Source organism: Effusibacillus sp. SKA8 (assembly GCF_058273125.1).
In genome coordinates this window covers 287,204-344,874 of the sequence record NZ_JBZCSF010000001.1, presented here as the reverse complement: position 1 = coordinate 344,874, position 57,671 = coordinate 287,204, and the positions used below count along the sequence as shown (strand labels likewise).

Below are 57,671 nucleotides of genomic sequence, written 5' to 3'. Positions count from 1 at the left end.
TGATCCCCATTTCGACCCGTGTATTATCAAAAATTGTAAGATGAGCTCCTAAAATTACAATGAGCCCAATTCGGCAAGCGCATGCGGGCACCTGCAGGTCCGTTCGCCGGTTTCCACCCGGATCACTTGAAAGAACAGGTGCCGCACTTTTTCGATATTCGCTTTCATGGCGTCGACGACTTCCTGGTGGTTGAGAACCGTGTCGGATACCCCCGTGCAATAGTTTGTCACGATCGCGACGGTCGCGTAACACAGTTCCGCTTCTTTCGCGAGCACCACTTCCGGAACGGAGGTCATTCCCACCACGTCTCCGCCCAATTGTGCATACGTTCGAATCTCGGCAGCCGTTTCGAAACGGGGCCCTTCCGTGCATACATACGTACCGCCCTGTTGGAGACGGAGTCCGAGGGAATCCGCCACTTGGGCAACGCGCTTCCGTAGGCGTCCGCAATACGGGTCTGTCATATCGATATGGACGACGCCGTGCTCCCCTTCGTGGAAAGTGGAGGGGCGCGATTTTGTCATGTCGATGAAATCGTCGATCAAAACCAAGCTGCCGGGTTGGTATTCCCGCCTGACCGAACCGACAGCCGCGGTCGCAAGCACCTGCGTTACGCCCAGTTGCTTCAATGCGTGAATGTTTGCCCGGTAATTGACTTTATGGGGAGGCACCGCATGACCCTTGCCGTGCCGGGGCATAAAAGCCACTTTTTTGCCGGCGTATTCGCCGAGAGTGACTTGCGCCTGCCCGTAAGGCGTATCGATCGAATGGCTCGCGGGAGAGTCCAGCAAACCCGGTTCGTAGACTCCCGTTCCGCCGATAATGGCAAATTCAGCCTGCAACTCCATCCACCTGCCAATCAAGTTCACGGTACCATTTAATCAATGGGCTTGTCTATTGTCAATACTAACAAATCGAAAAACCTTCCCTGCTGCGGGAAGGTCCGGTTAATCCACATAATAGGCGAGCGATTCCAGTTCTGTCGTCACATCCGCATTCCTCACAGGAATTTCGGCCGGCACTTTCAGAATGACGGGAGCAAAATTGAGAATCCCCTTGATTCCGGCTCTTACCATCTGGTCGGCGACTTTTTGCGCCTCGGAAGCGGGAACGGTGATAATCCCCATTTTGATATCCAGCTCTTTGACGATTTGCGGCAGGGTTACAATCGGCTGCACTTCCAGCGTTCCGATTTTGGTGCCGATTTTTTCCGGTTCGGAATCGAATATGGCGACGATTTTCAGTTTTTCGTTCGTATACCGGTTGTAGTTCGACAAAGCGGTCCCCAAGTTGCCCGCTCCTACCAGGGCCACATTCAGCCGCCTGTCCAATTTCAAAATCTGCTTGATCTTTTCGATCAAATACTGCACGTCGTAGCCGATCCCTTTCCGGCCAAATTCGCCGAAATATGCCAAATCCTTGCGGATTTGGGCAGGATTCATATCGAGATTCTGGCCGAGCTCGTGGGACGATACGGTCGGAATGTTCATGTCCCGCAAATGCTGCAGATAACGCAAGTAGACAGGGAGACGTCGAATAACGGCTTCTGAGATCTTTGGAGTCTTCATCGCTTCCTCCAAATCATGACGAGATTCTTTGCAAATACTTGATTGAACAAGCGGAATCCAGCTTTCGTTTGATCCGGCAGAGCGCGTTGTCAACCGCTTTGATACCGGAATTCATAATCTTGGCGATTTCCTTGTAACTGTGCCCTTCCGAGTAGAAGTTGAGAACTTGATATTCAAACGGGCTCAACAAGCCGCTCAAATGATGTTTCAGCTCACGCAATTGTTCCCTTTTGATCACCACTTCATGCGGCTCAAAGCCGTGCGGGGAAGGCAGCGTGTCGATCAGCGAGCGGTAGGATTCGTCGTCCGATGCGGTACCGTGCAACGACATGTAATGGTTTAACGGCTGGTGCTTCAAGCGCCTCGACTTCTTGATCGCCGTAATCAACTGCCGGTTGATGCAGATTTCGGCAAACGCTCGAAACGGAATGTCTTTGTCAAGGCGGTAATCCCTGATCGCTTTGAACAGGCCGATCATTCCTTCCTGAACAAGATCCTCTTGTTCAGCACCCGCAAGAAAGAACGAACGGGCTCGATAACGGACAAACGATTGAAAAAGGGACAAAACCTCCTCGATTGCGTTCGGGTCTCCTTGTTGGGCTAGCAGCACTTGATTCTCAACGCTGCCGGGTTCCGTGCGCGGATGGTTCACAGACAACCACCTCCCAATAAAATGAGATCCTCTTACAGTTAATGATAGTTGAAATAGGAAAGTTTCGTCAAACACGAAAAATGACATTATTTTCGAAAGATGAAATGCGGGGCGTTCACGCCATATGTTATCGCTTGAGCCAGTTGTAGACCACCTTCAGTACTTCTTTTTCCGGACCTTGGTAAATCCAGGGGTCCGGCAACGATTTGAGAAAGTGTCTGCCGTAACGCGCGTCCGCCAGCCGCCGGTCATAAACCACAATCGCGCCGACGTCTTTTTTGGAGCGAATCAGACGCCCGAATCCCTGCTTGAACCGCATGATCGCTTGCGGAACCGAATACTCCATGAAAGCGTTGCGACCTTCCCTTTCCAGCGCCTCTGTCCGCGCCTCCGCCACGGGATGGTTGGGCGGCCAGAACGGCAAACGCACAATCACTAGGCAAGACAGATCTTCCCCCGGAATGTCGACCCCTTCCCAAAAAGAGTTCGCCCCGAACAGCACCGCCCGTTCTTCCCTTGTAAACTCATGGACGAGCCGGATTCGCGACGAAGAATCAACGCCATGGGCAAATACCCGGATGTTTTGTTCCTTCAACTTCGGCTTTACTTTGAGATACGCGTCCCGCAGCATTTTATGGGAAGTGAACAACACCAGCATCCGGCCGTTCGAAATCCGTGCGAGCGTCGTAATCGATTGGCAGAGCGATTCGACAAACGTTTCCTCCGATACCCCTTTCACCGGCGTCACATCCGTCGGGATGCACAGCAGCGCCTGGTTTTTGTAATCGAACGGCGACTCCACCTTTAGCGTTTGCAACCGTCCTTCCGCATCCGCCTGCTTGAGCCCCAGACGGTCGATGATATAGGAAAATCCCCGATCGACGGCAATCGTTGCGGATGTCAGCACAACCGCGTCTTTTTTCCCAAACAAACTGTCGTGCAAAAGCGGCCCGACGTCAATCGGAGCCATATACAGACTGACCGCGGGTCGGGCCGTTTTGTGGTCCGCCTCCAGCCACAGCACCGTCGTTTGCGGGTCCGTCTCCCGGAAAAACCGGGCCATGGTAGCCAATCGCCGGTCCAATTCCTGAATTTGTCCGCCGATGTCGGTGATAAGCCCCGCAGCATGATCGTCGTCAGCCAGCCCGGCTGCTTCCGCTTCCAGCTTTGCCATGAGACCGCGAAGCAGCGCCACCTCCGTTTGCAGATTCTCAAACGCCGACAGGACCGCGTGCCAGCCCGGCAGTTGAAAATGGCCGGCATGGAGGCGAAGGACGGATTTGCCGCCTTCGTTTCGTTCGGAGCAATCGAGGGCAAACCGCTGCAGCAAACGGAATGTTTCGTCGGTATGGGAACGAACCGCCAACACCTTTTCCGTCATTAAATCCAGGATGTTCGCGACCGGAGCAAATTCGGTCTGCAGACCGGGCAGCGTCCGCAACTGAACCAGCAAGCCTTGACGGCTGTCCCTCGCAAGCCGGTTGAGAGTTCCGCCGATCTGAAAATAGTTGGCGTCTTCCCCCAAATGCTTGGTCGCTTCTTCTTCGATATGGTGGGCTTCGTCAAAAATCAAATGGCTGTAAGCCGGCAACACCCGGAAATCGGCCTTGATGTCCGTAAACACAAGCGAATGGTTGGTAATCACCACGTCCGCTTGTTCGGCCCTCGCCCGGTTCCTGAAATAGTAGCAATTGCGGAACCACGGGCATTTTTTGTTGATGCAGGAATCGGTGTCGCTGGCCACCCGGCTCCAATGCTCGGCGTGAGACCCCTGCAGGCTTAACTCTTCCCGGTCTCCCGCGTCCGTTTCGATCAACCAAGTGAGCATGCGCAGATAAAAAGACCGTTCGCCCGGATCGGAGATCAACCCTTGCGAGTTGACGCCGTTCGCCACTTTTCGCATGCACACGTAGTTGTTGCGGCCCTTGAGGACGGACACTTCAAACGGAAAATCCAAAATCTCTTTTAACAGCGGGAAATCGCGGTGTTTGATCTGCTCCTGCAGGTTGATCGTATGGGTGGCAACCACCACCCGCTCGCCTGTCGCAACCGCGTGAAAAATCGCGGGAATCAGATAAGCAAGGGATTTGCCGGTGCCGGTCCCCGCTTCCACGATCAGGTGCCGGCCTTCCGTCAACGCTTCCGAAACCGCCCGAACCATTTGCAGTTGCGACGTTCTTTCTTCATATCCTTCGAATCTGGCGGCCAAGGGGCCGTTCTTCGACAGGATTGAAACCGCCGTTTCCGGAGTAAACGGGACAGGCTCCCGCTCTTCCAGATTCCGTTCCTTCACTTCCACCGTCCTGTGCATTACTTGTTGGATCACGGAACAACCGTCGGGCGTTTCCGTCTGACTCAACTTGACGGGGTCTTGCGCCAACGCAGCGAAAAAGTGGCGCAGCGGCCAATCCGACATGGCGGTCAATTGCTCGATTTGTTGCAAAATCAAAAGCGGCAGCCGTTTCGCCTTGTCGAGCAATCGCAAAAACAGTTCAGCCGCCGCCAAGGCATCCGATAACGCGCGATGCGGACGCCCGTGGGCAATTCCGAAGCTTGCCGCCAGCGATTCCAGCGAATAGCCGGGCTCTCGCGGAAACAAAATCTGGCTCAATTCCAACGTATCAAAGCACACGCCCGCATACGGCAGATACCCGCATTCCTCCAGCGTCCGATTTAAAAAGGACAAGTCGAAAGGCGCGTTGTGGGCGACCCAATCCGCCCCGTCGGCAAAACGCAAAAATTCCTTTACTGCTTCGTCCAGAGGTGGCGCACCGGCCACATCCGCATCGGAAATTCCGGTCAGTTCTTTGCAGACATCCGGCAAGGGCCTGTCCTGGGCGACAAACGTTTCGAACGTTTCCGTAATTTGACCGTTTTCGATACGAACGGCGCCGATTTCGACAATCGAGTCGGTATCCGCCGAAAAACCGGTTGTTTCCAAATCGAACACGACAAAAGCCGCTGTCATGCAGGTCACTCCAAAAAAAGAATCCATTAGTCTTTCTCTACGGCGGTTGGATTTTCCTGCAAGAACAAGGCGGCGGCAACATTCAGTCTGTTGCCCCCGCCGGCAAGGTCGTCTCGCGGCAACGGATCCAACACCATTCAGCCAAGTCATGTTCACCGAGCGCCGAATGCGCCAATCCTTTGTAAAACCAGGTTTCGGTGCAGGAATCGTCGATTTTCAAGGCTTCCGCAAACTGGTTCAGGGCTGAATGATAGCTGCCTTGTTCCAACTGCAGCCGTCCGGCCTGCAAGTGCCCGAGTTTGCGGACACTGCGGTCGCTGGACTGGATAACCAGGTCCAACAGTCTGCATGCCTCTTCCGGCCGGTTTTGCAACTGCATCACGCGTGCCATCCCAATCCTGGCATGAACCCAGTCGGGCCGCTTTGCCATCAGCGACCGAAAAACCGCCTCCGCCTTTTCTGCATTCCCCTCCATCAAAAACGCCCAGCCGAGATTAAATTGCGCCTGCAAGTCTTGCGGCGCCAGACTCAACTGCTTCTTAAAACGCGTGATCGCCGTCCGGTAGTCCCCTTGTTGCATCGCCAGCCAGCCGATTCCGCCGATCGGCCGCACCGCCTCCGGATAAAATCTTTCCGCCCTGGCGTACAAGGACCGGGCGAGGTCGAACTCTCCCCGTCGCAGACTGAGATCGGCATACGTCATCAGAACCCCGTAGTCGGAAGAATTGAGTTGGTAAGCCTTTCGGATGTGCTGGTACGCTTTATCCTGCGAACCGGTCCTAAGCCAGAGGCTGGCACAGTTTTTTTCGGTTTCCCAGTCCTCCGGTTCCTTGTCCAGCGCGACCAAAAAAGAAGCCAACGCATCGTGATACCGCTGCAGGTTATGCTGACAAACCCCCAGATTGTAAAACACGTCACGAAAATGCGGCATATACTCCGCGGTTTGCTTAAATTCTTCCGCCGCTCTTTCATAATCGCCCTTCGCCGCGTAAATATGGCCAAAAGTGTTGTGGACGGCGGCCAAAACGAACGGGTCGTTCGCTCCCACCGCCACCAGGTTCAATTGCCTTTCCGCTTTTTCGTACTCCTCCCTGCCGAGGTACCCGAACGCCAGATAAAGTCTCGCAATGGTAAATTCCCCGTCCAACTCGACAACGCGCTCCAATTCGCAAATCGCGTGGGAAAACATCAAAAGATCGAAATATCCGAGCCCCTTCCGAAACAGACGGACGGCCAGTTCCTCTTCCGCTTCCGGGAACAAAGGAATTTGCGGAACGGCAAACGCCTGAATTTGTTTGACGGGTTGGGGGATCGGAACATGCTCGCCTTGCATGGGAGGCGCGGTGAATTCGATATTTAAGCCGAATCCGTCCGAAAGGTCGGCCAATTTTTCTTCAAAAGCGATCCATTTTTCAACAAACCGGTCACAGACGGAGCGGAGAGCGATCAATTCCTCGCGCAGAATGTCCTTTTCCTTGTCTCCTGCGTTCCGCAATTGCTTCTCAATTCGCTGCAAGGCCGCAAACAATTGTTCAAACGGCTTGTCGAACACAAGCGATCCCTCCGGGGCCCATGCACTTTAACTTGCCTGTGCCATGGGTAAATTTGCGGTTAGTTTACGGCAACCGGTTGTTTCTATGCAAAAAGACGCACACCGCATTCATGCGAATGCGGTGCTGTGGGTTTCGCGAATCAGATCGTGAATCGTGTTGTCCGGATTCATCAAAGCCACGACCGGTCGATGCGTTCTCGCCTGCTGATCTTCCATCATCGCGTAAGAAATGATGATCACCGTATCCCCGGGTTGGACCAGACGGGCCGCCGCTCCGTTCAGGCAGATCACACCGGACCCGCGCGGCCCCGGGATGACGTATGTTTCAAATCGCGCCCCGTTATTGTTGTTGACGATTTGCACCTTTTCGTTCTCCAAAATGTCGACCGCGTCCATGATGTCTTCGTCGATCGTGATCGAACCGACATAATTCAAGTTGGCTTCCGTCACGGTTGCGCGGTGGATTTTCGATTTCATCATCATACGAAACATCGCCTTTCCCCCCTATGGACCCAAAATCGTATTATCGATCAGGCGGGTTCCGCCAAACCGGACCGCCACTGCCAACAGCGCCTCGCCTTCGATGCGGCTTTTGTCCGACAAGCTTTCCAGGTCGACAATTTTCACATACTCGATTTCCGCCAGCGATTCGGCCGTAATGATCGATTTGACCCTGTCGGCGATGACTCCCGCCGAACGTTCACCATTGGCAAACATTTTTTCCGCCTCCCGCAGGGAACGGTTGATCGAAAGCGCCTGCCGTCTCTCTTCGGCAGACAAATACACGTTGCGGGAACTCATGGCGAGACCGTCTTCCTCCCGTACAATCGGACACGGGACAATCTCGACCGGCATGTTGAGATCGTTCACCATCCGCTGCACAACCCGAACTTGTTGCGCGTCTTTTTGACCGAAAAACGCCTTGTCCGGCTGCACGATATTGAACAGCTTGGCAACAACGGTCGCGACTCCACGGAAATGGCCCGGACGCGACGCTCCGCACAAATTCTCCGTCACGTTCTCCACCTCAACAAAAGCCAATTGCTTTTGCGGATACATCTCGCTGATCGCGGGCGCAAAAATCGCATCGACTCCGGCGGTTTCCGCCAACCGGGCGTCTCTTTCCAAATTGCGCGGATATTTGTCGTAATCTTCAGCAGGCCCAAACTGTAAAGGATTTACAAAAATACTCATCACGACAATGTCGCACTCCGCTTTCGCCTGCCGTACCAGCGACAGGTGCCCTTCGTGCAAAAAACCCATCGTCGGCACAAAACCGATGGTCTTGCCCTGCGCCTTGCGTTCCCGAACGAAATTTCGGATATCTACAATCGTATGGAAAATTTTCATGGTATCGCAAGCTCCTTTTTCAAAACGGCCATCACTTCTTCCTTCATGCCGAATTCATGTTCCGGCCCGGGAAACGATCCGTCCCGCACCTCCCGGTTGTAAGTCCGCACCGCCTCGACCATGGTCTCGTACAGGGAACCGTATTTTTTTACAAAACGGGGCATGTAATCGTTTGTGATGCCAAGCAGATCGTGCATCACCAGAACCTGACCGTCACAGCCCGCGCCCGCGCCGATTCCGATCGTCGGGATTGACAGACGTTCCGAGATAAGGGTTGCAAGCGGTGTCGGCACCAGCTCCAGGACGATGGCAAAGCAGCCCGCTTCCTGCAACAGCACCGCATCTTCGAAAATCCGTTTGGCGCTTTCCGCATCTTTTCCCTGAAGTTTGTATCCCCCCAGTTGGTTGACCGCTTGCGGGGTCAACCCCAGATGTCCCATCACCGGAATGTTGGCGCGGATCAAAGCCCGGATCTCGTCGAGCATCTCTCGGCCGCCTTCCAGCTTCACCGCATCCGCACCCGCTTCCTGAACCATGCGCCCCGCGTTGCGGACCGTCTCCGCAATCGAAATATTGGCGGACAGAAACGGCATGTCCGTAACGACAAAGGTGTTTTGGGCGCCGCGTTTGACGGCTTTCGTATGATGAATCATGTCCTCCACCGTCACCGGCAGCGTGGTTTCGTATCCCAGAACGACCATTCCCAGCGAATCCCCGACCAAAATCACATCCGTTCCGGCTTCTTCCGCCGCCTTCGCGGTCGGATAGTCATACGCGGTGACCATTGCGATTCGTTGCTTGTCGGCTTTCATTTGCCGAAGCTTTACAGTCGAAAGCTTCCCCTGCTGTCCATGCCCCGCCATTCCAGATCCCCCCAAATTCATATCCCTCAACTGCATCCCGCTTCTGAGGACTCCGGGGGAGCCCCCCTCCCCCTCGCAGATTGTCTGCGGGCAGCCGAAGCGAATCAAAAAAACCTTTCCGGCCGAAGCGCGAAAAGGTTTACGAACATTCACGTAAGATCCTCTGTCTCGGTCCGCTGACGGCTCAGAGCAGATTAACGTAACGGTTTACGTACAAGTGTTAATTTGATGTTGGAACAAATTGCCCACAATCCGGAGTACAGTTCCGACGGATACCGCCTCCACTTGCAGTATAACTTGAAAACGTAAACTTGTATAGTGTCAAGCGTTACATTTTGAAGAAATTATGAAATCTGTATATCCGCCGAATACACTTTCTGCCGTCCCTGCTCGGTTTCAAGGATTAAAGTTCCCATATCGTCGATGTCCACCGCCAGTCCGGTGACGATTCCCCGCGGCGTGTGGGCGGATACTTGTCTGCCAAGCGTTACGCTTTGTTCTTTCCATTGTTCGCGAATCGGCGCAAAGCTGCCGCTCTCCACATATTGGTCGTACAACGCCTCAAACCGCTCCAGAATCCGCTGCACCACCGGCGCACGGTTCACGCGATGACCGGTGATCAACCGCAAGGATGTCGCCACATCTCTCAGTTCTTCGGGAAAATCCCGCTCCGTTTGATTGACGTTAATGCCGATTCCGAGGATCACATGGGACACTTCTTCCGATTCCATGTTCATTTCGGTCAGGATTCCGCAGCATTTTTGCCGGCCGAACAGGATATCGTTCGGCCATTTGATGCCGGCTTTGCGGCCCGTCAGTTCCGTTAACACTTGGCTGACGGCGACGGCAGCCACCAAAGTCAACTGGGGAGCCTGCGCCATCGGCAGCCGGGGCCGCAAAACCAGACTCATCCAAATTCCGCTTCCGGCTGGAGAGAACCAGGATTTTCCCCTGCGCCCTTTTCCGCCCGTCTGTTGATCGGCAATCACAAGCGTCCCTTCCGGTTCACCCTCCTCTGCCAATTTGGCCGCCAGATGGTTTGTGGAGTCAACCGTTTTCAGAAATACGACCCGCTGCCCGATGCGTTTTGTCCGCAACCCTTCCCGGATCTCCGCAGCCGTCACCAGATCGGGCACCGCCACCAGACGGTATCCTTTGTTGCGGACTGCATCGATTTGATAGCCTTCTTCCTGCAGATCCTTGATGTGCTTCCAGATCGCCGTGCGCGATACGTCAAAACGCTGGCAGATTTCTTCGCCGGATATGTAGTTGTCCCGATTGTCCCTCAGCAGTTTCAAAATTTGCTCTTTCATCGCTTTCCTACCTTTTCGGACTCTCCTTCGGACTTTCTTTCGAACTCTCGGTAAATTTCCGGTACAAACCCGCAGCGGCGGAAATCAGACGTTCCCTCGAATTGGCAGACGGATCCTCGAGAACCAGGCGAACCAACCGTTCCCGGATTTGACCGATGACAGGTCCGGGCGGAATCCTGAGTTCGTCCACCAGATCCTGTCCGGTAACCGCCAAATCGTGAATCGACCAAATCGGCTGCCGTTTCGTCGATTGCTCGAATCGGCCGGCGATTTGGCTGTCCGCCTCGGGTCTCGCCCGCCGCAGAACGAGCAGCGCGGAAGCCGCCGCTTCTTTCCCGTGGCGATAAAGATAAAAGCGCCATGTCTCGGCCGGCCAACGCAAAGGATCGCTGTCCGGCACCGCCGACAGGATCGAAACAACGGATCGAATCAACGAATTTGGCTGCCGCAACAGACGAAGGCTTTGGCCCGCTTCCGACGCCCCGACCGCCAGTTTCCAAAAAAAGGCCGCGTGCCGCAAGTCCAATTTTTTCGGCAAACGATTGGCAAACTCCGCCGCCTGCCATAGTGTATCCCGCTCAAAGCCGGACAGTCCGGGAAATACGTGCCCGAACAACGCGGCGTCAGTCAGGTGTTTCACCCCGACAAGCAGATCGGAACAGACGATTTTGTTCCATTCGTCGCGAATTCTTTCGCGTGAGATCAACGACAGGCGGTCGGCATTCCGCACAATCGCCTGCCAGGTCTGTTCTTCGATTGCGGCGCCAAGCCTTGCCGCGAAACGGACAGCCCGCATCATTCGCAGCGCGTCTTCCGCAAACCGCCGGTCGGCGGAACCTACCGCCCGGATGATTTTGTTCCGCAAATCCCGTTGTCCGCCGAAAGGATCGACGAGAGTGCCGTGACGGTCCATCGCCATCGCGTTGATCGTAAAATCGCGCCGCGTCAGATCGACTTCCAGGGATTTGACATACGTCACGCTGCTCGGCCTGCGGGAGTCGAGATACTCGCCTTCCGACCGAAACGTTGTGACTTCGATTCTTTGCCCGCCGGTCAGCACACTGACAGTCCCATGCCGCAATCCGGTGGGAACAGTCCGGGGGAACAGTTTTTGCACCTGTTCGGGGGTGGCGTCCGTCGCGACGTCATAATCTCCAGGCGGGTCGCCCGACAGCAGATCCCGCACGCACCCCCCTACCAAAAACGCTTGGAAACCCGCTCGTTCCAGTTGCTTCAGAACCGACCGCGCGGCCTCAAGAGCCTCGTCCGTCATTCGGGGCGCACCGCCTCGCGTCATTGGAAATCGCCTCGTTCCGGCACGTCTTTTTTGCGATCATGGGCGATCAGGACAATGTTCATCCGGAAAGCCTCCCTGCAATCGTCAGTCGATCAGATTTTCCAATCCGTATACAAGCCCCGTCAATTCCATGACCTTTTTGGTCGCCATCGCCACCCCGGGCATAAACGATTCCCGGCTGATGGAGTCATGGCGGATGGTCAAGGTTTGCCCTACGCCGCCGAATATCACTTCCTGATGTGCGACATAACCGGGCAGACGGATCGAATGAATTCTCATCCCTTCGAAATCCGCGCCGCGGGCGCCGGCGATTTTCTCTTCTTCCGCCGGATGACCCTGCCGTATGCGTTGTCTCTCGTTTGCGATCATCTCTGCCGTTTTCAAAGCCGTCCCGGACGGCGCATCCAGTTTCTGGTCGTGGTGCAGTTCCACAATTTCCACATGCGGCAGATAACGGGCGGCAAGAGCCGCAAACTTCATCATCAGGATCGCACCGATCGCAAAGTTGGGCGCGACAACTCCGCCAATCCCTTTTTCACGCAAAATGCGGTCCCATTCCCGCAGATCCTCCTGCGCAATGCCGGTTGTCCCGACAACGGGCCGCACCCCGTATTCCAACGCCAAATACACGTTGTCGCGAACGACCGCCGGGGTCGTAAAATCGATCATCACATCCGCGTTGGTCCGAATCAGCGTTTCACCCAAATCTGTTGAAAACGGCACACCAGTCTCCCCAAGTCCTGCAACCGTCCCGACATCCAGCCCCTCCATCGTCCGGTCGACCGCTCCCGCCAATTGGAGCAAGGGATCGTTTAAGACCGTTTTCACCACTTCCCGTCCCATTCTCCCGTTGGCGCCGGTCACCACAACTCGGATTCTTTTGTTTTCCTCCATCATATGTACACACTCCTGTTCCATTTAAGGAATTTGCGTCAACTTTCTTTCCTGGTCCACCGGTTCGCGTCACGCGTCTTGAATTTGTGCATCACCAAACGGTGCGCCTCTTCCAAATCAATATTCAGAGAATTGGCAAGACAAGTCAGGCAGTACAGAACATCGCCGATTTCTTCCGCGATGCTCCTGTTTGCTTCCGTTTCCTTTTTCTTTTTCTCGCCGAATCGGTGATTGACCTCCCGTGCCAATTCCCCCAGTTCTTCCGTCAGCCGCACGATCAAACTCATAGGCGGAAAATACCCTTCTTCAAACTGGGAAATATGCTCGTCCACTTCCCGCTGCATGGTACACAAAGTCAGTTTCTCCATCTGCGATTGTCCTCCTGTCGCTTTATCAACATTCCACCATAAGAAGGAAGAATAAACAAGCCCGACACGAATATGAATTTACGGATAGGCCGTCCTGTGCACGTGCACCCAAAAGGCACGAATCGCCCATTGCCGCCGGGATCCCCGTGAAGCGCTTGCGCTTTCCGGGGGTGGCTGTTGCGGCAGGTCGGGTTAGGAAACTGAAAAGGAGTTGTCATTTATGCCCGGATCACCCAAGCGTACTGCGACAACTTTGCTGGCGATTGTCGTTGTATTTATGACTCTTTCGCTCGTGTTTTTCCCAAAGGAAGGATTTGAAGCGGGATTGGCAGGATTGAATTTGTTCTGGGAAGTCGTGTTTCCCTCCCTGTTGCCGTTTTTTATTCTGTCTGAGCTGATGCTTGGCGCGGGTGTCGTACACGCACTGGGCGTCCTGCTGGAACCGTTGATGCGCCCGTTGTTCAGTGTGCCCGGAGTCGGCGCCTTCGCCTTGTCGATGGGGCTGGCGGCGGGTTACCCGATGGATGCGGTCATTACGGCCAAGTTTCGAAAAAATAAAATGTGCAGCCGCGTCGAAGGGGAACGCCTGCTCGCTTTTACCAACACGGCCGATCCGTTGTTCATGTTCGGCGCGGTTGCTGTCGGAATGTTCCGGAATGCGGGAATCGGCATGCTCCTTGCCATCGCCCATTACATCGGAGCGTTTTTGGTAGGGATTCTCTTTAAGCTCTACGGACGCGGCAAAGACAACCGGGAAGAAGTAGCCGCGCAGCCGATGCGGGGGAATTTGTTCGTCCGGGCGTACCAAGAAATGATACGGGCCCGCGAGGAAGACGGCCGCTCCTTCGGAAAGCTGCTGGGCGATTCGGTGAACGACTCGATCAAAACGCTGTTGATGATTTGCGGCTTTATTATCTTTTTCGCGGTCGTTATCAAAGTGTTGACACTGGCCGGCATTATCCCGTTGCTCTCCCTTCCCGTGGTGGGATTGTTCAAATTGACGGGGTTTGATCTCTCCCTTGTAAATCCCTTTATGGCGGGTCTGTTCGAGATCGATATCGGCTCCGCGCAAGCGGCGGCCACGAAAGCGCCGCTGATCGAACAGCTGTCGGTGGTGTCTTTTATCATTGCCTGGAGCGGCTTGTCTGTCCACGCCCAGATCGCGTCCGTTTTAACGGGTACGGATATCCGTTTCATTCCCTATGTGGTCGCAAGGCTGTTGCACGGGATCCTGGCCGGCGTGTTTACGGTGCTTTTGTTTCATTGGGGAGTGGGGCAAACCACAGCCAGCGTGATGGCTCCGCTGACGCCTTCCGCATTCGCGGTGGCAGCGGCGGAACCGGCGGCAGCCGCAAGATGGCTGGCCTCATTTGCTGCCTTAAAAAATTGGATCCTGCTGATTGGCGGGCTCACGTTACTCTCGGTGGCTTTACATTTGGCAAGACGGATGCGAATCGTCTTCTTCCGGGCCCGGATGGGCGACAAGTGAACGGCTTGCCGGCAGATTCGCAATTTACCATTTGCCGAGAAACTGCGCAATGAGAATCCCAGCCCCCAAAATCCAGACGTAAATCGAAAACCCTTTCAAAGACCCGCGCTGCAAAACGACAAGCATCCATTTGACCGCCACATACCCGGCGACAGCCGCCGCAGCGGTACCCGCTAGTAAGGGCAGTAGATGGAGGGATTCGCTGACGGCTCCTGCCGCCAGTTTTTTGCTCTGCAGCACAACGGCCCCGAGAATCGCGGGAAGAGAAAGCAGGAACGAAAAACGGGCGGCCGCTTTTTTGTCGATTCCTCTGAACAGCGCACCAGCAATCGTCAACCCGGACCGGGAGACAGCCGGCAGGATCGCAGCTCCTTGCAGCACGCCGACAAGCAACGCATCTTTATAAGAAATCCGGTCGATTTCCTTGGTGCCGTTCTTCATGTTGTCAGCCCACCAGAGAATGGCACCTGTCAATAAAAATTCCCAGCCAACGGTCACGCCGGTCTTAGAAATTTCTTCAAAAAAATCCTCGAACGCCAATCCGATCGCCGCCGTCGGGATAGTTCCCACCACCACGAGCAGCGTCAACTTGCTGAACGGTCGGCGAATCATAAACAGCACGTCGCGCCAGAATACCGCCACAACCGCCAACAAGGTCCCGAGATGAAGCATGGTGTCAAGAAACAAACCCGCTTCGGACAGACCGAGCAACTTCCTTCCCAAGAGCAGGTGTCCCGTGCTGCTGATCGGCAGGAACTCGGTCAATCCCTGAATGATTCCCAATGCGATTGCTTTTGCGAACTCTTCCATCGTTCCCTCCGTCAGGCAGGTATCAACACTTCCCTATTATACTGCATTTCCAGCTGCTAGACATGCTTTTTCTGTCGACAACATAAACATATGTTGTGCAAAGGGGGAACAACCTGATGAACCAAAAACAGATCCGGCAAGCGTTTCAAATCGGGTTCACATATATCGGGACGGTGGTCGGGGCCGGTTTTGCATCGGGACAGGAAATCTTGAAATTTTTCAGCGTGTTCGGGGATTGGGCGTATGTTGGGATTCCTGTCAGTACCTTGCTGTTCGCTTGGGTGGGAAGCAAAATGCTGCTCTTGGGTGCCCGGCTGAACGCCCATTCTTACCGGCAGTTGACCGCTTACCTGTTTGGTGACAAATTGGCCGGTCTGATCGACCTTTTTATGATGGTCATGCTGTTTGGGGTGACGGTTGCCATGCTGGCAGGAGTTGGTGCGCTGTTTCACGAAAACTTGCAAATCCCGTTCCAACTCGGAGTTCTTTTGACGATGGGATTGACATACTGGACGATACGGCGGGGAATGCGGGGGATTCTCGCGGCAAACTCCATTATTGTTCCGATCATGATCTCTTTAATCTGTTTTATCTTTTTAAAAACCGCCTTGTCGTCCCCCGCAACCCGCTTTGCCGCGCCGGAACATCACGCCTCCTGGGCGTGGATGGCGTCTGCCGTTTCCTACGCCGCCTTCAATCTCGGTCTTGCCGTGTCGGTACTGGTCCCCATTGGAAACGAAATCAAAGACCACTGTTCCCTGCTGGCCGGTGGATATATTGGAGCCCTGGGGCTGGGAATCATGTTGTTGGGCACGCATTATGCCCTGTCGGTGCAAATGCCCGGCATTCTCAATTATGAAGTGCCGATGGCACATATCACGTCCTCATATGGCTTGCTGTTTCAGGGATTGTTCATACTGGTGCTTTGGGGGGAGATTTTCAGCACGTTGATCGCCAATGTGTACGGGCTTGCCAGTCAGTTCGCCTCTCCCCGCCATCCGGTGAACGGTTCCCTGATAACTGTGGCGATTTTGACAGCGGCCTTTTTTGTGAGCCAAATCGGCTTTTCAAACATTGTCAAATATTTGTATCCGGTCTTCGGTTATCTGAGCTTTCTTTTGCTGATCCTGCTGATCTGGCCGCAACGAGTATCTCCGCCAAAGTGACGGCAAAGGTTGCTGTTGATTCCGGTTGGTGCCAACTCAATGTCCAAAGCCCGGACGGGACACTGTTGTTCCAAAAGGCGGAATTATGGTAAATTAATAGCGGTATTAGCTGCAGATGCAGGACTTGGCTTATGCCAAGTTTTCTTTCTATTTTTGGCTTGGGGGGGCTCGTCCATCGAACAAACGGTCTTGGATTTGGTCGGTGTCTATGGCTATATCGCCCTGTTCCTGAGCCTGGTGCTTGGAATCGTGGGGTTGCCAATTCCCGACGAAGTGATTATGACATATGTCGGATTTCTCGTTTCAAAAGAACGAATGATTTTCTCACTGGCGCTGTCCGTGGCGTTTCTCGGTTCCGTTGCCGGAATGTCGATTTCTTATGCTCTTGGAAGGTCGTTCGGCCTTCCCTTGCTTCACAAATACGGGAAACGCATTGGCATCAAAGAACACCATTTGGAACGGGTACAAACCTGGTATGCAAAATTTGGCCCATTTGTTTTGCTGATCGGTTATTTCCTGCCCGGTATCCGGCACGTTACCGCTTTTTCCGCAGGCGCCAGCCGGATGCGGATCCGGTCGTTTATGCTTTACGCCTATACCGGCGGGTTGATTTGGGCATTGACTTTCATCTCGCTGGGAAGGATTTTGGGGGAACACTGGGGGTTGTTGTTTGTTTTCCTGCACCGTTACGCCCATTGGATTCTGGCGGGATTGTTCTTGTTGGCCGGAGTGTTCCTGTTGGTTTGTTTTAAAAAAAAACTTTTGTAAAGAACGCCGGAGTGGAACTTCCTATGCGCGAATTTAAAAATTGGCTTGGCATCACGGCAGGCGCCGCGATTCTGGCGTTTGGAATCAACAACTTCATCATCCAGAACGGGTTGGCGGAAGGAGGATTTTTCGGCATCTCGCTGCTCTTGCTGTATTTGTTCGATTTAAAATTCGGCTATTCGTTTCTGCTGCTCAATGTCCCCTTGTTTTACATCGGATACCGGATGTTTGGACGCAGCTTTCTGGTCAAAACGTTTGCCGGGGTTGCGCTGGTTTCGCTGTTTACGCTGTTGATTCCGGAAAACATCGCGCCGCCCGTGCCGCAAGACAAATTATTGGCCGCTTTGTACGGAGGTGTTGTCAACGGGATCGGACTCGGTCTCATCTTCCGGTCGGGAGCCACAACCGGCGGTTCCGACATCATCGCAAGGATTGTCAACGCCAAATGGGCTTATTCCATCGGGCGCACCCTTTTTGCGATCGATATCGCCGTTATCACAATCGTTGCGGTGCTCGAAGGAACAATGATCGCCATGTACTCGCTTGTCGCTTTGTTCATCGCGGCAAAAGTGATCGATGTGGTGATCGAAGGGGTTTCGAGCGGCAAATCGGCGATGATCATTTCCGACCGGACACAGGAGATTGCAAATGCGATCCAGGAACGGCTGGAACGGGGCACTACGCTGCTTAAAGGACGCGGCGGTTATACCGGTCAGGAAAAGGACGTCCTGTACTGCGTGGTTTCCCGCGAAGAAATTCTGCACGTGCAACAAATCGTTCACGATATCGATCCGCAAGCGTTTGTCGTTGTCGCAAATGTGCATGATGTGTTGGGAGAAGGGTTCAACCCGTTAAGCAAAAAAGCACACTAGACAAATCCGGTGTGCCGAATCTTCCACTGATTAAGTGCCACATGATTAAGTGCCGCACGATTTTTGTGTAACTCTTCCGTCAGACGGTCGGCCGACTGCGACGGATCGCGTACGTCAGCAGAATCGTGACAGCGCTGAGCGCCACCGTGAAAACGGCGACTTCCGAAATAAACCGGTCATCTTCCAGATAGGGATGCACACCGTACACATAATCAAAAAAGTCGTTCAGCAACAGCCAAACGGCGCCAATCCAAATCTGTCGCCGCTGAAACCGATAGATAAAATTGTACAGTAGCACCTCAACAGCCATCCCCGCATGAGACAGGATCAACATCAGATTGGCAGGCGAAATGAAACCGTCATCGATGCCATACAACAAAAGAACCGCCACACACCAGACGCCATACTTGAAGGAGGTCATCACCGCCATCATTTCGATTACGGACGACGATCTTCCCCGCAGCCAAAAAAGGATTGTAATCGTAAAAAACAGTGAAGACGTCGGAGAATCGGGCACAAAAGGCAACAATGCCGGAGGGCTGGCAAGCAGTTGATCCCTATACCAATAATATCCGTATACCGTCCCAAACAAATTTATCCAAAACAGAAACCATAAGAAACTCCGGTTTGTCAGTATCATCCGGATTTTCCACCGATCAAACAGAACTGCCACCTCCGATTTAGCAGAATGAATCATTATAAGAAAAACTGGCCGAACGGCCAGTTTTTGGTTCTTATTTCTGTTTTTGTTTCGCGAGCCATTCCGCCAATTTCTTTGCGTCGTCACCCTGCACGAGACCGCCGGGCATTCCGCGAGTCGTCCCTTTCAGGATGATTTCTTCTATCTGCTTCGGATCTTGATATTTGTTTCCGACCCCAAGCAGCATCGGACCCACCTGGCCTTTCAGATCGGCTCCGTGACAGCTCGCGCACATGGTGCTGAAAGTTTTGGCCGCCGGGTCGTTCGGTTCCACAATAGCGGTATCCTTAATGTCGGGCTTTTTCGGCTTCGGCGGATTTTTCGCAAGTGCGTGTTCGTGCTGGACTTCCGCTTCATATGTAAGCCAAGCCATGAAGAACAGCGTTAGCATCATCGCGGACGTGGCGATCGGGCGCTTGAAAGGATGACGCGCTTTGCGGCGGTCCAACCAGGGAGCCAGCAACAGCGCAAGCGTTGCAAGGCCGGGGATTACCACAGTTCCAAGCCAGACATAGTCACCCGGGATGTATTTGAGAAGCTGGTACAGGAACAGGAAGTACCAGTCGGGAACCGGAATAAATGATGTATCGGTGGGATCCGCGACATCGCCCAGTTCAACCGGGTTAAACACCACCCACAGGATGAAGGCCACCAACACTACAGAACCCACAATCCATTCTTTTAGCAGGAAATTTGGAAAAAACGGCTCGCTCCCATCGTTTGGCATGTCTTTCGGAACGCGATAACGGGGTACGCCGGGAATTCTTTCTTTACCAGAATGATCAGCCATTTATCAGCAACCTCCTTCTTGAATTGAAAATCCGGGAAATCTCCCTCTTATAGCGGACCCGAAATGCCTTGCTTCCGGATCATAAAGAAGTGCAATCCCAACAACGCAAGGAGGGCTGCAGGCAGGAAAAACACATGAATCGCAAAGAATCTCGTCAACGTAAGCGCACCAAGGTCAGGACCGCCGACCAACAAGGTTTGAATGTAGGGCCCCAGAACCGGAACGGTCGCCGCGATTTTCGTACCGACCTGCGTAGCGAAATACGCCTTTTGGTCCCACGGCAACAGGTAGCCGGTAAAACCAAAACCCATCACAACCATGAAGATTAAGACGCCCACCACCCAGTTCAACTCGCGGGGAGCTTTGTAGGAACCGGTGAAAAAAACGCGCAACATATGCAAAAACATCATGATAATGACAAGGCTTGCACCCCAGAAGTGCATACCGCGGACGATATTCCCCAACATCACTTCATCCGTAATGTATTTAACGGATTTGTAAGCGTTGATAATGTCAGGCACGTAATACATCGCCAAGAACATTCCGGAGATGATCTGCGTCGTGATGATCAAGAATGTCAGACCGCCAAAACAATAGATGAATGCGGACATTCTATTAGCCGGATTCACGTGCGCCGGGACCTCGTGATCCGCGATGTCACGCCAGATCGGGGTCACACCCAACCGCTCGTCAATCCAATCGTATGTCTTTTTTAACATCTACTTGACCCCTCCATCCTAAGCCTTCCTCTGTTTTAAAGGTCCGAGCATGACTTCTCCGCCTTCAACCTTTACATCAAATACATCGAGCGGACGGGTTGCGGGAACACCCGGTTTCGGCACTCCGTACTTGTCAAAGAATGACTCGTGGCACGGGCAGTGGAAAAACCATTCGCCGTCTTTCGGCGGTACCGATTTGCCCGACGCATCGACGGAACCGTTAACCGCACATCCCAAATGGGTGCAGATATTGGACATGGCCAAAAACTTTCCGTCTTCTTTTTTGATGATCCATGCGGTCAGTTTCGCGTCCGATTCGTACCAGCCGTCTTTTTTGTGAACCGTAAATTCGACTTTCTTCGGAAGGTCGGTTGTGAATTCCGACTCTTTCCCCACTTTCACATAGTTGCCCGCTCCCGCTTTCTTTAACGGATCCCCAGTAAAAGGAATCAGGGGAGCTACGATCGAAGCTGCCATAAACGCACCGGTGCCGCCTAAAGCGTATGTTAAAAACTGGCGCCGGGACAGCCCGTCTTTGTCTTTCCTTTCGTCACTCATCCAGCTAACCTCCCTGCCTTTGGAAAAAATCGATCATTTGGTTTCGAGTCGTTTCGACACCCCGAATTAATACGTATTCATCTTACAGCCTGCCCTATAGCGTGTCAAGCCAACTTGTGCTAATTTTCTCAAACTACTAAGTGCAAGGTAAGACTTAACTTTACTTGGAGTATGCCCATTTTTTGAAAACGCCCTCATACCGGACGAAGCTTTGTTCACAAAATTGTTATTTTTATCGATTCCAAAGTTGTATAATTTCCTGAACCAGCGAATCGATATTGGACTCTCTCTCCCTCAGCGGCAAGGAGAGAACCGTAAACTGCCGTTCGGTCAGCTTGGCCTCCGCCAGTTCCATCGCTTTGTCGGATGTTCCCTCGCCATACAGAAGAACGACCTTGGAAAAGCCCTCATGGTGATAAGGCAAAAGGAGGTGGAACACATAATCCGCCAGCACCTCCTCAGGCATTCGGGCTTGTCCGCCCTGTCGGTCCGCGCTGCTCGTGTGAACCGCCTCCGGCAGCAAAAACACCCGGCCGGAAATACGTTCCTCAATCCCGGACGCCAACTTCCGGACGGTGGACAAGTCCTGTGCAAACAGTTCCCCTTCTCGTCCGTTTCCGACGCTGCAAACGGGAAGCAGCAAAGTGTCAACGTAAGGTTTCAGTTCATTGAATTTATCAGTTGTAAGTTCCGGTAACCGCATTCGCACTCCCACCACTTTTTGGTTGTTTCGCTCTTTTATTATATTATACATAAAAAAACTGGGGCTAGCCCAGTTCGATCAGTTCTTTTAACTGATGGGTCAACTTTTCAAACTGTTGTCTGTCTCTTGCATCCAGTGCGCGATCAATCTGTTCGTATATTTGGGACAAACGATAATTTTTGATCGACATGTCAAGAATCAATTCAGCCTGCAGGCTGACCAACGCATCCGCTTCCTTCGCGTCTTCCTGCGGATTGGTCTCCAGTACGGCCGCATATTCCGGTGAAACGCTCCTGTCCTTGAAGAACAGGCCTATATAAATATCTTCCTGCGGATTATTGTGAATGTCGAGAAACGCCTTTTCCACGTCCGACGTAACACGTCTGTTTTTGTAAAATTTGAACGGTGTCATCTGTACGCACTTGGTTGACATCAGGATCGTTTTTGGCAAATTCTTGAAGTTATCGATAAAATGCACTCGCTCAAGAAGATGATCGTTTGAAGCCAGATACTGCAACAGCCACTCCGCTTCCCTGTTCTGAAGCTCGTATTTTTCCAGAAACCACTTGATGAAATGCTTCTTTTCCGCAACATTGATCACTTCACTCACCGCCGTTCCCTCCTTAGCGAGTTGTGTCAAGTTGACAACAAATCTTACCGGGCCTGCGCGAAATCGTGTGAATATTCTTTGAAATATCATATTCGGCAAGATCCTGATGATTTCCTCTTTTTCTGGCAGAAAATTTTGTGTTCCCTGATATATTCTTATTCTACAAGACGGATTCTTGTGTGAACAGAGGGAAAGAACGGGAAAAGACGAAACGTGGCCGCCGTTGGAACCTGTTTCGTCTTCTGGGATTCAGTACCGTTCGTTTGGGGTTTGATGCTATGGACTGTCCGTCCGGTGCTCTCCTGTTATTTCTCCGTTCCGCGCATGCCAACAGATTCCTCGCTCCAGCGTTCAATCATGCGTTTTACGTTGACGGGAAGCATCGCTCCCGAGTGGCGGTCGAGAAACCCGATGATGATTGGTGCAGTCCAACCGTTTTGCAAACCGCGCGAAATGCTGTTTTTCGTTATACGGTAGATTCGCATCGCGTCCGGCCGAATCAAATCGGCAAATTGGCTTAGTTCCCACCCAATCCGCCCCGTCTCACCGGCCGGCAGCAGCACATCAAAATTGGGTTGTATGATCAACGGCGTCAGGGCGTCGGGTTCCGCCTCCGGTTCTTGCCGAACAGACTCTTCAAACAGCAAAAGCCTGCCCAACGCGGACAATTTAATCACATCCCGACCGTCAGCCAATTTGCCGTAACAAAGCAGTCCGAGATGGACCATCATCTGATAGATCCGCTTTTCCATAACCTGCTCTTGACTGTCGTAATAATACTCCGTCACATAGCGAGACAGCAGACGGTTGACCGATTCCACCAGGGTCCATTCCTTGCCAACGGCACGGGCGAGCAGGCTGACAGCCAGTGACAGTCTGGGGATTGGCCGTCGATACAGAAAAAGCCAAAACTTGACCATGTCGGACAGCTTGTCCCGTTCTGGCTTCGTCAACCACGATTCCAGCCGGTCGGTCAAGGCGAGAACACCCGTTTCGCGTTCCTCGATCAGTCCCTTGGCGTAACTGTAATCGTACAATAAAGCAAAGCGGTCCGGGTAATTGTAAAACCTGCGCCCATACCCGAATCTCCAGCCGCCGACCGGCAATTCCTCTTTCACTTCGAAACTGTTCAACAAAAGAGCGAGTTGCCGTTTAAAAATCACCCCGTCCTGCGTGAGCTTCACTTCATTGTTTTTTGCGAAAGAAATGAACTGCACGGTGTCCCGGACGATCGCGAATTGGTCGTCCCTATAGACGATTGGCGCAAAATCGACCGTTTCCACCCAGGTTTGCAATTCTGCCGCGACAAACGCGTTGATCGTTTTCAACAGGTCTTCCGGAATGTAATACGTATTTCTTCCGCTTTGCCCACCCAGGCGGTAAATCCACCCTTCCTGCAGTAGCCTGGATATCACCTGCTGCTTCAGGTCCGCTTTCCCGCCGATTGCCCGCCCCACGATCGCCTCAAGTTCTTCCCCGGAAAAAGCATGGCGCCTGTCGATTGTCAACTGAACCAACGCTTCCCTGTATTCCGGGCTGTCGATCTGTGACAACCGCTCGCAGACGAATTTGCGGTTGTTGAAATGATGCAGGATCGATTGCAGCAACGAATTTTTCGAACTGCGGTGACAGTCAAAACCGTAGGTTTCCGCAATCTTTCTGAGTATGTCGATATCGGATAAATTTAGGCACTCGCATAATCTCATCGCCTGGCACCTCTTTTTACCGCAAGATTTCTTCCGCATGAATCCATTTATATTCGTATCCCTGTTCGGCCAGAAACAATTGGCGATGCATCGCCCGTTCCTGTTCACACGTATCGGTTGTGACCAGCGAATAAAAAGTTGACCGTCCCCCGTCGGCGTTGGGACGCAGCAGCCTTCCCAAACGCTGGGCTTCTTCCTGCCGGGAACCGAACGCACCCGAGATTTGAATCGCCACATTAGCGTCCGGCAGGTCGATGGCGATATTCGCCACCTTTGAAACGACCAGTACGCGAACATCGCCCCGACGAAACCGATGATAATGAAATTCCCGCTGGCGGGGCTCCGTCCGCCCGGTAATCAACGGCGCCTTCAATTCTTTGGCAATCTGTTTCAAATGGTCGATATATTGCCCGATGATCAGCACTCGATCGTTCGCATGGCGGCGCAATAAAGCCTTTATCACCTGCAGTTTCAGCGGATTTTCCGCCGCTATCCTGTATTTCTGGCGGTCCCGACTTGACAAGTACCGGATTCTGGTTTGTTCGTCCAACGGCACCCCGATTTCAAAACAGGCGGCTTCCGCAATCCACCCTTCCTGTTCCAGACGTTTCCACGGCACATCATATTTTTTCGGTCCAATCAGCGAGAAGACTTCGGCCTCCGCTCCGTCTTCACGGACCAGCGTCGCGGTCAGGCCCAGCCGCCGTGCACCTTGCAGTTCCGCCGTTAAGCGAAAGACGGGGGCGGGCAGCAAATGCACCTCGTCGTACACAATCAGCCCCCACTGCCCGTTGTTCAATTTTTCAAAATGCGGCTGCACGCCGTTCTTCGTGTAAGTCAGCATCTGATAGGTAGTGACGGTAATCGGTTTGATTTCTTTGCATTCGCTCGTATATTCCCCGACCGAACCCTCCGGTATCTCGCATTTGTCCTCGATTTCCCGTTTCCATTGATGCACCGCCACCAAATTCGGCGCAAAGATCAAAGTGTGCACCCGCAAAGCGGCCATCGCCGCCAATCCGACCATTGTTTTGCCGGAGCCGCAGGGCAGCACGACAACCCCGGAACCGCTTTCGTCCCCCCCTGCCAAAAAAGAGCGTACGGCTTCTTCCTGATAAGTTCTGAGAACCACCCCGGCCGCGCCGTTTTTGCCCTGCCGCAAGCGGATGGAAAGAGGAGCTCCCGTCGCATATCCGACCCGATCTTTTACAGGATAGCCACATTTCGCCAGAATCCGTTTGATGTCCCCCCGCATCCGCATGGGAAACTCCAATCCGTCCCGCACCGGTTTCGGCAAAAGTCGACCGATTGCGGGCAATTGGGCGATTTCCCGCAGCAGGTCCGGATCCCCTTGCAGCAAAAGGCTTCCCTTTTGCTTTTCAAGAACCAGTCGGCCGTACTTCGCCGTTTCTTCGAGAATCATTGTCTGGACGTGCAATGGGATGGGGTAACGGCTGTACTGCCAAAGGATGTTCAGTACCGATTCGGCCGTGAAACCGGAGGTGGCAGCATTCCACAGCGAGACCGGACTGATGCGGTAGGAATGGACATGTTTTGGACTCTTCATCAACTCCGCAAACGGCAGAATCCGGTCACGAACCGTTTCAAACAACGGATCGTTCACTTCCAACAGCAGGGTCATGTCACCTTGCACGATCAGTGGCTTGCCGGTCGCCAAAACGCTTTCCTCCTTGCTGAAAACTGACTGAAAATAGTATTTTGTCCCGGTCTTGAATTCATGCGACAAAAAATGAAAAAAGAACCGCGCGTGGCGATTCTTTGCAAACAAGGCCGCATTTTCCCATTCCCCTTATGATCCGCTTCTTACACGCGGTGTGTGATAACCTTCGCTTTCATCAAAATACATCCATACTCCCACCAAATAACAGACGCAAAATAAAAATGCGCCGACAAAATCCACCCATTCTCCATAAAACCCGACAAGGAGCATCGGGTGGGTGACAATTGACAGCCATCCGGACAGATAAAGCGACCAGAATGTGTCCCACGCGCTGCCGAACAACCATTTGTAGGCCAAAAACGAATAGAGCGGAAAATGCACAAAAAACATCGAAAGCAGCGCAACTTTCAGGCGGGACCGGCCTTTCGGATAACGGGCCGCGTGCCAATATCCAACCGCCCCCATGCTCAAAGAGGCAAGGGTACCCAGCGCCAAAACCGCAAGATCTCCCACTTTGGCAGCTACAGGAGAGGTGCCGAGCAATCGCCAGATCAAATAAGGCAGCAAAATGACTTTCAGCAGAATCCATCCGCATATCAACAACTGCGCCATAACGGCATACAGGATCAATTTGCGGCTCACATGGCTCCCCCTTTTCGGAGACAAGTTCTCTCTATCTTATATGAACTGACTGAACCGGAAAGACCTGAAAACAAAAAAAACCCGTCCCAAAGGGACGGAAAAATGATAGGAGTGGAGAGAAACCAGAACTCAAGCCTTGCATCTTTATAGTATCGAACGACTGGTAGGTTTGTCAAGGGGATTATTTGCAAAAAAATTGATAATTTTCACGAAACATAAAAACCTGATACAAATCTGCATCAGGCGTTTCGATTACACATCCGGTCAAACACTTGAAAATAAGTCGGGAATGTCTTGGAGACGCATTCCGGATCTTTGATGTTGATTCCGTTTGCCCGCAGCCCGATCAGTGCGAACGCCATCGCCATTCGATGGTCGTCATAGGTGTCGATCTCGGCGGGAAGGATCCGGTCCGCCGGATGGATTCGCATGCCATCCTCCCATTCTTCCACCTGCACCCCGAGTTTCCGGAGTTCGGTCACCACCGCGTGAATCCGATCCGTTTCCTTAATCCGGATATGTCCGATATTGCGGATTGTGGTGGGAGTCGAAGCGAACGGGGCCACCGCCGCCAGGGTCATCGTGGTGTCGGACATCTCGTTCAGATCGATGTCGATTCCGCGCAGCGGTTGACTCAGGGACCGCTCCACTTCAATATGGTCGGTCCCCCAGCGAACCCGGCATCCCATTTGTTCCAACAGACCGGCAAACCGGGCGTCGCCCTGCAAAGAATCCCGCGACAGATTGAGAACGCGGACCCTTCCTCCGGCTATGGCAGGCGCCGCCAGAAAGTAGGACGCTCCGGAAGCGTCAGGTTCGATCGTGTACTCGTGCGGCTTGTATTGTTGACCGCATGCAACATGAAACGAACGATGCTCTTTCCGCTCGACTTCCACGCCGAATTGGGACATCATGCGAACCGTCATATCAATATAAGGAGCCGACAGCAGTTCGCCTGCCACTTCGATGTCCACGTCGCTCTTTGCGTACGGTGCGGTCAATAACAAAGCGGAGAGATACTGGGAACTTCTGGTTCCGGGAATCGATACGCGCCCCCCCGGCAAACCGTTCGCTTCGATTACAACCGGCGGACAGCCTGTCCCGAATTCCGAGCGTATCTTCACGCCTAGCGTCTGCAAAGCGTCGATCAGGTCCTGAATCGGGCGTTCACGCATCCGCTGAATCCCGTCAATCCGGTACGTTCCCGTACCAAGGGACACGAAAGCGGTCAAAAACCTGGCCGCCGTGCCGGCGTTACCGACAAACAGTTCCACAAGTCCTTTCCGGACAGGAATAGCTCCTCCCCTTCCCTCCACCAGAACCGTTTTCTTCGCTTCGTCAATCTCCAAACGAAACCCGAGTTTTTGCAGGCAACTCATAAAAAACCGGCTGTCGTCGCTGAACAACACATTGCGCAATGTACTGGTTCCGCTTGCCAATGCCGCCATCGGCAAAGCGCGGTTGGTGATGCTTTTGGACCCCGGAATTTCCACTACAGCATCCAGGGGTTGTTGGATGGGATGAATTTCGATCATTTCGTTGTTCCCCTCTTCCTCTATTCACGGACATACACGTTATAGCCCTGTTGCTGCAGCAAACGAACCGCTTCCTCCTGATCCCGATAGGAAGAAAAAGACAGCAGCAGTTGGCCGTTGACTTCTTCCCTGTTTTCCAGAATCCCGATATTTCGCAAATTGATTTCATGTTGTCCGAGGATCGTAGCCACTTTTCCGATAATCCCCGGCCGGTCTTCGACATCGATGGTAATTTCGTAATAATGGGCAGCGGCTCCTTTTGCTTTGGCCGGCAGCGCGTCCCGCCAATCCCGCGTTCTCGCAAAAAACATTTCAATTTCACGGGGGTTGGCGTCTTCAATCCAACGAATCATTTCGTTGGTTCGTTTCAGCCAATCTCTGAGCAATGACAGTACCGGTTCCCGGTTTGTCATGATAATATCCCGCCACATTACGGGACTCCCGGAAGCGATGCGCGTAACATCCCGGAAACCGCCGGCTGCCAAACGACTGTATAGTGGATTGTCCTGTCCCAAACCGGCAACCTGATCGACCAGCAAAGCGGCCACCACATGCGGAATGTGACTGACGGCTGCCACTACCCGGTCATGTTGGTCGGCATCCATAACGAGTACATGTGCCCGGATTTGTTCAAAGGTTTTCCGCAGTCTCTCCACGACGGCGGGGTCGCTTGAAGCGTCCGGCGTGAGAATATAGGCCGCGTTTTCGAACAAGCGCGGATTCGCGGCTGTGATGCCGGATTTTTCCGATCCGGCCATCGGATGGCCGCCGACAAAAGCGATGTCCGACGGAAGATGGATACGTGCATATTCGCAAATGGTCTTCTTGGTGCTTGATACGTCCGTAATGATGCAACCCTTTTTCAGGGCCAGTCCGGCCAGCAGTTCAAGTTGGCGAATTGTTTGCTGCACGGGGACCGCAAGGACAATCAGATCCGCATCTACCACCGCTTCTCGCAAGTCTGTGCACGCCGCATCCAGTATCCCCAGCATCAGAGCTTTGTCCAGCCCTTCCGTATCGAGGTCGACGCCTGTAATCCGCTCCGCCACGCCGTGCGACCGGAAAGCGAGAGCCAACGATCCGCCGATCAACCCGCAGCCGACAATCGTCACGTTGCTGTAATGAATCATGCCCGCAGCGGCTCCTTCAAAGCGGTAGCAAATCGCAACAGATCCCGATAAGCTTTATCGATTTCCGTCCGGTTGCCGGAAGCGAGGGCTTCCGCCAGCGGCTGCACCCGGCGCACAATCGCGGATCCCACGATGACACCATCCGCAAACTCCCGAATCTCTGCCGCCTGCTCCGGTGTGCTCACGCCAAATCCGACAGCGACCGGCAGCGCGGTAGCCGCCCGAACGCTTCCGACAAACTCGGGAAGATCGGCGGAAAACCGACTCCGCATGCCGGTGACGCCAAGCGAGGACACACAATACACAAAGCCGGTGGCCGCTTGAACGATGCGTTCGATCCGCTGGCGACTCGTCGGCGCCACCAGAGGGATCAGATCCACCCCGTGTTTGGCAGCCGCCAAACGCGCTTCTTCGCTTTCTTCGTACGGCAAATCCGGTATGATGACCCCATCCGCTCCCGCTTCCCGAGCCGTTGCAAAGAACCGTTCAATGCCAAACTGAATGACGGGATTCACATAAGTAAATAAAATCAACGGGAGCTTCACCCCCGAGTGCCGCAGCCTGTCAACCAGCTCAAACGCGTCCGCCATTCGGGTCCCCTGTGCCAGCGCACGCAGCGCAGCGTCCTGGATCACCGGCCCGTCGGCCAGCGGGTCGGAATAGGGAATGCCAAGCTCGACCATGTCCGCTCCCGCTTTTTCCAGATCACGCACGATCCGCTCCGTCCATTCCAGATTCGGATCTCCTACGGTGATGAAAGGGATGAACGCTGTTTCACCTTTCGCCTGCAATCGCTCAAAAACGGACTGAATCCGGCTCATTGCTCCACCTCCAGATATCCCATGACACTCTGCATATCCTTGTCACCACGGCCGGATAGGCAAATCACAATCCCGTAATCCTTTGGCAAAGACGGGGCGATTTTCAGCACATGAGCGACTGCGTGGGCGCTTTCCAGCGCGGGAATAATGCCTTCTATGCAGGCGAGCGTTTGCAGCGCGGCAAGCGCTTCCCGATCCGTAATCGATACGTATTGGGCGCGGCCGGTGTCAGCCAGATGGGCATGTTCCGGACCGATTCCCGGATAATCAAGCCCTGCCGAAATCGAATGGGCGGGCAGTACCTGGCCGTATTCATCCTGCAAGAGCATCGTCATCGCCCCGTGGATGACACCGGGACGCCCCTTGCTGATGGTGGCCGCATGCCGATCCGTATCGACGCCAAGACCCGCGGCTTCCACACCGGTTAACTTGACGGGATCATCAATAAACGGATAAAAGATGCCCATGGCGTTTGAACCGCCCCCTACACAAGCGACGATCTCATCCGGCAGGCGCCCTTCTTTTTCCAGAAACTGCTGCCGGGTTTCATCACCGATAATCCGCTGGAAATCGCGGACCATCATCGGGTAGGGGTGCGGACCGACAACCGATCCGATAATGTAGAACGTGTCTTCCACATGCTCCACCCAATGGCGGATCGCTTCATTCGTCGCATCCTTCAAAGTGCGAGTTCCCGATTTCGCCGGTATCACTTCCGCCCCGAGCAGTTTCATGCGGAAAACGTTTAACTCCTGACGCCGGGTATCTTCTTCCCCCATAAAGACCGTGCATTCCAAACCGAGAAGCGCCGCCACTGTCGCCGTCGCCACGCCGTGCTGGCCGGCCCCGGTTTCCGCGATCACCCGCTTTTTGCCGGTATATTTGGCAAGCAGTCCCTGACCTAACGTGTTGTTGATCTTATGGGCTCCGGTGTGATTCAGATCCTCCCGTTTCAGGTAGATTTTCGCGCCTCCAAGCTCTTTCGTCAAGCGTTCCGCGAAATAAAGCGGGGTGGGACGGCCCGAATATTCGGTTAACAGTTCCGACAATTCCCGTTGAAAGTGCGGATCCTGGCGGTATTTACGGTAATCTTGCTCCAGTTGGTCGAGTGCGTTCATTAACGTTTCCGGCACAAATTTTCCCCCAAATTTGCCGAAACGTCCGTTTTGGTCCGGATACATCAGTCCCTCTCCCTCACTTTTTGGATAAATAATCTCATCTTCTCCGTATCTTTTACACCGCCGGTCTCCACACCGGAGGATATGTCGACGCCGTCCGGTCTGTATACGCTGAGAAGCTCCCCCACATTGTCTACGGAAAGCCCGCCTGCGACAAAAATCGGAACATCCGGCACCAGTTCCCGAAACCGGTCGATCGCCTCCCACGGAAACGTCCGGCCCGTTCCCCCGTGCAAACCGGGATGATAGGCGTCAAGCAGGATGGCATCGACGGCGGTCTTGTACTCTGCAATCCGCCGGTCCGTCTCGTCAAACCGGACCTGCCAGGCTTTCCATACCAGTTTGCCGCTTGTTTCTTTCAGTCTGAGACATAGTTCGGGAGATTCCGAACCGTGCAGTTGAAATCCGTCCAATTGGGCAGACTCTGCAATCGCAAGCAGCGATGCGAGCGGTTCGTCGACAAATACGCCGATTCGCTTGGGAGTCGCAAGACCTTCCGCAAGCCGGCAGACTTCTTCCGGCGAAATCCGCCGCTTGCTGTTCGCAAAGACGAAACCGACATAGTCGATTGCGGCTTCCGAAGCGACCTCCAAAGCTTCCCGCGTTTTCAGCCCGCAGATTTTGATCTGTGTCATGTTGCAACCTTCCTGTTCAAAAGACTGCCGACCGCTTGGCGGATATCGTCCGATCGCATGAGCGATTCGCCGACCAGAATCGCCCTGGCTCCCACTCGCTTCACCCGTTGGACATCTTCATATGTGAAGATTCCGCTTTCCGACACCAAAAAGCAGCCGGGCGGCAGATCGGACGCGACAGCCGCCGTCGTCTGCAAATCGACGTTGAATGTGCGCAAATCCCGGTTATTGACGCCGATCAATTGGGCGCCGGACGCCAGCGCCTTCGCCAGTTCCTCCCGGTCATGCACCTCAACCAGCGCGTCCAGCCCCAGATCTCGGGCCAGTTCGCGAAACCGCCGTAACCGCTCTTCGCAAAGGATCGCCGCGATCAGCAGGATCGCGTCCGCGCCGAGCAGCCGCGCTTCATAGATTTGTAACTCGTCGATGATAAAGTCCTTCCGCAAAAGCGGCACCGATACAGCCTGCCGAATCTCCGTCAAATAGGAAGGGTGCCCCTGGAAAAACCGCACATCGGTCAACACGGAAATGGCGCTTGCCCCCGCCGCTTCGTACTCCTTCGCGATCCGAACGGGATCGAAGTCGGCCCGAATCACGCCTTTCGAAGGAGACGCTTTCTTGACTTCGGCAATCAAGGCCACCTCATCCGGGGCGGACCGAAGCGCCTTTGCAAACCCCCGGGCGGGCGGCAGTTCCGCAATCGTCGACTCGGCGAGTTCCAGATCCAGCGAATTTTTCAACAACGCGACTTCTTCTTGTTTGACCGCGACGATACGGTCGAGAATCATCTACGCCAACTCCTTCGCAAGCCGGTTTGAGATTTCGATCAGCCGGTCCAAAGTGGACTGCGCCTTGCCGGAATCGATCAGCTCTTGCGCCAGTAAAACCCCTTCCCGCAAGGAAGACGCCTTGCCCGCGACATAGAGGCTGGCGGCGGAATTGATGACGACGATGTCCCGTGCCGCCCCCTTCTCTCCGGCAAACACGCGCCGGATCATATTCGCGTTTGTTTCCGGACTTTCTCCTACGATTTCCTGCAACGGATACGTTTGCAGCCCGAAATCTTCCGGATGAATTTCGTACAAACCGACTTTCCCGTGCTTAAGTTCTGCCACTTGCGTCGATCCGGTCACCGTGATTTCGTCAAGGCCGTCCGAACCGTGAACGACCATCGCGTGTTCGGTGCCCAGCAACTCCAAGACCCGAGCCATTTTTTCAAGCAACGCCGGAGAAAAGGTGCCGATCACTTGCCGCTTCGCTCCCGCCGGATTCGTCAACGGCCCCAGGATATTGAAAACGGTTTTGAATCCGAGTTCGCGCCGGGGCCCCACCGCATGTTTCATCGATTGGTGATACAAGGGAGCGAACATGAAGCAGATGCCCGCGTTCTCCAAACAGTTTCTCGCCTGTTCGGCCGTCATCTCGATGTTCACTCCCAAGGCCTGCAGCACATCGGCGCTGCCGGATTTACCGGACATCGCCCGGTTGCCGTGCTTGGCGATCGGGACCCCCGCCGCCGCGGTCACAAAAGCGGCAGCGGTGGAAACGTTGAACTTCGGAATGCCGCTGCCCCCGGTTCCGCAAGTGTCAAGGATGCCCTGCATCCCCGTAACGACGGGAGTCGCATGTTTGCGCATGCTGCGTACCAAACCGGCGATTTCTTCAACAGTTTCTCCTTTGATGCGCATCGCGGTCAAAAACCCCGCGATTTGAGCCGGCGTTGCCTCTCCGCCCATGATTTGGTCCATGACATGCTCCGCTTCCGCATCCGTCAGATGTTGACCGACAATCAATTTCTCCAAAGTTTCTTTCATACACTCCGCTCTCCTCTCTCAACTGGTCTCTCATGCAGAAAAGGCCAGAGCCAAGCTCTGACCTTACATTCCAGAGGAAACGGGAACGGATAGGTGTCGCAACACACCCTTCCGCCACTCTTCTGAATTCAGTCTCCGCTCTGCTCCGCTACACTCTTCTCGTTGACTCGCTCTTCTCGAAACAACGCCTCAACTTCTGGACTTTAACACAAAACCTTACAAACAGTGTACATGGAGGCCGAACGGTCGTCAAGAACCGTTTTTTTCAGTTGTTTTGTCGGTCAGATCTGGACGCAATTTAACTGCCCGTCCCAAATATACATGTTTGATCTCTTTTTGCGAGGCGGTTGTGTTGACATGGATCAACACCCGGATGCATTTGGCGACACTGCCGGGCACCGGGATTTCCCTTGCGCACATCATCGGAACCAATTCCCACCCCGGAATCGACCGGATGGCCCGCGCCGGAAAAGTGGCGTTCAGATCCTCCGTTACGGTTGCAAACACGGAAGCGATGTCCTCCGGTTCGATCCGATTGACCCTGATGAGTTCCGCCAGCAGTTCGCTGGTTGCGTCCAGGATGGCGGACGCCGTATTCTCCTCTACCGTAGTGGCTCCCCGGATTCCCCGAATCATGCTCCGCTCCTCCCTAAGCGACGAAGCAGTGCCAGCACTTTTTCTTCGTCGACGTCTTTGACTACCTCCACGCGGCCGATTGCGGACAACAGCACGAACGTCAGCTTGCCGCCGGTCGCTTTTTTGTCCTGTTTCATCGAATGGATCAAGGCGCCAGGCTCCAAGTCCGCCGGAACCCCGGTCGGCAGTTTCGCGCGGCGCAAAAGGGCCCGAATTCTCTCCACCGTTTTGCTGTCGATCCTGCCGTAATCTTTCGACAGTTCGGCCGCAAACACCATGCCGATCGAGACCGCTTCGCCGTGTGTATAGGTGCCGTAGTTGGACAGGGTTTCGATGGCGTGACCGAGAGTGTGGCCGTAATTGAGAATCGCCCGCAGGCCGCTTTCCTTTTCATCTTTTGCCACGACAGCCGCCTTGACGGAACAGGAACGCGCCAGCATATCGGCCGTGATGTCCGGGTCCAGCGTGCAAACTTTGGCAATCGACGCCTCGATCCACGCGAAAAAGTCCGCGTCCCAAATCAAACCGTGCTTGATCACTTCGGCCACGCCAGAGCGAATCTCCCGCGTCGGCAGAGTGCCGAGCGCCGATATGTCATAAACCACCAGTTTCGGTTGGTGGAAAGCGCCGATTACGTTTTTTCCCTTCGGATGGTTCACGGCCACCTTCCCGCCGACGGAGCTGTCATGGGCAAGAACGGTTGTCGGCACCTGGACGAACGAGATGCCCCGCATATAGGTGGCTGCCACAAACCCCGCCAAATCCCCGACCACCCCGCCGCCAAGGGCAAAAATGGCAGACTTGCGGTCCAACCCGGCATCAAAGGCTTTGTCAAACAGCACTTCCGCTTGGGCAAGGCTTTTGGACTCTTCACCCGCGGGGATAATCGCTTCCGCGATGCGATACCCGGAACCTTGCAAAGCGGTCCGAGCTTTCGCCAAATGGCCGGCACGGGCCACATTTTCATCCGTTACCACCAGACAAGTCGAACTTGTTGAAATGCCGGCTTCTTTTGCAAGTTCCCCCAACCTGTCAAGCAGCCCTTCGCCGATCACAATGTCGTAGCCGCGATCGGCAAGATCGACATGTACTCTTCGAATGTCCGTCATCATCGTTTCGACACCATCGCCAAAAAATTGTCGTAATTCGCGCGGATTTCCTCCAACGAATCACCGCCGAACTTTTCGAGAAAAGACACCGCAATCACCCAAGCGACCACCGCCTCCCCGACGACGGCCGCCGCAGGCGCGGCGCATACGTCAGACCGTTCGATACTCGCTTCGTAGGCTTCCTTGGTCTCCATATCGACGCTCTTGAGCGGCTTGTAAAGCGTCGGGATGGGCTTCATCGCGGCGCGAATGACGATCGGCTGCCCGTTCGAGACGCCGCCTTCGATTCCGCCGGCTCCATTGGAACCGCGATAATATCCGAGACCGTCCGCGTAAAAAATTTCATCGTGCACTTCCGAGCCAAGCTTTCTGGCGGCATCAAAGCCAAGTCCGATCTCGACTCCTTTGATCGCCTGGATTCCCATCAGCGCCCCGGCCAGGCGGCTGTCCAGCTTGCGGTCGGGCATCGAATAAGAACCCAAACCGTACGGCACTCCCGTTACGACCACTTCAAAAATCCCGCCGAGGGAATTGCCTTCTTTCCGGACATTTTTGATCAATTCGATGATTTCCGCCTCTTTCTCGGGGTTGGCGACCCGCACCTGCGATTGTTCCGCGCGAGCGGCAATCTCCTCGATCGTGCCTTCCGCAGGCCCCACCTGGATCGGACCGAGTTCGACGATGTGGCTGTAGACGCGAATGTCGAATTGCTCAAGCAGTTGGCGGGCGACTGAGCCAATCGCCACAAGTGTCGCGGTGTTGCGTGCGCTCGCCCGCTCCAAAACATTCCGAATATCACGCTGGTTATATTTTAAGGCGCCGGCCAGATCGGCGTGTCCGGGCCGCGGCTTCGTCACGATTTCCAAATCGGCCGGCGGTTCCCCCTGAATCGCCATCCGCTGCTCCCAATTCCGCCAATCGCGGTTTTCCACTACCAGCGTAACGGGAGTGCCCATCGTTTTGCCAAAACGCACGCCGCTGCCAATCGTCACCCGATCCGTCTCGATCTGCATGCGGCCGCCGCGGCCGAATCCCTGTTGTCTCCGCCACAGTTGATGGTTGATTTTCTCAACCGACAGCGGCAGATTGGCCGGCAGGCCGTCAATAATCGCCGTCAGTTGCGGCCCGTGTGATTCCCCGGCTGTCAAGTAGCGCAACATCACAGTTCCTCCCCAAAACTCCTACTCCTCCCCCAAAAGCGAAATGGAACTTGAAAGCGATTCCAAGTACTCTTTATGGAGGTTTGTAATAAAAGCCGTGAAAAATGAAAACCATCTATGCGGGCAAGGCCTCCAAGCCTGCCCGGAGGATTTTGATCGGGTGTTATATATCTTAAACATTATAAAGCACATACCGGCAGAAAACAACGAAAAACGCGCGGCCGTCACAGTTTGCAGCTTTGCAATACCCCCAAAATCAGGCGGGAGGTATGCTCGACGTCGCGCAAGTCGACAACCTGCGACGGGGTGTGCACATATCTGACCGGTATTGAGACGCCGGCCGTCGGTATGCCGTCCCGGGTCAGCAGGATTTGTCCCGCGTCGCTGGTTGCGTCCGGCGACACTTCCAACTGATAGGGGATCTGCAGGCGTTCGGCCGTTTCCACCAGCAGTTGTTTCATCGCGGGCGGTATGACAACTCCCCGGTCCATCACCTTGATCGCCGGACCTTTTCCAAGGCTTAGGGAACTCCGTTCCGCATTCGGCGTATCGCCCGCCCGGGCCCCGCTGACGACAAGGGCAAAATCGGCTTCAATCCGAAATGCGGCCGCTTTGACGCCACGGGACCCGACCTCTTTTTGCGCGGCAAACACAACCGTCAGATCGTGCGGATACGGACCGAGCTTGGAAACGACATCTAGCAGCACCGCGCATCCCGCCCGATTGTCCAGCGCTTTTCCCGCCACCCGAGTTGCTGCCAATTCGAAAGCACCCTTGTCAATCACGGCGGCCGTTCCCACCGTTACCCGTTTTTCGGCTTCCGCTCGCGACTCGGCACCTATATCGACGTAGAGATCGGCAAACGTGATGTCTTTCGGCGGCTTGTTCCCTTCCGCTCCGACGACTCCCCATGTCCGGGTCGTAAAGCGAACGCGTTCGCCGATCAGATGCGCCGGATTCAGCGAACCGACCGGAACGATCCGGATAAACCCGTTGTCCTCGATGTGGATGGCCATCACCCCGGGTTCATCCATGTTCGCTTCCAGCAAAATCGTTTTGCGGCGGCTTTCGGCGGTTCCCTTTTTATACGCGACCAGATTGCCGAAAACATCCACCTTCGCCTGATCCGCATACGGTTCCACAAATTCGGACAGGATTTCGCGAACATGCTTTTCCGAACCGGACGGTCCGGATGCGCCGGCCAATTTTATGATCCGTTCTTTCATTGCAAACTTAGACCTCCTCTTTCAACGCTCCGCAGAAAAGCTTCCACAAGCCGGATGGTGTTCTCGTAATCATCGAGGCTGATCAGCTGCGAGGGAGCGTGTATGTATCGGGTAGGGACCGATACGGCTCCGGTCGGGATTCCGCCCCGGGCAGTATGAATGCGGCCGGCATCGTTCCCGCCGCCGCTGATGCGCCTGAATTGGTAAGGGATGTGTTCCGCTTCCGCCACCCGGACCATAAAGTCGAGAAGATCCCGGTTCGCGACCGTCGAGGAGTCGATCACCGAAAGAGCGGGCCCCCTGCCCATCACCGTGCCCATGCCGTGTCCGGGAGCGTCAACCGCATCAAAGCAAACCGTTCCTTCGACGACGAAAGCGACGTCCGGATTCACCGAGTACGCGACAGGTCCGGCTCCGCGCAGGCCAATTTCTTCCTGCACTGTAAAAGCGAACACCAATGGGATGTCAAACGATTTTTTCAAAGTTTCCACCAAAACCGCGCAGCCCACCCGGTCGTCAAACGATTTTGCCTTGGCGCACCGGTGGCCGATTTCCTGATACTCTGTGGTAAATACGGCGCAATCTCCCGGTTTGACGGCTTTTTCCGCCTCCTCCCTGTTCTTCGCGCCAATATCGATATACATCTGTTCCAGCGGGATCGGGTTGCTCCGTTCCGCCTGGGTTTGCAGATGGACCGCTTTCGCGCCGATGACGCCGTAAATTTTGTTGCTGCCGATCCGCACAGGTTTCGCAACCAGAACCCGTGGATCGACACCGCCGATCGGGCGAAACTTCAACAGCCCGTTTTCTTCAATGTGCACGATCATCAGGCTCACTTCGTCCATGTGGGCGCAAAGCAGGACTTTCGGGCCGGGGCGCTTTCCTTTTTTCTCGACCAACAGGCTGCCGAGGCTGTCCGTATAGACGCGGTCCGCGCAGTCCCGCACTTCTTCGTAAATGACCTGCCGGATCTCGTCTTCAAACCCCGAAGGTCCCATCGCTTCCGTCAATTTTTTAAGTAGCAAGACAATCCCTCCACAAAAGAACAGTCAACCGACGCCACAAAATGGGCCAGCAGCTTGCCGGTCCGCTCCACATCCCGGTAACAGAGCGTTTCCACCGACGTGTGCATATAGCGCAGCGGCAGCGAAAGCACGGCCGTCGGAATCCCTTCGCGCGTAATCTGCATGGCGTTGCCGTCAGTTGCGGTAGGTCCTTGCTGAAAGCGGATCTGATATTTGATATTCTGACTTTTGGCGGTATCGACCAGGCGGGCAAAAAGCTCCCGGTGGATGTTCGGGCCGTTTTGGATGACTGTCCCTTCATCCATTTTCATTCCGAGATCCGCCGCCACCCCCGGCATGCTCGCATGGGTTACGTCAACGGCAATTCCAATATCGGGGTGAATCCCGTAAGTACTTGTGACGGCTCCCCGGAGTCCGACTTCCTCCTGTACGGTTGCCACTGCGTACACATCCGCTTGGACGCGCAGGCGCTGCATTTCCTGTAAGCATTCCAGCAGCGCCGCGATACCGGACCGGTTGTCCAACGCCTTCCCCGCGATGTACCCGTTCTGCAATTCCATGCTGGTCCTGACAATCGTTATGATATCGCCGATTTGGACAAATTCCTGCACCATCGCTTCCGGCATTGCCAGGTCGATGTAGAGGTCCTGCATCGGGATCGCTTTTTCCCGCTCCTCCGCACTGGTCAGATGGGGCGGCTTCGATCCGATGACACCCTGCAGCTTTGTCCGGCCGTGCACGATCACTTCCTGGCCGATCAAGGTTCTCGGGTCAAATCCCCCCAGTTGTGAAAAACGGAGGAACCCGCCGGATTCGATTTTGGTAACGATCAGCCCGATTTCGTCCATATGCGTGGCGATCATGACGCACGGACGGGGCTCGGCTCCCTCTCCCGGAACCAGGGCGATCAAGTTGCCCAACTTGTCTTTTTGCACGCAATCGGTATAGTTGCGAAAGTATCCTTCCACTTTATCGGCAATTTCCGCTTCGTAGCCGGAAACGCCGGGGGTCTCCATCAACTCCAGCAAAATCCGTTTGAAATCCCGTTTGTCAGTCATTGACCGCTCCTCGCTTTTGCCGATTTGTTTCAGCGTCCGCAACGCAATCGCCAAATTCCGCGAATATAAAAATCCGCCAAACCAAGTTCCGGTCGCGGCGGGAATCAGGCACTTGGCCGGAAGCGGCCAATTCCCGATCAGGGGGAACAAAAACTTCATGCTCAAATAGAGGGACAAGCTGCAACCTGTCCCCAAATTCAACCCGCTCCTTGGAAATACGGAAAACTTGGCGCCGTCAATGCAGCTTCTCGATCAGCCGCGCCATATCCTGCGGCAAGGGGGCAAGCCATTGCAGCCAGTTCCCGTGCCGCGGGTGAAAAAATCCCAGCGTCTCCGCGTGCAACGCCTGCCGGTCGATCCCGTCATCCCCGCCGGTTCCGTACAGATCGTCGCCAAATAACGGATGTCCGATATGCTTCATATGCACCCGGATCTGATGCGTTCTGCCGGTTTCCAAACGGAGTCGGACAAGCGTGGCGTCCCGCAGCCGCCGCTCGACAGTCACATGGGTTATGGCCGTTTGTCCGCCGTCCGATACGATTCGCTCCCGCGGATCCCCCTCTTTTTTCGAGATGGGGGCGTTAATCGTAATCGCGTCCCATTCGATGGCGCCATGGACCACAGCCAGGTATTCCCGCCGAAACGTCCGTTTGGCAAGCTGCTCCGACAGCTTCTGGTGGGAAAAATGGTTTTTGGCGATCACCAGCAGCCCCGTCGTGTTTTTATCCAGGCGATGCACCGGCCGGAAGCGGGCCGTTTCCCCTTGTTGCCGCCAATAGCGCACCACCCCGTTCGCCAAAGTGCCCGTATAATGCCCTTTCGTCGGATGAACCACGACTCCGGCCTGTTTATTCACAACCAGCAGGTCGCCATCTTCAAAGACGATCTCAAACGGAACCGGTTCGGGCAGAATCGCTTCCGACCATTCCGCCGGACTCATCAGCCGCAGATGATCGCCCGCTTGCACCCTTGACGTGACAAAAACCGGTTTACCGTTGACCAAAACCCCCCGCCCGCCCGCAATCTTTCGCAGCAAGCCGCGGGAGAGGCCAAGGCGGTTTCGGATAAACTCCTTCACCATTTTTCCGTCATATTCGGACGGCACGATGGCGGATACGACTTCCTGCAGGTCTTTTTCTGCCATGTCTTTTAACGCCTGGCAATCATTGCAACGGATTGTCATCCGCTTCCCTTCTTCCGCCCATCTCATAGTGAACGCCGTTTAACTCATAAGAGGCGACAATGTTTGCGTTCAGGGAAGCGGAAGCGGAGCAGTATTTCTCTTCCGACAGACGGATGGCCCGTTCGACTTTGTCCGGCGTCAAGCCGGTCCCCTTCAGAATGTACTTCACATGAATGTCTGTGAATTTTTGCGGATATTCGTCCCGGCGGGTGCCCTCGATCTCAATCTCGAATTCCTCCACGGTCAGGCGCATTTTCTCAAGAATCATCACAACGTCGATCCCGGTGCAACCGCCCAGCCCCATCAGCAACAGTTCCATCGGACGGGGCCCGCTGTCTTCCCCGCCGACTTCCGCTTTCGCGTCCATCACAACCGTATGCTTCGAATCGCCCGCAGCCGCAAACCGCCTTTTTCCCTGCCAGTTGACCGACACTTTCACCTTGGGTCCCTCCCCGCATCTCGTTTTTTTAGATCAATTGCGAGATCAATCAGATAAATGTTGCAAGCGACGTTTCCTTTCTTGCGAAAATGATGGTTGAACGCCCACAAAATCGCGGCGATCGAAACCGCCGTCACCAACAGCCACAGCGAATTGTGGCTTGGCAGATAGTTCGTCACGTGGTTTCCAAAAATCAAAAAAATCAGCGGTACGGTTGACGCAATCAGCGGAATATAGCCAAGCATCGCCTGTTCGCACGTATAACGGGCACGCAGCATGTAAAGCTCTTCCAGGGGCAACTTTTCAAGATCGCGCCAAGCCGATTTGATTTGTCGGATTCTTGGTGGCAGCATGAAAATCAGCCTCCGGGTTTGACGGTCTCTCGGGCACGCCGGAATGCAACGTGTATCCGAAGGCTATTATTTGCCAAAAAACGGCGAATTCTGCAAAGGCCGGTTACATCTTCTGATAGAAAAACGTGTCGTAGGGTTGAAATCCGTAAACCTGCGGATTGAAAATCTGCTCCGTCGAACCGACAAACAGGATGCCCCCCTTGCGGAGAGCCGCGGAAAATTTGTGATAGAGCTGATCTTTCGCTTCTTCGGTGAAATAGATGATCACATTGCGGCACACGATCAGATCGAAATCTTTGTCAAACGGGTCTTCCAGCAGGTTTTGTTTTTTGAATTTCACGCACCGCTTGATGTCGTTGGAGATTTCGTACATGCCGTTTAGGCCCGGCGTGAAATGTTTTTGCAGCAGATCCGCCGGCACCGCTTCCAACGACCGTTGGTGATAGATCCCTTGTTTGGCCCTGGCAAGCGCGTTTTCGTCAATATCGGTTGCCAACACTTCGATTTCCGGCAAAGGGAGATATTTTGAAAGAATGAGGACGAGGGTGTACGGCTCTTCTCCCGTCGAACAGGCGGCAGACCAGATTTTTAACTTCCGCTTCGTTTTCAAAAACTCGGGAATGATCCGGTTCATCAAGACCTCCCAGCGGTTGGGATTGCGGAAGAACTCGGACACGTTGATCGTCATGCGGTCCAAAAATTCGTAAAACAGCTCGCGGTTTGTGTCAATCGCCTGAAAATAGCTGACAAAATCTTTGTATCCGTTCTTGTCTCGCAGGGCCGTCAGCCGGCGTTCCATTTGCGGTCGCTTGTATTTTTTCAGATCGATACCGGTTTTCCGGTACACTTTTTCCATGAACACGTCAAAATCCTGAGCTGCCATCGAAGTACCTCACTTTTGTCGCGTTTTTCCCTTGTCTTTGTTACAATATTCGATCGAGTCCACCGCAATTCCTTTTGTTCCAGGGCAAAAATTTAAAGCCCCGCTCCAAGGAACGGGGACCTGTGTATCAGATCCATTTCGCGATAGCCTTCTCGTACGGGATCGCTTCGCCGTTAAACCACAGGTCGATTTCGCGCTTTGCGTTTTCGGGCGAGTCAGAGCCGTGAATGACGTTCATTCCGACGGATACCGCATAATCGGCGCGAATGGTACCAGGTGCGGCTTCGGCCGGGTTGGTTTTGCCCATCATCGCGCGGGCGACGCTGATGACATTCGGCCCTTCCCAGATCATCGCAAAAACGGGACCGGAAGTGATAAAGTCGACCAGTTCGCCGAAGAAAGGCTTGTCCTTCAGTTCTTCGTAATGTTTTTCCGCCAGTTCGCGGGACACGGTCATCAATTTCGCGTTGACCAGTTTAAATCCTTTTTTTTCGAAACGGGCAACGATTTCGCCGATGAGTCCGCGTTGAACTCCGTCCGGCTTGATCATTAAGAAGGTGCGTTCCATTTTTCAACTCACTCCTACCGTTGGGTTCTGTAAGTACCTTGATCATTTTACCGAATCAAACTGCCGGTCTGCAAGCCTAATAGTCGCGGGAAACAGTAAATCTCGCAATCGCTTCCAGCGAGTCGCGGGCCCTTCCTTCGGGCAGGCGGGACAGTTCGTGCAAACATTTTTCAAAGTAGACATCGGCCACTTTTTGGGCGTATTCGATGCCGCCCGACCGCTTTACCAGACGGATTGCCGCTTCCGCTTCGGAACGCGACATGTCGCGGCGCATCAGTTTCCGCAACGCTTGTCCATCAGGCGTGCAGTGCAGCGCATACCAGACCGGCAGCGTGATGTTCCCCTGCATCAGATCGGCGCCGACAGGCTTGCCCAATTTCTCCTCCGTCGATGTGAAATCTAAAATATCATCCACAATCTGAAACGCCATTCCCAGATAATGGCCGTATCTGCCCAAACGGCGGACATGGGCCGGAGCCGCCCCGGCGACCAAAGCGCCAAGCCGGCAGGATGCTTCGATCAAAACCGCCGTTTTCCGTTCGATCCGCCTTAAGTAGTTGCGAAAGCTTTGTTCCAGGCGAAAAAAATCCCGAATCTGTTCAATTTCCCCTTCAACCACCCGCACAATCGATTCGGATAACAGTCGATGGATTTCAACGTTTGGCAGTTCGGACAAGAGCAGCAACGCCCGGGCGATAATATAATCGCCCGTATACATCGCCACGCGGTTGCCCCACTCGGAACGCACCGTCGGAATTCCTCTGCGTGTCCCGGCATTGTCGATCACATCATCGTGTACCAATGTCGCCATATGAATCAACTCAAGGGTTACGGCCACCCGTGCCAGCTTCTCCCGGTCGGGGTTCCCGAACTGACCGCTGAGCAACACGAAAACGGGGCGGATTCGTTTCCCGCCCGCTTTCAACAGATGCAATGCAGCGTTTGCCAAATCTTTTTGCTTGGAACGAATCTCTTGCTCCAACCGGGATTCCACGTAATCGAGGTCCGCTTTCAGATGAAAATAAATGTCCATCAACTTCATTCGCGCTCCACCTTATCCAAAATGCCGATCAATAGCTTTCCAGAATTTTGTAATACGTGTTGCGGCGGGCAGGAATCCGTCCGGCGTCGCGGATCAACCGGATCAACTCGTCCTTTGTCGTCATGTGGGTGGCACCGGCGGCACTGACGACATTTTCCTCGATCATGGTCGACCCCATGTCGTTACAGCCGAATTCGAGAGCCGCTTGCCCGATTTTGGGACCCATCGTCACCCAAGATGATTGGAAATTTTTGATATTGTCGATCACCAATCGGGAAATCGCCACATTTTTCAGATACTCCACCGCCGTTGCGCGGGTCCCCTTCAAAGCGGTATTGTCCGGCTGGTACGTCCAGGAGATGAATGCGGTAAAACCGCCGGTCTTGTCCTGTTGTTCGCGGACCCGCAGCATATGCAAGATCCGTTCTTCGTACGTTTCACCAAAGCCGATCACCATGGTCGCCGTTGTGTTCATACCCAGGCGATGCGCGGTATCGTGAACCTCCATCCATTTCACCCAGGATTCTTTCAGCCTGGAAATGCGCATCCGGGTTCTGTCGTCCAGAATTTCAGCACCGCCGCCCGGAATCGAATCAAGTCCCGCTTCTTGCAAGCGGCGGATGACTTCCTCCAGGGACAAGCCGGATATCTCGACCATTTTCCAAATTTCCGCCGCCGAGAAAGAATGCAGGATCACGGTCGGAAAATGGGCCTTAATCTTGCGCAGCAGTTCCGTATAGTAAGAGAACGGCAGTCCCGGATGGGTTCCCCCCTGCATCAGGATTTCGGATTCGTCCCCGCCGATTTCCACCGTCTCGCGAATTTTTTCAAGAATCACTTCGTCGGGCAGCACGTACGCTTCAGGGTGCCCTTCGGGACGGTAAAAAGCGCAAAAACGACAGTACGTGTCACAGACGTTCGTATAGTTGATGTTGCGGTTTACCGTAAACGTCACGATGTTGTCCGGATGAAACCGCTGCATGACCCGTTTGGCGGCCGCTCCCAGCTTGATCAAATCGTTCGATTCATACAGCGCAATTCCGTCTTCCAGCGTCAGGCGCTCTCCGGACAACGCTTTGTCGAGGATCGTGTCGACGCGCCCCGAGTCAAGATTGGCTACGCTCATTCTTCAACCCCCCACATTTCCACCTTTACGGGCTGCGGCAGAAGCCCCAGTTCATGGGCCGCTTTAAAATAGGTTTCGGCGCCCTCGACCAAGTCCCCTTTAAAATCATAGATCAATTTGCGGAAATACGATTTCCAAAAATCATAATCCTGCCCGTGCAGACGGACGGCTGCCGCGATGACCCGATCGATTTCGGCAAGGCCTTTTTGCTTGCCGGCAAGAAACAACCGATGCAACCATTTCGCTTTCTCCGGTTGCTCCCGGACAAAATCCCGCCTGACCGCCCACACGGCAAATGTCATCGGCAAGCCGGTCCGGCGGTACCACTCCGCTCCCAGATCATAAACACGGTAGGGATGATCCTGCAGCGACCAGTACAGCGCATCGTCTCCGATCAACAAGGCGGCGTCCGCATCCTTCATCATGTTGGCCAGATGCGGCGGCTCTGCACGATAAACCGGCTTGGAACCGCAATATTTTTCCAGAAGAATCTTCAACAGGTTTACTGAAGTGGCGGACGTTGTCGACAGGGAGACGGTGCGGCCGTGCAAATCGTCCATGGCACGGTCGGAAAACAGAAAGATGGAACCCACCGGTCCGCGCGACGACACGGACAGATCGGAATATGCATAATACTGTTCGGCATTCTCGGCATAGGAAAAAGCGGAAATCGGTCCGGCGACAATCTCCCCTTCCGCCAGCATGCGGTTCAGCTCCGTCGGAACCGCGGATACGAATTCGATTCCATGCGCCATTGCCGCTTCCTCGAGAAAATGGAAAACAGGGAGAACGTTGCTGAATTGAATCCGGCCGACACGAAGTTTTTCCGTCATGCGATTGCAAACTCCGCGTTGACAATATTATACAGCGTATCGCGTTCCACGGGAATTCGGCCCGCTTCCCGAATCAAACGAATCAGTTCCGATTTTGCCATTTCCTGTTCCGTTTCAGCGCCGGCGGCATGATAGATTTTTTCTTCCACGACGGTTCCGTCCAAGTCGTCAGCCCCAAACCAGAGAGCCGTTTGTGCGAGTTTGGTCCCCACTTGCACCCAGTAGGTCTTGATATGATCGATATTGTCCAGCATCAGCCGGGCTACGGCAATCACCTTCAAATCCAGGAATCCGGTTGACCAGTTCAGATGCGGATACCGCTTGATCAATTCCGTATTTTCCGGGTGCCAGGACAACGGAATGAAGGTCTGGAACCCGCCGGTTTTGTCCTGCAATTCCCGCAGGCGGATCAGATGGTCAATCCGGTCTTCCTCCGTTTCGACATGGTTGTACAGCATCGTACAGTTGGAACGAAGACCCATGTTGTGAGCGATTTCATGAATCTCCAACCACCGCTCGCCCGATGTTTTGTGATCGGCGATGATGGAACGCGGTTTTTCCGCGAAAATCTCCGCGCCGCCACCGGGCAGCGAATCAAGGCCCGCCGCGACAAGCCGGCGAAGGATGTCTTCCACCGGCATTTTGTTGATCCGGGAAAAATGGTCCAGTTCGACTGCGGTAAACGCCTTGAGGTGAACATGCGGCAGTTTCTTTTTCAAACGGCACAGCAGCTCTTCGTAATAATCGATTTTCAACTGCGGATTGTTGCCGCCGACGATGTGAATCTCGGTGACGCCAGGCGGCACCATGTCTGCGCGGTGCTCGATCTCCTCCATAGACATCGTGTAGGCGTTCGGGTCTTTCGCCCGCACACCGAATGCACAAAAAGCGCACAGCGTCTGACAAACGTTGGTCGGGTTAATGTGGCGGTTGGTATTGAAAAACACGTAGTTTCCGTGTTTTTTCTCCCGTACGTAATTCGCCATATGACCGAGGGCGATCAGATCGTCCGACTTCATCAAACGCAGTCCGTCTTCACGGGACAGGCGGATTCCCGACTGCACCTTTTCCCAGATGTCCGCAAACGGATGGTTTTTTCCGATAACCTCCATCGAGGTCTCCTCCCATTTTAAATTCGGTTATTCGCCCCACCGGCGGAACAAACGATGTTCCACGCGCAAAGCGTCCAACGCTTTGCCCACGACAAAATCCACGATGTCGTCAATGGTCCGGGGCTTATGGTAGAAACCCGGCATGGCAGGCAAAATGCGGGCACCCGCTTCCGCCAGAATCAGCATGTTGCGCAAATGAATGGCGTTCATGGGGGTCTCCCGCGGCACGAGGATTAACGGCCGCCCCTCTTTCAGGGTGGCGTCGGCCGCCCGTTCCAGCAGATTGTCGGAAGACCCGTGGGCGATCGCCGACAGCGTCCCCATCGAACAAGGGATGATGATCATGCCGTCGGTTCTGTGTGATCCGCTGGCAATCGCCGCTCTGTAATCCTGCATGTCATAGATCATCAGCCGCCCGGCGGACACCTCAAACCTGCCGGGAAGCGAAGCGAAATCGCCTTGCCCGATGTCCCACTCCAGCTCTTCCTGCAGGACTTGCCAGGCGGCGTCGGTCAACAGCAAATGAACCAGATGTCCGGCTTTGGCCAGTTCCTGAACGAGGCGCACCCCGTAAATGCCCCCGCTTGCCCCCGTGATTCCGACTACAAATTCCTTTGCCATCAGACTTGAAATCCCCTCGTTTTCGCGCTTAAGGTGAAAGCCGGATGCCGTACCGGTCCCATTTGCGGTCAACCAAATCCTTCGTTTCCTGGTTCATCCAGATCTCATCGGGCCAGACGCGTGTGTAGCCCTCTTCTTTCCATTTGCGCGTACCGTCGATTCCGATTTTGGAACCGAGGTTTGGCAATGGAGAAGCGTGATCCAGGGAATCCACGGGCCCTTCGACAATCAGAATGTCCCTTTTCGCGTCCACGTTCCCGAATACGCGCCATGCAACGTAGGAATGGTTTTGGACGTCCACGTCATCGTCCACCACGATGATGCATTTCGTCCAAGTCAGCTGTCCCATTCCCCACAGAGCGCTCATCGCTTTCTTCGCGTGGCCGGGGAACCGCTTCTTGATCGAGACGATGGCGCAATTGTGGAAGACTCCCTCCCAGGGTAGGCTCACATCGACAATCTCGGGAACCACCATTTTTAACAGCGGCAGAAAAATGCGCTCCGTCAGCTTGCCCAAATAGCAGTCTTCCATCGGCGGTTTGCCGACAACGGTCGTGGCGTAGACCGGGTTTCTGCGGTGCGTGATCGCCGTAATGTGAAAAACAGGATACGGCTCAACCGGCGTGTAATAGCCGTTATGGTCACCAAACGGCCCTTCGTCACGCAGTTCGCCGGGGATGACATACCCCTCGAGCACGATCTCCGCATTGGCCGGAACTTCCACATCGACCGTTTTACACTTGACCATTTCCACAGCCTCTTTGCGGAGAAATCCCGCGAGAATCATCTCGTCGATCTCCGGCGGAACCGGCGCAATCGCCGAATAGATCACCGCCGGATCGGAACCGATCGCCACCGCCACTTCCAGCTTTTCCATGTTTAATTCCTGTGAGCGGCGATGATGCTCCGCTCCCACTTTGTGCAGTTGCCAATGCATGCCGGTTGTCCGCTTGTCATACACTTGCATGCGGTACATTCCGCAGTTTCGCTTCCCCGTTACCGGGTCCTTCGTGAACACGAGCGGGAGCGTGATAAACCGGCCGCCGTCGTTCGGCCAGCAGGTGAGAATCGGGAATTTGTCCAGGTCCACCTCGTCACCGGTCAGCACCACTTCCTGACAGGGAGCCTTGCCGACCGTCTTCGGGAGATAAGAGCCCAATTCGGCCAATTTCGGCAGTTGTTTCAGCTTTCCCAAAAGCGATGCCGACCCGGTCGGCATTTCCAGAAAACGCAGAATCTCTCTGCCGATATCGTCGTAATCGTCCACTTCAAAAGCGAGCTTTGTCCGCTCGTGAGAACCGAACGCGTTGATCAAAACCGGGATGTCGGATCCCTTCACGTTTTCAAACAACAGGGCAGGTCCTCCCGCCTTGGAAACCCGGTCGGTAATTTCCGTGATTTCCAGATACGGATCAACTGCTTCCCTGACTCGTACCAACAGTCCTTTTGCCTCAAGCGTGTCGATAAAGTGTCGCAAATCTCTGTATCCCATACACTACCTCTGGTTTTGCGGCTTGATGCCGAGATGCATGGCGGCAATGCCGCCGGTTAACGGTTTCGATTCGACTTCGACAAGACCACATGTTCTGAAAATCGCTTCCAGCCCGCTGCGGTCCGGGAAAGACTTGAGGGATTCCGGCAGCCAACTGTAGGAGACATCATCTTGGGAAGCCAAATTTCCGATTTTGGGCAAGATTTTCTCAAAGTAAAAATAATACAGGGCCCGAAACGGCGGCCATTCCGGCTTTGACAGCTCAAGCGACACCACCATGCCGCCCGGTTTCACCACACGCGCCATTTCCCGGATGACATGTTCGATATCCGGCACATTCCGCAGCGCAAAGCCGATGGTGGCATAGTCGAACACATTGTCCTCGAACGGAAGGGCCATCGCGTTCCCGTGAATCATTTGCACCTGCTTGGCCACACCGGCTTGGACGATCTTGCGACGGCCTTCCTGCAGCATCGGTTCGCAAAAATCGACTCCCACCACATACCCGTCTTCTCCCACCGCTCTCGCGAGGGAGATCGCCCAATCGCCGGTACCGGTGCAAACATCGATGGCGGATTGCCCCGGTTGCACGCGCATCCGTTTCATCGTGGCGGAACGCCATAATTTATGCTGGCGGAAACTTAAAACCGTGTTCATCAGATCGTACCGTTTTGCGATCCTTGAGAAAATGTAATGGACTTTTTCTTCCTTTGTGGTAAAGTGAGCCATAGCTCTCACCTTTCTTCCGCGATCCGTTGCGTTTCCAGATACGCTTGGCCAAGATAATCGCATACGTGAGCAAAGCTTTCGACAATCCGTTCGGAATCCAGCACGGACACCAGCGAGCGGGCGGCCGTTAACCCCGTCTGAAAGCGTTCGTACAAAAATGCGGATGTTCCATATTTCACATGAATCGCCATAACCCTTGTTTCCTGCCCGTAAGGAGAAGCCGAACCGATTGCTCGCAATTCCTCTTCTGTCGCTTGGTTTCGGAGATAGATCAGCGACAGGTTTTCACAGGTTTGTCCCAACAGAAACTGACGGTACTCGCTTCCCAGAACATATGCGCGGACAAGCAGCCTCACGAGATCCGAAACAATCGGTTGTTCCCGAAGATACCGCGCACAAAGGACATACAACAGCTCGCCCTGAATCCGCTCGTTGACCGCCAAATACCTGCCAACATCGGGAGCGGTGTGCCGGAACAAGGCCATGCGTTCCGCCTTCGCTTCATTAATCCGTGCAATCGCTTCCGCGAACAATCCGATCAAATCGATTTTGCCGTCTGCCGCCAGCAGATAAAAATATTTGCTGGAATAATAATCGCCCGCCAGCACCTTCAATTGGCGCACCTTTTCGTCCTGCTGGGATTCGTCGATATGTTCGTGCACAAACAATCCGTGATGGATCAACAACAACACCGTTACGATCAGTTTCGTTTCTTTCGTTGAACAACCGGCTGTTTGCAAAATGGCGGCTGCAGTCTTCAAGTGGAAAAGCTCCAGATCCGGCAGTCCGATCCAATCCGCCAGATACGCATGGTTCATTTCCGATTGAACTTGTTCGGATATGCAAAGGGACACATTTTCCCGATCTTTCTGCTCGATAATCAGTGTCTCCATCTCCCTCTGGGCAAGCAACGTCACCATTGTAATCATCTTTGAGTATACCATATCGCTAACAATTTAGGACTGGAAAATCATCTGATGAAAAATCAAAAAAGCGAGAAATTCTCGCTTCTCAATCCGCTCAATCGTCTTCGGAATATGTGTCAACGCGGCCGAATTTGGTCCAGACAACCGCTTTTCCGCGAACTTTGATGGCGGATGTGTGTTCGGTAAACTGGGCGATCATGATCTCGCCTTTGTCCAATTTTTCGGTATGATGAAACCGAGTATCCGAACCGCGCGTCAAACCGATGACATGAACCCCGTTTTCCTTCGCTTTCACGAGAAAAAAATCCTGTGTGTAATCCATCATTTCACCTCCTTTGCAATCTTACGGTGACATTGATTATACCATCCGCAGGCAACAACAGGCAAAATGATTTCCAACCGCCCGGGGAACAGTAGGAACAGGAGGTGACCGCCAGATGCCAGACGGAGTGAAATGTGGGGTTGAAGAATGCATTTACAACGATCACAAGACGAAGCCGCGCATTGCCTGCGCGGCAGTACAGAAGCCAGGAACAATTTAGTCGCACCGGATGCAGTCGGAATGCTGGAGCAAATGAAAGCGGTTCAGGATCGACTTGGGCATAAGGACTTCCGCAAGAAAGTTTCGAAGGAACTGGCTACCACCCTGGAAAAATTCGCCTCCCAAAAAATCGTCCCCAATTCGTCCCCAACTGCCTTAGGGCTTCCCTTAAAGTTCCCTAGAAAACGCGAAAAACCCTTGATTTCTCAAGGGTTTTCTCTGGTCGGGATAGCGGGATTTGAACCCACGACCTCTACCACCCCAAGGTAGCGCGCTACCAAGCTGCGCCATATCCCGAGAGACTTGAAGTTCAACGACGACACCGATTATACATGATTCTCCCGGGAAAACGCAAGCCGGTTCCGGTCCCAAAGTTGACAAACAATGAAGTTAGCTGACGAACTTGATGAGATTCTCCAAAATGCGCGAGATCACTTCCACGAGAAACGCCACGCCCCGGACGAACGGTTCCGCCCACTTGGCAAACCCGGACAGATCCCCGACGAAATCGTGGACTTGCACATCAAACGCATTGACCGCGCGGGATTGGTTCACGGCGGGCTCCGTGATTTGCACCTGTGTCGGGTGATCCATATTCACGGTCAGAATCGGCGACGAAGCGACAAAACCGTCCGGATTCTGGGCGTAAACGCGAAAATGGCGAATCCCTTTCGCATTCGGGTCTCGATAAGTCAAAATCGAGGTGGGCGTTCTGACCACCATCGCGCCATACCGTCCTTCAAGCCGTTCACTCCCTGTTCTTGTCACGACCGGTTCGGGCAAAACCTCGCCGTCCCCATAGGCCACAAGCGTGTAAAATGTGTTGACGGAAGCATTTTTTCCAGGGTTCCAAGTAAAATGGATCTGATACCCCAGCGATTCGATCTTCACGACTTCCTTGATGTTCAACTCCGGTTCGTCCGGAAAATTCGGCCGGGAAGAGACGCCCAGATGTTGCGCAAACCATTCGTACAACCCGGGAACCTTTGTCGCCAGAGGCAGTTCCGCGTTTTCCTGCGGTACGATATTGTACATCGACGCATCCCATTGCAAAGGGCCGAGCGTTTTTTGTTGCAGCAACTGTTCGTAGCGTGCCGGAAACGCGTACCGTTTCTTCGCGGTCGGCGAACCGAACAACTGAACGTAATCTTCGGCGGCGATTTCCGCAAGCTGCCAGCGGTGCTCAGCGGAGGCATTGACGCGGACATCATCCGACAATCCCCTGATTTTTGCGTATGTTGAACGACGCCAGCGGTTTTCGTCAATCAGTGAAAAACCGTCCTGCCGAATCGAATAATAATGGGTGACGTGGTGGCCGTATTCGTGGGCGAGCGTTTTCGCCAGCGATTCGACTGTGGTGCGTTCGTTGCCGCCATAGAGGTCGATACTGCCGGGCAGCATTCTCTGGCGGCCAAAAAGATCGACGGAAGTTTTAAACTGGTACTCGCCGGCAACCGACCTTCCTTTCGGATATCCGTCGTGGATCCTCACCTCCGCCAGCAGCTTCCATTCCTCGCCATGGGCATTTTGCCGCAGTTCCTCATAAACTTGCTGCAGTTTCGCTTCGGTGCCCCAGACGGATGAATTGCTGCTGATTTTGATGCCGTCGGGAGATGTATAAACGGCTGCTGCCGCGCTTTTGCTCCAAACCAGAACCGCAAGGACACAAACGAAAAATGCGGCAATTTTTGCAATGGCTGGTTTTGGAATCATCTTACACCTCCTGACAAAGCGAGGGATGTCGCCGGACATCCCTCCCTGGGTTAGGAACATGCTTGCTGTTCTTTCATTCGCAGTTCGACGCGGCGGATTTTGCCGGACGTCGTTTTCGGAAGGTCCTCCACAAATTCGATTTTGCGGGGATACTTATAGGGAGCTGTCAGCTTTTTGGTGTGCTCCTGCAGTTCGCGGATCAGCTCCTCGGAACCTTGGTAACCCTGTTTCAACACCACAAACGCCTTCACAACCTGACCGCGATCCGGATCGGGACTTGCCACCGCCGCGCACTCCGCCACTGCGGGATGCTTGACAAGCGCGTCCTCGACTTCAAACGGCCCGATTGTATAGCCCGCTGATATAATAATATCATCGGCGCGGCCTTCAAACCAGATATAACCGTCTTCATCCAAGCGGCCCTGGTCGCCCGTCACGTACCAGTTGCCCCGAAACGCCCGCGCGGTCCGTTCCGGATCGTTCAAATACCCCTTAAACAAGGCAACCATGTTGCGGTCAATCGCAATATCGCCAACTTGCCCGACAGGCACCTCACGTCCCTCTTCGTCGATGATCGCCACTTTCACGACCGGCGACGGACGGCCCATGGAACCCGGACGCGGCTCCATCCCCACAAACGTTCCGACCAGAAGCGTGTTCTCGGTTTGCCCGTAGCCGTCCCGAACGGTGATGTCAAACACGCGCCGGAATGTGTCAATGACCTCGCGATTCAGGGGTTCTCCCGCCGAACACGCCGACCGCAAAGCGTTCATTTTGAAGTTTTCGATGCCTGACACTTTGGCCATCAACCTGTATTCCGTGGGGGTCGCGCAAAGCACCGAAATCGGATATTGTTCCAGCAGTTGCAAATACTTTTCGGGAGAGAACCTTCCCCGGTACACAAAAGCGGTCGCTCCTTTGCCCAATGTGGAGACAAACGGGCTCCAAACCCACTTCGCCCATCCCGGACCTGCAGTTGCCCATACCAGGTCTTCTTCGCGAACATCGAGCCAATGGGTCGCCGCAACCGCAAGATGAGCGTACGGCCAACCGTGAACATGCATCACGCCTTTGGGGCCGCCTGTGGTGCCGGATGTATAGGACAAAAAAGCCAATTCATCCGAACGCGTGTTTGCCGCTTCCAACCGGTCATTCGAACCGGCTGCCAGCTCTTCCAGCGACAACCAGCCCTCTTGCTTTTCCCCAAGCAGAATGTAACGCTCCACTGTCGGACAAACATCGCGAATGGAATCCACTTCCCGGGAACTGCCGGCAAATGACACAATCGCTTTCGCACCCGCGTGATTCGCTCTATATTCGATGTCTTTTCCCCGCAGCATCTCGGAGCACGGCATAATCACCGCCGCAATTTTGTTCAACGCCAGGTAAATTGCGTACGCCTCGATGCCTCTCGGCACAAGGACGATCACCTTATCGCCTTGTCCGATACCAAGCGACCGCAATGCATTGCCGATGCGGTTCGCGTACGACACCAACTCCCGGTAGGTTCGCGTTGTCGATTCGCCGTTTTCGTCCAGAGCGACAATCGCGGGTTTGTCAGGATGCTCTTCCGCGTATCGGCTGACCTGTCCCGCAAAATTGTAATACTCCGGAATTTCCAATGTAAACGCTTTCTCCAATTTGTCCTCTCCGGCAACCATAACCGTCCCCCCAACAATTCGTTTCGTCTTTCCAACGCTACATATTCTTCTTCCGGAGCAAATATTCCTTCTCGACCGGTTATTCACTTTTTGACAATTAAAACAAATAAAGAGAGTCCAACGAACGGACGTCGATAGTGCGCCTTCGGGGACCCTTTTGTCGATGCGTTACTTGATGGCATCTTTGAGCGCTTTGCCGGGCCTGAAAATAGGCACCTTCGTTGCGGCAATCTCAATCTCTTCGCCAGTTTGCGGGTTCCGCCCTTTCCGTGCGGCACGCTCCCTGGTTTCAAAGTTGCCGAAACCGATCAACTGCACTTTGCCGCCTCTCACCAGCGCTTCCGTAATGCTGTCAAAAACGGCATCGACCGCTTTCGCAGCATCTTTCTTCGTCAGTTCCGATTTTTCCGCGACCGAGTTGACAAGATCCGCCTTGTTCACGATTCCCCACCCCCTCTTCTGGATTTCTATTTTTCACAGTATTACTTTTGTATCCAAATCCGAGATAAATATACCTAAGCTGAGCAAAAAAGCAAAAAGAAAGGCTTGCCGCAGCCCTTCTTTCCAGGAAAACGATTCTATCACGTTATGGAATTTTACAATATAATCGCGATCAAGCCGCCGCTGCCTTCGTTAATGATCCTTTCCAGCGTTTCTTTCAGTTTGTACTGGGCGTTCTCGGGCATCATCGCCAGCTTTGCCGAAATGCCTTCCCGCACGATCGCCGACAGCGATTTGCCGAAGATGTCGGAATCCCAGATTTTCAGCGGGTCTTCTTCAAAATCCTGCATCAGATAGCGGACCAATTCTTCGCTTTGCTTCTCCGTGCCGACAATCGGTGCAAATTCGGATTCCACATCGACGCGGATCATGTGGATCGACGGCGCCGTTGCCCGCAGGCGCACGCCAAACCGTGAACCCTGACGGATCAGTTCCGGTTCGTCAAGGGTCATCTCTTCGAGGACCGGCGGCGCAATGCCGTAACCGGTCAATTTCACCATGCGGAGAGCGTCGGCCACCTTGTCATATTCACGCTTTGCGGTCGTAAAGTCTTTCATCAGTTGCAGCAAGTGGTCTTTGCCGCGGATTTCAACACCGACCACTTCTGTCAAAATCCGGTCGTACAATTCATCGGGAGCGGCCAGATCGATATCGGCAATCCCCTGTCCCATGTCCATGCGAGCCAACGCGGCACGGGAAATAAAATCATACTCGTTGAACACCCCGACCACACGGTCGATGTCGCGCAGCCTTCTGATGTCCTGGACCGTGTTTCGCACGCATTCCTCAAAACTGGAGCGTAGCCAATGATCCTGATCGAGCACCATCACCCACGAAGGAAGGTTGACGTTCACTTCGTGCACAGGGAATTCATACAGAGCTTCCCGCAACACGACCATAATGTCATCCTGATTCATCGTCGCCACCGACAACGCGACAACCGGGATATCGTATTTTTCCACCAGTTCGGCGCGTAACGCTTCCGTTTCCGGATGCTGCGGATGAGTGGAGTTGATCACCATCACGAACGGTTTCCCAAGCTCTTTTAACTCGGAGACGACACGCTCCTCCGCTTCGATATAGGATTCCCGGGGGATTTCCGCAATCGTGCCATCCGTCGTGATCACAAGGCCAATCGTCGAATGGTCGGCAATCACCTTGCGGGTTCCCACTTCAGCCGCTTCCTGGAACGGAATCGGTTCATCGAACCATGGAGTCGTCACCATGCGGGGGCCGTTTTCGTCCTCATAGCCGCGCGCTCCCTCAACCGCGTAGCCAACACAATCGACCACTCTTACGTTAATGTCCAGCCCCTCGGCCACATGGATCTCGACAGCCTGATTGGGAATGAACTTTGGTTCCGTTGTCATAATCGTGCGGCCCGCCGCGCTTTGCGGCAGTTCGTCGGTGGCCCGCACACGGTCCGCTTCGTCCGCAATGTTCGGCAGCACGATCAGTTCCATGAATTTTTTGATAAAAGTCGATTTGCCGGTTCGAACAGGGCCTACTACGCCGAGATAAATATCTCCCCCCGTCCGCTCCGCAATGTCTTTAAAAATGTCAAACTTCTCCACGCTTTTCCCTCCCTACGTAATGTCGGCGTAGAAGTTACCGCACCCCGTATCCATCCCTCCCCGGTGCTCTCGGATGTTTGTACATGTATATGAAAGACCAAGAGTTTTATTCCGAGGCGACTTTTGCGGGGCCGGTCGCGTTTTCTTCTCTATGGATATGCACGGGAATCCGCTTTAGAACAAGCCCGCAACAAAAAAACACCCGGATAAACGCTTCCGAGTGCTATGTATATGCAGCCTACCGTTTTTCATTCCATTCGGGTGTTCCATATTTGGTTCGGATCAGTTTCTCCATCATCCGAAGTTCCTCCGCGGTCAACTCTCCCGGGACAAACCGGACCCCCAACCCTTTTTCAAACCCGGCACGAAAAGCCGCTTCCGCCTCTTCAAACGATACCTGCCGCCCGCTGATTCGTTTGACGGAAACCGCCTTCTCCACAAACCGCTCTTTTAAACGTTGACGAAGCTTATCGGAGGAAAAATAGAGAACCGAAAACAACAGATCGACATCAAGGTCCAACAAAATCGACCCGTGCTGCAGAATTACGCCCCGCTGCCGGGTCTGGGCGCTCCCTGTCACTTTCCTGCCTTCGACAACCAGTTCGTACCAGGAAGGAGAATCGAAACAGGCGGCCGAACCCGGCGACTCGTATTTTTTTCTGTCCTCTTCCGAACCGAGCGACACCATATTCGCTGCAAGCCCCAGATTCCGGAACCCTTCCACGAGCCCCGCCGACAACACCCGGTAGGATTCGTTGACGGAGCCGGGTATCCTGGAGTGTGTTTCGGACACCACGATGGAATATGTCAATTCTTCGTCGTGCAAAACGGCACGCCCCCCGGTCGGACGCCGCACAAACCCGAGACCTTTTTGCCGCAGCGCGGAGAAATCGACATCCGACGTCTTCTGAAAATATCCGATCGACAAGGCCGGCGGATTCCAGCCGTAAAAACGGACCGTGGGAGGAACGAGTCCCTGGCTGTGGGCAATCAGAACGGCTTCGTCC

Annotated in this window: 58 protein-coding genes and 1 tRNA gene (1 of these 59 cut by a window edge); 4 read left to right on the top strand and 55 right to left on the bottom strand. The window is 54.1% G+C overall.

Features of this window, described 5'->3' with window-relative positions; genetic code table 11:
- Positions 1-54 precede the first annotated feature (54 nt).
- From mtnP to AC4ED1_RS01720, 12 genes are all read right to left on the bottom strand, one after another.
- A complete protein-coding gene (gene mtnP / locus AC4ED1_RS01775; RefSeq protein WP_490935679.1) occupies positions 55-849 on the bottom strand; it encodes an S-methyl-5'-thioadenosine phosphorylase in 795 nt (264 codons plus the stop codon).
- Between the two features lie 99 nt (positions 850-948).
- Complete coding sequence (locus tag AC4ED1_RS01770) at positions 949-1,569, bottom strand: redox-sensing transcriptional repressor Rex (RefSeq protein WP_490935678.1); 621 nt, start codon at positions 1,567-1,569, stop codon at positions 949-951.
- A gap of 13 nt (positions 1,570-1,582) precedes the next feature.
- Positions 1,583-2,221 (bottom strand): RNA polymerase sporulation sigma factor SigH, encoded by a 639-nt coding sequence (gene sigH, locus AC4ED1_RS01765; protein ID WP_490935677.1) that lies wholly within the window; start codon positions 2,219-2,221, stop codon positions 1,583-1,585.
- 127 nt (positions 2,222-2,348) lie between these two features.
- Positions 2,349-5,189, bottom strand: a complete 2,841-nt coding sequence (gene dinG / locus AC4ED1_RS01760; RefSeq protein ID WP_490935676.1) for an ATP-dependent DNA helicase DinG — start codon at positions 5,187-5,189, stop codon at positions 2,349-2,351.
- Positions 5,190-5,271: 82 nt separating this feature from the next.
- Positions 5,272-6,741, bottom strand: a complete 1,470-nt coding sequence (locus AC4ED1_RS01755; RefSeq protein WP_490935675.1) for a tetratricopeptide repeat protein — start codon at positions 6,739-6,741, stop codon at positions 5,272-5,274.
- Between the two features lie 108 nt (positions 6,742-6,849).
- Positions 6,850-7,233 carry an aspartate 1-decarboxylase gene (gene panD, locus AC4ED1_RS01750; protein WP_490935674.1) on the bottom strand — a complete coding sequence of 128 codons (384 nt, stop codon included), beginning with the start codon at positions 7,231-7,233 and terminating at the stop codon, positions 6,850-6,852.
- Positions 7,234-7,245: 12 nt separating this feature from the next.
- Positions 7,246-8,091: a pantoate--beta-alanine ligase gene (panC, locus tag AC4ED1_RS01745; RefSeq protein ID WP_490935673.1), complete on the bottom strand. Its 846-nt coding sequence runs from the start codon at positions 8,089-8,091 to the stop codon at positions 7,246-7,248.
- Entirely contained in the window at positions 8,088-8,954 is an 867-nt protein-coding gene (gene panB / locus AC4ED1_RS01740; RefSeq protein ID WP_490935672.1) for a 3-methyl-2-oxobutanoate hydroxymethyltransferase, read from the bottom strand. The genes panC and panB overlap by 4 nt, the downstream gene beginning before the upstream one ends.
- A gap of 344 nt (positions 8,955-9,298) precedes the next feature.
- Positions 9,299-10,267, bottom strand: a complete 969-nt coding sequence (locus tag AC4ED1_RS01735) for a biotin--[acetyl-CoA-carboxylase] ligase (RefSeq protein ID WP_490935671.1) — start codon at positions 10,265-10,267, stop codon at positions 9,299-9,301.
- A 7-nt stretch (positions 10,268-10,274) separates the two neighbouring features.
- A complete protein-coding gene (locus AC4ED1_RS01730; protein WP_490935670.1) occupies positions 10,275-11,564 on the bottom strand; it encodes a CCA tRNA nucleotidyltransferase in 1,290 nt (429 codons plus the stop codon).
- Between the two features lie 84 nt (positions 11,565-11,648).
- Entirely contained in the window at positions 11,649-12,461 is an 813-nt protein-coding gene (dapB, locus tag AC4ED1_RS01725) for a 4-hydroxy-tetrahydrodipicolinate reductase (protein ID WP_490935669.1), read from the bottom strand.
- A gap of 35 nt (positions 12,462-12,496) precedes the next feature.
- Positions 12,497-12,826: a nucleotide pyrophosphohydrolase gene (locus tag AC4ED1_RS01720; protein ID WP_490935668.1), complete on the bottom strand. Its 330-nt coding sequence runs from the start codon at positions 12,824-12,826 to the stop codon at positions 12,497-12,499.
- Between the two features lie 220 nt (positions 12,827-13,046).
- On the opposite strand from AC4ED1_RS01720, the gene ylbJ reads away from it, so the two are divergent.
- Complete coding sequence (ylbJ, locus tag AC4ED1_RS01715; protein WP_490935667.1) at positions 13,047-14,315, top strand: sporulation integral membrane protein YlbJ; 1,269 nt, start codon at positions 13,047-13,049, stop codon at positions 14,313-14,315.
- A gap of 24 nt (positions 14,316-14,339) precedes the next feature.
- Here ylbJ and AC4ED1_RS01710 read toward each other — a convergent pair whose 3' ends face one another.
- Positions 14,340-15,125 (bottom strand): undecaprenyl-diphosphate phosphatase, encoded by a 786-nt coding sequence (locus AC4ED1_RS01710; protein WP_490935666.1) that lies wholly within the window; start codon positions 15,123-15,125, stop codon positions 14,340-14,342.
- A gap of 116 nt (positions 15,126-15,241) precedes the next feature.
- On the opposite strand from AC4ED1_RS01710, the gene AC4ED1_RS01705 reads away from it, so the two are divergent.
- The 3 genes from AC4ED1_RS01705 (at position 15,242) to AC4ED1_RS01695 (ending at position 17,931) form a co-directional block, all read left to right on the top strand.
- Positions 15,242-16,291, top strand: coding sequence for a YkvI family membrane protein (locus AC4ED1_RS01705; RefSeq protein WP_490935665.1), 1,050 nt, complete (start codon positions 15,242-15,244; stop codon positions 16,289-16,291).
- A 153-nt stretch (positions 16,292-16,444) separates the two neighbouring features.
- Positions 16,445-17,059, top strand: a complete 615-nt coding sequence (locus tag AC4ED1_RS01700) for a DedA family protein (RefSeq protein ID WP_490935664.1) — start codon at positions 16,445-16,447, stop codon at positions 17,057-17,059.
- A 23-nt stretch (positions 17,060-17,082) separates the two neighbouring features.
- Positions 17,083-17,931 carry a YitT family protein gene (locus tag AC4ED1_RS01695; RefSeq protein WP_490935663.1) on the top strand — a complete coding sequence of 283 codons (849 nt, stop codon included), beginning with the start codon at positions 17,083-17,085 and terminating at the stop codon, positions 17,929-17,931.
- Between the two features lie 79 nt (positions 17,932-18,010).
- Here AC4ED1_RS01695 and AC4ED1_RS01690 read toward each other — a convergent pair whose 3' ends face one another.
- The 42 genes from AC4ED1_RS01690 to AC4ED1_RS01485 all read right to left on the bottom strand — a co-directional run.
- Entirely contained in the window at positions 18,011-18,571 is a 561-nt protein-coding gene (locus AC4ED1_RS01690; protein ID WP_490935662.1) for a DUF1405 domain-containing protein, read from the bottom strand.
- Between the two features lie 94 nt (positions 18,572-18,665).
- Positions 18,666-19,421 (bottom strand): c-type cytochrome, encoded by a 756-nt coding sequence (locus AC4ED1_RS01685; RefSeq protein ID WP_490935661.1) that lies wholly within the window; start codon positions 19,419-19,421, stop codon positions 18,666-18,668.
- Between the two features lie 47 nt (positions 19,422-19,468).
- The gene (gene qcrB, locus AC4ED1_RS01680; RefSeq protein WP_490935660.1) at positions 19,469-20,140 is read right to left on the bottom strand and encodes a menaquinol-cytochrome c reductase cytochrome b subunit; all 672 of its coding nucleotides are present in this window, start codon (positions 20,138-20,140) and stop codon (positions 19,469-19,471) included.
- Positions 20,141-20,158: 18 nt separating this feature from the next.
- Entirely contained in the window at positions 20,159-20,698 is a 540-nt protein-coding gene (locus AC4ED1_RS01675) for a ubiquinol-cytochrome c reductase iron-sulfur subunit (protein ID WP_490935659.1), read from the bottom strand.
- 232 nt (positions 20,699-20,930) lie between these two features.
- Positions 20,931-21,401: a DUF2487 family protein gene (locus AC4ED1_RS01670; RefSeq protein ID WP_490935658.1), complete on the bottom strand. Its 471-nt coding sequence runs from the start codon at positions 21,399-21,401 to the stop codon at positions 20,931-20,933.
- Between the two features lie 64 nt (positions 21,402-21,465).
- Positions 21,466-22,011, bottom strand: coding sequence for a ReoY family proteolytic degradation factor (locus AC4ED1_RS01665; RefSeq protein ID WP_490935657.1), 546 nt, complete (start codon positions 22,009-22,011; stop codon positions 21,466-21,468).
- Between the two features lie 305 nt (positions 22,012-22,316).
- The gene (locus tag AC4ED1_RS01660) at positions 22,317-23,717 is read right to left on the bottom strand and encodes a helicase-associated domain-containing protein (protein WP_490935656.1); all 1,401 of its coding nucleotides are present in this window, start codon (positions 23,715-23,717) and stop codon (positions 22,317-22,319) included.
- Between the two features lie 16 nt (positions 23,718-23,733).
- Positions 23,734-25,395 carry a DNA repair helicase XPB gene (locus AC4ED1_RS01655; protein ID WP_490935655.1) on the bottom strand — a complete coding sequence of 554 codons (1,662 nt, stop codon included), beginning with the start codon at positions 25,393-25,395 and terminating at the stop codon, positions 23,734-23,736.
- Positions 25,396-25,527: 132 nt separating this feature from the next.
- Positions 25,528-26,040, bottom strand: a complete 513-nt coding sequence (locus AC4ED1_RS01650; protein ID WP_490935654.1) for a hypothetical protein — start codon at positions 26,038-26,040, stop codon at positions 25,528-25,530.
- Positions 26,041-26,279: 239 nt separating this feature from the next.
- Positions 26,280-27,575 (bottom strand): 3-phosphoshikimate 1-carboxyvinyltransferase, encoded by a 1,296-nt coding sequence (gene aroA / locus AC4ED1_RS01645; RefSeq protein ID WP_490935653.1) that lies wholly within the window; start codon positions 27,573-27,575, stop codon positions 26,280-26,282.
- A gap of 20 nt (positions 27,576-27,595) precedes the next feature.
- Positions 27,596-28,705, bottom strand: a complete 1,110-nt coding sequence (locus tag AC4ED1_RS01640) for a prephenate dehydrogenase (RefSeq protein ID WP_490935652.1) — start codon at positions 28,703-28,705, stop codon at positions 27,596-27,598.
- A complete protein-coding gene (trpA, locus tag AC4ED1_RS01635) occupies positions 28,702-29,526 on the bottom strand; it encodes a tryptophan synthase subunit alpha (protein WP_490935651.1) in 825 nt (274 codons plus the stop codon). Before trpA ends, AC4ED1_RS01640 begins: the two co-directional genes overlap by 4 nt.
- A complete protein-coding gene (trpB, locus tag AC4ED1_RS01630; RefSeq protein ID WP_490935650.1) occupies positions 29,523-30,707 on the bottom strand; it encodes a tryptophan synthase subunit beta in 1,185 nt (394 codons plus the stop codon). The genes trpA and trpB overlap by 4 nt, the downstream gene beginning before the upstream one ends.
- On the bottom strand, positions 30,707-31,339 hold the full coding sequence (locus tag AC4ED1_RS01625) for a phosphoribosylanthranilate isomerase (RefSeq protein WP_490935649.1): 633 nt from the start codon (positions 31,337-31,339) through the stop codon (positions 30,707-30,709). Before AC4ED1_RS01625 ends, trpB begins: the two co-directional genes overlap by 1 nt.
- Entirely contained in the window at positions 31,336-32,127 is a 792-nt protein-coding gene (gene trpC, locus AC4ED1_RS01620; protein ID WP_490935648.1) for an indole-3-glycerol phosphate synthase TrpC, read from the bottom strand. Before trpC ends, AC4ED1_RS01625 begins: the two co-directional genes overlap by 4 nt.
- The gene (trpD, locus tag AC4ED1_RS01615; RefSeq protein WP_490935647.1) at positions 32,128-33,153 is read right to left on the bottom strand and encodes an anthranilate phosphoribosyltransferase; all 1,026 of its coding nucleotides are present in this window, start codon (positions 33,151-33,153) and stop codon (positions 32,128-32,130) included.
- Positions 33,154-33,402: 249 nt separating this feature from the next.
- Positions 33,403-33,789 (bottom strand): chorismate mutase, encoded by a 387-nt coding sequence (gene aroH, locus AC4ED1_RS01610; RefSeq protein ID WP_490935646.1) that lies wholly within the window; start codon positions 33,787-33,789, stop codon positions 33,403-33,405.
- Positions 33,786-34,901 carry a 3-dehydroquinate synthase gene (aroB, locus tag AC4ED1_RS01605; protein ID WP_490935645.1) on the bottom strand — a complete coding sequence of 372 codons (1,116 nt, stop codon included), beginning with the start codon at positions 34,899-34,901 and terminating at the stop codon, positions 33,786-33,788. The genes aroH and aroB overlap by 4 nt, the downstream gene beginning before the upstream one ends.
- On the bottom strand, positions 34,898-36,058 hold the full coding sequence (aroC, locus tag AC4ED1_RS01600; protein ID WP_490935644.1) for a chorismate synthase: 1,161 nt from the start codon (positions 36,056-36,058) through the stop codon (positions 34,898-34,900). Before aroC ends, aroB begins: the two co-directional genes overlap by 4 nt.
- A 224-nt stretch (positions 36,059-36,282) precedes the next feature.
- Complete coding sequence (locus tag AC4ED1_RS01595) at positions 36,283-37,284, bottom strand: zinc-binding metallopeptidase family protein (protein ID WP_490935643.1); 1,002 nt, start codon at positions 37,282-37,284, stop codon at positions 36,283-36,285.
- Positions 37,281-38,309 carry a M42 family metallopeptidase gene (locus AC4ED1_RS01590; RefSeq protein ID WP_490935642.1) on the bottom strand — a complete coding sequence of 343 codons (1,029 nt, stop codon included), beginning with the start codon at positions 38,307-38,309 and terminating at the stop codon, positions 37,281-37,283. Before AC4ED1_RS01590 ends, AC4ED1_RS01595 begins: the two co-directional genes overlap by 4 nt.
- Positions 38,291-39,562, bottom strand: coding sequence for a M42 family metallopeptidase (locus AC4ED1_RS01585; RefSeq protein WP_490935641.1), 1,272 nt, complete (start codon positions 39,560-39,562; stop codon positions 38,291-38,293). The genes AC4ED1_RS01590 and AC4ED1_RS01585 overlap by 19 nt, the downstream gene beginning before the upstream one ends.
- Positions 39,563-39,602: 40 nt before the next feature.
- Positions 39,603-40,550, bottom strand: a complete 948-nt coding sequence (locus tag AC4ED1_RS01580; RefSeq protein ID WP_490935640.1) for an RluA family pseudouridine synthase — start codon at positions 40,548-40,550, stop codon at positions 39,603-39,605.
- Positions 40,531-40,989 (bottom strand): OsmC family protein, encoded by a 459-nt coding sequence (locus AC4ED1_RS01575; protein ID WP_490935639.1) that lies wholly within the window; start codon positions 40,987-40,989, stop codon positions 40,531-40,533. The genes AC4ED1_RS01580 and AC4ED1_RS01575 overlap by 20 nt, the downstream gene beginning before the upstream one ends.
- Entirely contained in the window at positions 40,986-41,342 is a 357-nt protein-coding gene (locus tag AC4ED1_RS01570) for a hypothetical protein (protein ID WP_490935638.1), read from the bottom strand. The genes AC4ED1_RS01575 and AC4ED1_RS01570 overlap by 4 nt, the downstream gene beginning before the upstream one ends.
- 103 nt (positions 41,343-41,445) lie before the next feature.
- A complete protein-coding gene (locus tag AC4ED1_RS01565; protein ID WP_490935637.1) occupies positions 41,446-42,225 on the bottom strand; it encodes a CheR family methyltransferase in 780 nt (259 codons plus the stop codon).
- A 127-nt stretch (positions 42,226-42,352) separates the two neighbouring features.
- Positions 42,353-42,793 carry a nucleoside-diphosphate kinase gene (gene ndk / locus AC4ED1_RS01560; protein WP_490935636.1) on the bottom strand — a complete coding sequence of 147 codons (441 nt, stop codon included), beginning with the start codon at positions 42,791-42,793 and terminating at the stop codon, positions 42,353-42,355.
- A gap of 76 nt (positions 42,794-42,869) precedes the next feature.
- Positions 42,870-43,835, bottom strand: a complete 966-nt coding sequence (locus tag AC4ED1_RS01555) for a polyprenyl synthetase family protein (protein ID WP_490935635.1) — start codon at positions 43,833-43,835, stop codon at positions 42,870-42,872.
- Positions 43,836-43,863: 28 nt separating this feature from the next.
- A complete protein-coding gene (gene mqnC, locus AC4ED1_RS01550) occupies positions 43,864-44,961 on the bottom strand; it encodes a cyclic dehypoxanthinyl futalosine synthase (protein WP_490935634.1) in 1,098 nt (365 codons plus the stop codon).
- The gene (locus AC4ED1_RS01545) at positions 44,958-45,794 is read right to left on the bottom strand and encodes a menaquinone biosynthetic enzyme MqnA/MqnD family protein (protein ID WP_490935633.1); all 837 of its coding nucleotides are present in this window, start codon (positions 45,792-45,794) and stop codon (positions 44,958-44,960) included. The genes mqnC and AC4ED1_RS01545 overlap by 4 nt, the downstream gene beginning before the upstream one ends.
- On the bottom strand, positions 45,791-46,906 hold the full coding sequence (gene mqnE, locus AC4ED1_RS01540; protein WP_490935632.1) for an aminofutalosine synthase MqnE: 1,116 nt from the start codon (positions 46,904-46,906) through the stop codon (positions 45,791-45,793). Before mqnE ends, AC4ED1_RS01545 begins: the two co-directional genes overlap by 4 nt.
- A 27-nt stretch (positions 46,907-46,933) precedes the next feature.
- Entirely contained in the window at positions 46,934-47,527 is a 594-nt protein-coding gene (locus AC4ED1_RS01535; protein ID WP_490935631.1) for a UbiX family flavin prenyltransferase, read from the bottom strand.
- Between the two features lie 28 nt (positions 47,528-47,555).
- Positions 47,556-49,019 carry a menaquinone biosynthesis decarboxylase gene (locus AC4ED1_RS01530; protein WP_490935630.1) on the bottom strand — a complete coding sequence of 488 codons (1,464 nt, stop codon included), beginning with the start codon at positions 49,017-49,019 and terminating at the stop codon, positions 47,556-47,558.
- Between the two features lie 3 nt (positions 49,020-49,022).
- Positions 49,023-49,748 (bottom strand): demethylmenaquinone methyltransferase, encoded by a 726-nt coding sequence (locus tag AC4ED1_RS01525; RefSeq protein ID WP_490935629.1) that lies wholly within the window; start codon positions 49,746-49,748, stop codon positions 49,023-49,025.
- 5 nt (positions 49,749-49,753) lie between these two features.
- Entirely contained in the window at positions 49,754-50,668 is a 915-nt protein-coding gene (locus tag AC4ED1_RS01520; protein WP_490935628.1) for a heptaprenyl diphosphate synthase component 1, read from the bottom strand.
- Between the two features lie 100 nt (positions 50,669-50,768).
- Entirely contained in the window at positions 50,769-50,996 is a 228-nt protein-coding gene (gene mtrB / locus AC4ED1_RS01515) for a trp RNA-binding attenuation protein MtrB (protein WP_490935627.1), read from the bottom strand.
- A 439-nt stretch (positions 50,997-51,435) separates the two neighbouring features.
- Positions 51,436-51,512: transfer RNA gene (locus AC4ED1_RS01510), tRNA-Pro, on the bottom strand.
- A 93-nt stretch (positions 51,513-51,605) separates the two neighbouring features.
- On the bottom strand, positions 51,606-52,928 hold the full coding sequence (locus AC4ED1_RS01505) for a hypothetical protein (protein ID WP_490935626.1): 1,323 nt from the start codon (positions 52,926-52,928) through the stop codon (positions 51,606-51,608).
- A 50-nt stretch (positions 52,929-52,978) separates the two neighbouring features.
- Positions 52,979-54,589: an acetate--CoA ligase gene (locus AC4ED1_RS01500; RefSeq protein ID WP_490935625.1), complete on the bottom strand. Its 1,611-nt coding sequence runs from the start codon at positions 54,587-54,589 to the stop codon at positions 52,979-52,981.
- A gap of 168 nt (positions 54,590-54,757) precedes the next feature.
- Complete coding sequence (locus AC4ED1_RS01495; protein ID WP_490935624.1) at positions 54,758-55,030, bottom strand: HU family DNA-binding protein; 273 nt, start codon at positions 55,028-55,030, stop codon at positions 54,758-54,760.
- A gap of 155 nt (positions 55,031-55,185) precedes the next feature.
- Positions 55,186-56,664, bottom strand: coding sequence for a stage IV sporulation protein A (gene spoIVA / locus AC4ED1_RS01490; RefSeq protein WP_490935623.1), 1,479 nt, complete (start codon positions 56,662-56,664; stop codon positions 55,186-55,188).
- 238 nt (positions 56,665-56,902) lie between these two features.
- Positions 56,903-57,671, bottom strand: the 3' portion of a protein-coding gene (locus AC4ED1_RS01485) for a lipoate--protein ligase family protein (protein WP_490935622.1). 59 nt of this gene lie beyond the right edge of the window; the window shows 769 of its 828 coding nt (coding positions 60-828); the start codon falls outside the window, past its right edge — the gene reads right to left on this strand; its stop codon occupies positions 56,903-56,905.

What these genes read in the sequence shown, in the direction of transcription:
- AC4ED1_RS01730 (WP_490935670.1), bottom strand. Translation starts at nt 11,564, where the DNA reads ATGACGCGAGGCGGTGCGCCCCGAATGACGGACGAGGCTCTTGAGGCC.
- dinG (WP_490935676.1), bottom strand. Translation starts at nt 5,189, where the DNA reads ATGACAGCGGCTTTTGTCGTGTTCGATTTGGAAACAACCGGTTTTTCG.
- AC4ED1_RS01535 (WP_490935631.1), bottom strand. Translation starts at nt 47,527, where the DNA reads ATGGCAAAGGAATTTGTAGTCGGAATCACGGGGGCAAGCGGGGGCATT.
- AC4ED1_RS01520 (WP_490935628.1), bottom strand. Translation starts at nt 50,668, where the DNA reads ATGGTGACGTTGCTTGCCCAGAGGGAGATGGAGACACTGATTATCGAG.
- AC4ED1_RS01555 (WP_490935635.1), bottom strand. Translation starts at nt 43,835, where the DNA reads ATGAAGTTGATGGACATTTATTTTCATCTGAAAGCGGACCTCGATTAC.
- AC4ED1_RS01675 (WP_490935659.1), bottom strand. Translation starts at nt 20,698, where the DNA reads ATGAGTGACGAAAGGAAAGACAAAGACGGGCTGTCCCGGCGCCAGTTT.
- AC4ED1_RS01705 (WP_490935665.1), top strand. Translation starts at nt 15,242, where the DNA reads ATGAACCAAAAACAGATCCGGCAAGCGTTTCAAATCGGGTTCACATAT.
- mtrB (WP_490935627.1), bottom strand. Translation starts at nt 50,996, where the DNA reads ATGGATTACACACAGGATTTTTTTCTCGTGAAAGCGAAGGAAAACGGG.
- AC4ED1_RS01565 (WP_490935637.1), bottom strand. Translation starts at nt 42,225, where the DNA reads ATGGCAGCTCAGGATTTTGACGTGTTCATGGAAAAAGTGTACCGGAAA.
- dapB (WP_490935669.1), bottom strand. Translation starts at nt 12,461, where the DNA reads ATGATGGAGGAAAACAAAAGAATCCGAGTTGTGGTGACCGGCGCCAAC.
- aroH (WP_490935646.1), bottom strand. Translation starts at nt 33,789, where the DNA reads ATGATTCGGGGAATCCGGGGAGCCACTACGGTAGAGGAGAATACGGCG.
- aroB (WP_490935645.1), bottom strand. Translation starts at nt 34,901, where the DNA reads ATGATGACGGACATTCGAAGAGTACATGTCGATCTTGCCGATCGCGGC.
- ylbJ (WP_490935667.1), top strand. Translation starts at nt 13,047, where the DNA reads ATGCCCGGATCACCCAAGCGTACTGCGACAACTTTGCTGGCGATTGTC.
- AC4ED1_RS01685 (WP_490935661.1), bottom strand. Translation starts at nt 19,421, where the DNA reads ATGGCTGATCATTCTGGTAAAGAAAGAATTCCCGGCGTACCCCGTTAT.
- AC4ED1_RS01735 (WP_490935671.1), bottom strand. Translation starts at nt 10,267, where the DNA reads ATGAAAGAGCAAATTTTGAAACTGCTGAGGGACAATCGGGACAACTAC.
- mqnC (WP_490935634.1), bottom strand. Translation starts at nt 44,961, where the DNA reads ATGAGCGTAGCCAATCTTGACTCGGGGCGCGTCGACACGATCCTCGAC.
- trpC (WP_490935648.1), bottom strand. Translation starts at nt 32,127, where the DNA reads ATGATTCTCGACCGTATCGTCGCGGTCAAACAAGAAGAAGTCGCGTTG.
- AC4ED1_RS01505 (WP_490935626.1), bottom strand. Translation starts at nt 52,928, where the DNA reads ATGATTCCAAAACCAGCCATTGCAAAAATTGCCGCATTTTTCGTTTGT.
- aroA (WP_490935653.1), bottom strand. Translation starts at nt 27,575, where the DNA reads ATGATCGAAATTCATCCCATCCAACAACCCCTGGATGCTGTAGTGGAA.
- trpA (WP_490935651.1), bottom strand. Translation starts at nt 29,526, where the DNA reads ATGAGCCGGATTCAGTCCGTTTTTGAGCGATTGCAGGCGAAAGGTGAA.
- trpB (WP_490935650.1), bottom strand. Translation starts at nt 30,707, where the DNA reads ATGTATCCGGACCAAAACGGACGTTTCGGCAAATTTGGGGGAAAATTT.
- panB (WP_490935672.1), bottom strand. Translation starts at nt 8,954, where the DNA reads ATGGCGGGGCATGGACAGCAGGGGAAGCTTTCGACTGTAAAGCTTCGG.
- qcrB (WP_490935660.1), bottom strand. Translation starts at nt 20,140, where the DNA reads ATGTTAAAAAAGACATACGATTGGATTGACGAGCGGTTGGGTGTGACC.
- AC4ED1_RS01770 (WP_490935678.1), bottom strand. Translation starts at nt 1,569, where the DNA reads ATGAAGACTCCAAAGATCTCAGAAGCCGTTATTCGACGTCTCCCTGTC.
- AC4ED1_RS01695 (WP_490935663.1), top strand. Translation starts at nt 17,083, where the DNA reads ATGCGCGAATTTAAAAATTGGCTTGGCATCACGGCAGGCGCCGCGATT.
- mtnP (WP_490935679.1), bottom strand. Translation starts at nt 849, where the DNA reads ATGGAGTTGCAGGCTGAATTTGCCATTATCGGCGGAACGGGAGTCTAC.
- AC4ED1_RS01670 (WP_490935658.1), bottom strand. Translation starts at nt 21,401, where the DNA reads ATGCGGTTACCGGAACTTACAACTGATAAATTCAATGAACTGAAACCT.
- aroC (WP_490935644.1), bottom strand. Translation starts at nt 36,058, where the DNA reads ATGTTGCGCTACTTGACAGCCGGGGAATCACACGGGCCGCAACTGACG.
- AC4ED1_RS01720 (WP_490935668.1), bottom strand. Translation starts at nt 12,826, where the DNA reads ATGGAGAAACTGACTTTGTGTACCATGCAGCGGGAAGTGGACGAGCAT.
- AC4ED1_RS01690 (WP_490935662.1), bottom strand. Translation starts at nt 18,571, where the DNA reads ATGATACTGACAAACCGGAGTTTCTTATGGTTTCTGTTTTGGATAAAT.
- AC4ED1_RS01580 (WP_490935640.1), bottom strand. Translation starts at nt 40,550, where the DNA reads ATGACAATCCGTTGCAATGATTGCCAGGCGTTAAAAGACATGGCAGAA.
- mqnE (WP_490935632.1), bottom strand. Translation starts at nt 46,906, where the DNA reads ATGGAGGTTATCGGAAAAAACCATCCGTTTGCGGACATCTGGGAAAAG.
- AC4ED1_RS01525 (WP_490935629.1), bottom strand. Translation starts at nt 49,748, where the DNA reads ATGGCTCACTTTACCACAAAGGAAGAAAAAGTCCATTACATTTTCTCA.
- AC4ED1_RS01595 (WP_490935643.1), bottom strand. Translation starts at nt 37,284, where the DNA reads ATGAAAGAACGGATCATAAAATTGGCCGGCGCATCCGGACCGTCCGGT.
- AC4ED1_RS01660 (WP_490935656.1), bottom strand. Translation starts at nt 23,717, where the DNA reads ATGAGATTATGCGAGTGCCTAAATTTATCCGATATCGACATACTCAGA.
- AC4ED1_RS01625 (WP_490935649.1), bottom strand. Translation starts at nt 31,339, where the DNA reads ATGACACAGATCAAAATCTGCGGGCTGAAAACGCGGGAAGCTTTGGAG.
- AC4ED1_RS01530 (WP_490935630.1), bottom strand. Translation starts at nt 49,019, where the DNA reads ATGGGATACAGAGATTTGCGACACTTTATCGACACGCTTGAGGCAAAA.
- AC4ED1_RS01570 (WP_490935638.1), bottom strand. Translation starts at nt 41,342, where the DNA reads ATGCTGCCACCAAGAATCCGACAAATCAAATCGGCTTGGCGCGATCTT.
- AC4ED1_RS01500 (WP_490935625.1), bottom strand. Translation starts at nt 54,589, where the DNA reads ATGGTTGCCGGAGAGGACAAATTGGAGAAAGCGTTTACATTGGAAATT.
- AC4ED1_RS01545 (WP_490935633.1), bottom strand. Translation starts at nt 45,794, where the DNA reads ATGACGGAAAAACTTCGTGTCGGCCGGATTCAATTCAGCAACGTTCTC.
- AC4ED1_RS01640 (WP_490935652.1), bottom strand. Translation starts at nt 28,705, where the DNA reads ATGATTCATTACAGCAACGTGACGATTGTCGGCTGCGGGTTGATCGGC.
- ndk (WP_490935636.1), bottom strand. Translation starts at nt 42,793, where the DNA reads ATGGAACGCACCTTCTTAATGATCAAGCCGGACGGAGTTCAACGCGGA.
- panD (WP_490935674.1), bottom strand. Translation starts at nt 7,233, where the DNA reads ATGTTTCGTATGATGATGAAATCGAAAATCCACCGCGCAACCGTGACG.
- trpD (WP_490935647.1), bottom strand. Translation starts at nt 33,153, where the DNA reads ATGAAAGAAACTTTGGAGAAATTGATTGTCGGTCAACATCTGACGGAT.
- panC (WP_490935673.1), bottom strand. Translation starts at nt 8,091, where the DNA reads ATGAAAATTTTCCATACGATTGTAGATATCCGAAATTTCGTTCGGGAA.
- AC4ED1_RS01710 (WP_490935666.1), bottom strand. Translation starts at nt 15,125, where the DNA reads ATGGAAGAGTTCGCAAAAGCAATCGCATTGGGAATCATTCAGGGATTG.